This window comes from Agrococcus beijingensis (assembly GCF_030758955.1).
Classification (GTDB): Bacteria; Actinomycetota; Actinomycetes; order Actinomycetales; family Microbacteriaceae; genus Agrococcus; species Agrococcus beijingensis.
Window position 1 is genome coordinate 1,651,728 of sequence record NZ_CP132360.1, and the last position, 55,844, is coordinate 1,707,571.

Genomic DNA, 55,844 nt, shown 5'->3' on the forward strand with positions numbered 1-55,844 from the left:
GCGGGCGTCGAGCGCCCCGAACATCGCCTCGCGCACGCGCTCGGACGTCGGCCGGGTGCCCTGCGCGGGCACGTGCAGCTTCACGCCGCCAGCGAGGCCTCCGATGATGCGCGTCACCGCTCCATCCTGGCGCATCCGCCGGGCGCCGTCATGCGGGGAGGGTGCGCACGCATGCTGCACAGGGCGAGCGGATGCGTCGGCCCGCGTCGGCAGGGCCGTCTACCCTGGGCGGGTGGCGAAGCAGGCGGCTGACGGTGCGCTCCCCGAGGGGTTCGAGCGGCCGCTCGAGCGCATCCTCGGCAAGGCGCTCGCGGGCAAGCTGCAGCGCGCGTTCGGCATGCAGACCGTTGGCGACCTGGTCTGGCACCTGCCGCGCCGCTACGCGAAGCGCGGCGAGCTGACCGATCTGCGGAGCCTCGTGCCTGGCGAGCACGTGACCGTGATCGCGAGGGTGAAGAGCGTCGAGACGCGTGACCTGCAGCGCGACGGCAAGGGGCGGCCGCGCACCCTCACGACGATCACGATCACCGACGGGGAGAGCTCGCTCGACACCGCGTTCTTCAACCAGCCGTGGCGCACCGGCGAGCTGCACCAGGGCGTCACCGCGCTCTTCTCCGGCACCGTCGGCGTCTACAAGAACCGTCGGCAGCTGGCGCATCCCACCTACGAGGCCTTCGACGAGGAGGCGGGCGTCGACGCCGAGCAGTGGGCGCTGCAGCCGGTGCCGATCTATCCGGCGACGGCGACCGTCACCACGAAGCAGCTCGAGGGCGCGGTCGCGCTGGTGCTCGACAAGCTGACCGAGGGCGAGTGGGGCGAGCCCGCCGACCCGCTGCCCGCCGAGGTGCGCGCCGAGCACGGCCTCATGCCGCTCGGCGAGGCGCTGCGCATGGCGCATCAGCCGGGGCTCGAGCAGGACGCCTACCGCGCCCGCCACTCGCTCGCCTGGCACGAGGCGTTCCTGCTGCAGACCTACCTGCTGGCGACCCGCGACTGGTTCGACACGCTGCCGACCGCGCCGCGACTGCCGGGCCGGCTGCTCGAGCGCTTCGACGCGGCGCTGCCCTGGCAGCTCACCGACGACCAGCGGCAGGCGGGCGCCGCGATCGCCGCCGACCTCGCCAGCGGCACCGCCATGCACCGGCTGGTGCAGGGCGAGGTGGGCTCCGGCAAGACCGTGGTCGCCACCCGCGCGATGCTGGCGGTGGCCGAGTCGGGCGGGCAGTCGGCGCTGCTCGCGCCCACCGAGGTGCTGGCCGTGCAGCACCTGCGCTCGATCACCCGCGCCCTCGGGCCCGACCTCGCCGCCGAGCTGCAGCCGACCCTGCTCACCGGCCAGATGCCCGCGGCCGACCGCAGGCGCGCGCTGCTGTCGATCGCGGCGGGCCAGGCGCGCATCGTCGTCGGCACGCACGCGCTGCTGAGCGAGAGGACGACCTTCGCCGAGCTCGCGCTGGTCGTGATCGACGAGCAGCACCGCTTCGGCGTCGCCCAGCGCGAGGCGCTGCGCTCGAAGGGCCTGCACCCGCACACGCTGGTGCTCACCGCCACCCCTATCCCGCGCACGATCGCGATGACCGCGTTCGGCGACCTCGACGTGTCGACCATCCGCTCGCTCCCGGCGGGGCGCAGCCCCATCCAGACGTTCGTGATCGACCCGCAGACGCAGCCGGGCCACTTCCACCGCGTCTGGGCGCGGATGCGCGAGGAGCTCGACGCCGGCCGCCAGGCCTTCGTCGTCTGCCCGGCGATCTCGCCCGGCGATCTCGAAGGCATCGATCGTGAGGAGCAGGCCGATGAGGGCGGCGGCCGACCGCTTCCGCCCGTCGACGACGTGCAGACGACGATCGGCCGGCTGCGTGGGCTGAAGCCGCTCGTGGGCAAGGTGATCGCCCAGCTCACCGGCGCCGACTCGACCGAGCAGAAGGATGCGGTCATGCGCGCGTTCCGCGCCGGCGAGATCGACGTGCTGGTCGCGACGACCGTGATCGAGGTGGGCGTCGACGTGCCGAACGCCACGATGATGGTGGTGCTCTCGGCCGACCGGTTCGGCGTCTCGCAGCTGCACCAGCTGCGCGGTCGGGTGGGTCGTGGCGAGCACGCGGCAGTGTGCATGCTCGTCTCGGCGGTCGATCCTGCGAGCATCGCCCGCGAGCGGCTCGACGCGGTCGCCGGCACGCTCGACGGCTTCGCGCTCGCCGAGGTCGACCTCGAGCAGCGCGGCGAGGGCGACGTGCTCGGCGTCATGCAGTCGGGCGGCCGCTCCGGGCTGAAGGTGCTGCGGGTGGCCCGCGACGGGTCGATCATCGAGGCCGCGCGCGACGCCGCCCGGGCGGTGCTCGACGTCGACTCCACGCTGGTCGAGCACCCGGCCCTCCGGCTCGCGGTGCACCGCCGGCTCGACCCCGACGCCCGCGCAGCGCTCGTCACCGCCTGACGGGTCGCGGGACGACGTCGGGTCTGTGACGCGCAGGAGCCCGCGAACCGCAGTCGCGAGTCATAGCCCGCGCACGGGGGACCGTTCACCTGCGGCCTTATAGGCTGGCGGCATGCCTCGCATCGCCGTCGTGCCCGGTTCGTTCGACCCCGTCACCCTGGGTCACCTCGATGTGATCGCGCGCGCCGCGAAGATCTTCGACGAGGTGCACGTGGTGGTGACGCACAACCCCGACAAGCACGCGTTCCTGCCGGTGGTCGAGCGCGAGGCGCTCATCGAGCGGGCGATCGACGAGGCGCGCATCGAGGGCCAGATCAGCATCGCCAACTGGTCGATGGGCCTGCTCGTCGACTACTGCCAGCAGGTGGGCGCAGAGGTGCTGGTCAAGGGCATCCGCACGTCGACCGACCTCTCGTACGAGACGCCGATGTCGATCGTGAACCGCAACCTCGCGGGCGTCGAGACCATCTTCATGCTGCCGAACCCCGAGAACGCGCACGTCTCCTCGAGCCTGGTGCGCCAGGTGAGCGAGCTGGGCGGCGACATCAGCCCCTACGTGCCGCGCGCCGTCGCCACCTTCCTGCAGCAGCGATGAGCGATCACGGGGGCGGCCCCGGTCCCGAGCTCGGCGACGACCGCGGACCGAGCGCCGACCTCGAGGTCCGCGCCGTTCGCGGCATCGGCGAGATCCGCCCCGGTGACGACCTGCCGCAGCTGGTGGCCGACGCGATCGCCCCGCTCGCGCCGCGCGACGGCGACATCGTCGTCGTCACCAGCAAGGTCGTGTCGAAGGCCGAGGGACGCATCCGCCCCGCCGCCGAGCGCGAGCAGGCGATCACCGACGAGTCGGTGCGCCTGGTGGCCTCCCGTGCCTTCCCGGGCGGCATCACGCGCATCGTCGAGCACCGCACGGGCCTCGTGCTGGCCGCGGCGGGCGTCGACGCGTCGAACACCGACGACGGCACGATCCTGCTGCTGCCGGTCGACTCGGATGCGTCGGCTCGCGCGATCGCCGAGCGGCTGCGGTCCCGATACGGGGTTGCGGTGGGCGTCGTGGTCAGCGACACGCTCGGCCGCGCCTGGCGGGTCGGCCAGACCGACGTGGCGATCGGGGCCGCCGGCATCCGGGTGCTCGAGCCGCTCACCGGCCAGCTCGACGCGAGCGGACGGCCGCTGACCGTGACCGCGCCGGCCATCGCCGACGAGATCGCCGGGGCCGCCGACCTGGTCGCCGGCAAGGCCGACGGGGTGCCGGTGGTGCTCGTGCGCGGCCTCGGGCGTCACGTCACGGGGCTCGACGAGCCGGGCGCGGCGCGCCTGGTGCGGCCCTCCGGCGACGACATGTTCCGGCTCGGCAGCGACGAGGCCTACCGGCAGGGGCGCGAGGCGGGCAGGATCGACGCACTGGCCGAGGCAGGGGCACGCGAATGACGACAGAGCAGCAGGCGATCGTCGAGCAGGGCAGCGTGCCCTCCCCGCACGGCCCCGTCACGGTGGGCGAGCGCATCGAGCACGCGGTGCAGAGCGTCATCTCGGGCAAGGCCGCAGAGATCCGCACGGTGCTCACGGTGCTGCTGGCCGAGGGCCACGTGCTGCTCGAGGACGTGCCTGGCGTCGGCAAGACGCAGCTCGCGCGCGCCTTCGCGGCGGCGGTCGGCGGCACGGTGCGACGCATCCAGTGCACGCCAGACCTGCTGCCCAGCGACATCACCGGCATGTCGGTGCTCGACCAGGCGACGGGCGAGCTGCGGTTCCAGCCCGGGCCGGTGTTCGCGAACATCGTGATCGCCGACGAGATCAACCGCGCGAGCCCGAAGACGCAGGCGGCGCTGCTCGAGTGCATGGCCGAGGGGCAGGTGACCGTCGACGGCGTCACCCACAGGCTGCCGACGCCGTTCCTCGTCGTGGCGACGCAGAACCCGATCGACATGGAGGGCACCTACGCGCTGCCCGAGGCGCAGCGCGACCGCTTCATGGTGCGGCTCGAGCTCGGCTACCCCGACGAGGGCGCCGAGCTGGCGATGGTGCAGGCGCGCGAGACCGCGCAGCCGCTCGACGCCGTGCGCCCGGTGCTGACGCAGCAGGAGTTCCAGGCGCAGATCGACGCGGCGTTCGCGGTGCGGGCGCACGAGCTCGTCGAGCGCTACGCGGTGCGGCTGGCGCGGGCGACCCGCGAGCACGCCGAGGTGCGGCTGGGGGCCAGCCCGCGCGCGACGCTGCAGCTGGTGCGCGCCGCGAAGGCTCGCGCGCACCTGCTCGGGCGCGACTGGCTCTCGCCCGACGACGTGAAGGCGCTCGCGCAGCACGTGCTGCCGCACCACCTGGTCATGCACGACCCCCACGCGCGGCACGACGAGGCGCGCGCCGTGGTGGCGCAGGCGCTCGCCGGCACCGTCGCTCCTGTCATGCGGTGATGGACGCCGAGCGGTCGGGCCGCGGGGGAGGGCTGCAAGGCCCCACCGGTACCGACGCCCGGGACGGGCGTCGGCGCTGGGGTCGCGGCGGAGGCCCGAAAGGGCCTCCGCTTCATAGCTCCACCGCGCGATCCAGATGGCGCCTCACCCCGCGCGGCATCGGCCTGCTGCTCGCCGGCCTCGGGCTGGCGCTCGCCGCCTACTGGGATCAGCAGGTGGTGCTGCTGGTGCCGGCCGCGCTGTGCCTCGGCGTGCTGCTGCTGGGCGGCTGGTGGGCGATCGGCGCCGTCGAGCGCGTGCGGCTGGGCGTGCCGGGCGTGATCGCCGAGGGCCAGCGCGCCGACCTGCGCATCGTCGCCGACCGGCGCCAGGCAGGCGCCCGCTGGTCGACGTGGGCGCCCGGCCCCGAGCGGTTCCTGCTGCTCGGGGGCGAGCTCGACGGCATGGGCGCCGCGCACGTGCCGCTCGGCTCGCATCCGCGCGGGCGCTGGCGGCTCGCGCCGGTCGAGGTGATCGCGCTCGACCCCTTCCGTGTGGTGCGCACGACGCGCACCATCGACCCGCGCTCGAGCCTCGTGGTGGGGCCCGAGGTGCTGCCGGTGCCGGAGTCGTCGCTGCGCTCCAACCGCGAGGAGGGCAGGCTCGCGCAGTCCCGCACCGCCGACAACGTCGATGCGATGGTGCGCGAGTGGCGGCCGGGCGACCCGCAGCGCCGCGTGCACTGGCGGCAGAGCGCGAAGCGCGGCCAGCTGATGGTGCGGCAGGAGGCGAACCCGGCGAGCGACGACGACATCGTGGTGGTCGACACCGCCGGTGCCGCGGGTCTCGACCGGGACGCCGAGGATCGGCTGGCGCGCGCCGCGTGCTCGATCGTGCGCGCGCTCGCCGGCCGCGACCACCCCGTGCAGGTGCGGGAGACGGGCGAGCAGAGCATCCCGATGGCCGACTGGCGCGACCCGCAGTCGGCGCTCGCCGCCGTCGCGTCGCTGGCGTGCTCGGAGCGTGCCGGTGACCGAGGCCCGGGAGGGGCCTCGGCGCTGGGGTCGCGGCAGGGGTCCGACAGGGCCGCTGCCCTCAGCTCCTCCGCGCACGTGGTGGCCCTCGAGGAGGCCGCGCCCGAGCAGTGGACGCTCGCGCCGGGCAGCACGCTCTGGCTGGTCGCGCGGCGCGACGCCCCCACGCGCCGCGTCGCGCCCGGCGCGCGGGTGCGCGTGCAGCGCTGGATCGACCGCGTCGGCCCGGTCAGGGAGCTGCGATGAGCGGCACCGCAGGCAGCGACGTGACCGAGTCGCCCGCCTTCGTCGGCGGTTCCGCACCCGACGATGGCCGCGCTGCGGACGGCGGGCGGCCAGAGGCCGGCCGGCGCGAGTCCCGGACGCCCGACGGGGGCAGCGGCCTGATCTCCGCGCTGCCGGCCGGCCCCGTCGAGACCATCGCGCTCGCGGTGCTGCCGATCGCCTGGCTCTTCTCCACCGCCACCGTGCTCGAGCAGGACTGGCTGTGGCCGGTCGTCGGCGCGGTGCTGTCGATGGCGGTCGTCGCGGCGCTGGTGCGATCGGTCTGGCCGGCGTTCGCCGCGACCGGCATCAGCGCGCTGGTCGGCATCGGCTGGATCACGGTCGTGACCGCGGCCGACGAGGCGCTGCTGGGGGTCGTCCCGACGCCGGAGTCGGTCGGGCAGACGCTGCCGGTGCTCGGCGAGGGCATCCAGTCGATCGCCTTCGCGCTGCGCACCCCCATCCCGGCGGAGGGCCCGGTGCTCGCCGCCATCGTCGCCTCGGCCGTCGCGATCGTGCTCCTCGTCGACCTGCTCGGCCACGCCATGCGCGCCCCGGCGCTCGCGGTGCTGTTCTCGGCCTGGCCGCTGCTGCTGCCGATCGCGTTCCGCGCCGACATCCCCTGGTGGCACGCGCTGCCCGGCGTGGCGGCGACCGCGCTCGTGCTGGCCGCGCCGGCCATCGACGAGCGCGTCGCGCAGCGGCGCGACTGGCTCGGCCCGGTGGCGCTCGTCGGCGTCGCCGCGCTCATCGCGGCCGCCGTGCCGCTCGTCGCGCCGAGCCCGCGCGAGGTCGACCTCGACCTGCCCACCATCGAGGAGCTGCTGCGCACGCCCACGCCCGTGCTGCGCACCGACATCGACCTCGGCGACGAGCTGCGGCGGCCCGAGGAGCGGCAGGTCTTCACCTACTCCACCAGCGACGGCCAGCCGATCGTCACGCGGCTCATGACGCTGCCGCAGGCGGGGGAGTCGGGCTTCGAGAAGCGGCCCGCCCTCGCCGCGAACCCGGGCGTGCTCGTCGAGGGCGCCGACCTCGGTGCACCCATGCAGCTGACGGTGCGGATGAGTCCGGTGCGCGCCGAGGGACTGCCGACGCCCGAGCGCGCGTCCGGGATCACGGCGCCGGCTGGCACGCACTGGGACGACGCGAACGACGCGCTGCGCATCGAGGGCGACACCGTCACCGACGGACTCGAGTACACCGCCGCCGGCACGCGCTCGCCCGAGCTCGCGACCCTTCCGCCGTCGGGCTCGTCGGGCCACGACGACCTGCGGGCGCTGCCCGAGGCCGCCGCCGGGATCGCGGCGCAGGGCGCAGCCCTCGTGACCGACGGGATGGACGCGAGCGAGCGCATCCGCGCCGTGCACGCCTTCATGACCTCCGGCGTCTGGAACTACTCGGAGTCGCTCGACCTGCCCGGCTTCGGCGGCTCGGGCGGCGACGGCTGGTCGGCGCTCGAGGGGTTCCTCGAGACGCGCAGCGGCTACTGCGTGCACTACGCGAGCGCCACCGCAGCGCTGCTGCGCGGCGCGGGCGTGCCGACGCGCGTGGCGGTCGGGTTCCTCGGCGGCGACCCGATCTCGGGCGGCTGGTCGGTGACCACCAACCACATGCACGCGTGGGCCGAGGCGTGGGTCGACGTCGCCGGCTGGGTGCGGGTCGAGACGACGCCGGGCGCCGGCACCGGCGCCGCGAGCCCCGCGGGCGACCAGCAGACGCCCGAGCCGACCCCGACGCCCACGCCGACCGCCACGCCGTCGGCGACGCCGAGCCCGTCGCCGTCGGCGTCGACCGCGGCGCCCTCAGCGGCGCCGGCGCCGACCGCGCCGGGCACGCCTGGAGAGGGCGGCTTCGCGATCGACATGGCTGCGCTGCGCGCCTGGCTGCTCGCGCTCGCCGTGCTGCTGGTGCTCGCGCTGCCGTGGATCGTGCGGCAGGTGCAGCGGGCGGTGCGGATGCAGCAGGGGGCGCCGGGCGCGTGGCAGGAGCTGCGCGCGACGCTCGCCGACGCGGGCGTGCGACTGCCGGCATCCGCGACGCCGGGCGACGTGCAGGCGGCGATCGTGGCGCGGGTCGCGGCCGGGGGAGGTGCCACGGGCCTCGGTGCTGCTGTCGGCGGGTCGACGGGCGCTGGTTCGACGGGCGCAGGCTCGACGGGCGCCGGGTCGACGGGCGCAGGCTCGACGGGCGCCGGGTCGACGGGCGCCGCCGCGCCGACCGCGTGCAGCGCGCCGAGCGCAGCCGCCACGGGTGCGAGCGCAGTGACCGCCTCCCCCGGCTGCGGCTCGCCGCGCGCCAGCAGCCAGTCGCCGAGGTCGCGCGGCAGCAGCGGCCGCACGACGACGGCGCCGCCGTCGGTCGCCACGTCGACGATCGGCAGCAGGTGCGGGTGGTCGGCGGCCAGGACCGCCTCCGCCTCGCGCGCGAGCGTGGCCTCGTGCCCGGCGAGGCTCCGGTGCACCTCGATGCCCGCGACCGCCTCGCCGGCCGCACCCGACGCATCCGCCGCCACCCAGACCTCGCGCTCTGCCGTGCGCCGCAGCCTGCGCACCAGCCGGAATCCCGCGATCGTCGCGCCCTCGTCGTCCATGCGCGCGACCATGCCACGCACCGGCCGCGGCGGTCGCGTCAGCCCGGCACGACTGTGGAGAGCGGAGGGCCCCCGCCCCGGTATCCTGGTCGACATGGCACGCGACACCGAGAAGGAGCCCGGCAGGCTCAAGACGATGTGGTCGATCTTCGAGATGACCCGCAAGAACGACAAGCTGGCGCTGCCGCTCATGCTGCTGGCCTTCTTCGGGCCGATCATCGTGGTCACGGTGCTCGCGATCGTCTTCCAGCAGGACGTGCTGTTCCTGATCCTGTGGATCATCTCGGGCGTGCTCATCGGCCTGATGCTGATGATGATGACGCTCACCTGGCGCGCCGAGAAGATCGCCTTCGGGCAGATCGAGGGCCGCCCCGGCGCCGTCGGCGCCGTGCTGAAGAACGGCCTGCGCGGCAACTGGACCTCGAGCGAGATGCCGGTCGCCGTCAACCCGAAGACGCAGGATGCCGTCTACCGCGCCGTCGGCAAGCCCGGCATCGTGCTCATCGCCGAGGGCCCCCGCGAGCGCGTTGCGCGCATCCTGGGCGACGAGAAGCGCAAGGTGAAGCGCATCGTGCCCAACGTGCCGGTGCACGTCATCGAGGTGGGCCCCGACTCCGACCTCGAGCTGCGCAAGCTGACGAAGTCGATGCGCCGCCTGAAGAAGACGCTCACGCGCGCCGAGGTCATGGCCGTCGCGAACCGCCTCACGTCGCTCGGCCAGATGAACCTGCCGATCCCGAAGGGCATCGACCCCAACCGCGTGCGGCCCGGCCGCCCCCGCTGACGTAACACTGCCGAAACATCGGCGTCACCGGAGGGCAACGCCACCTGCGTAGCGTCGAGGCAAGGCATTCGCCCACCCCCAACACGCAAGTCAGGAGCAGCATGTTCAAGGATTCCTCCGAGGTCCTCTCGTACATCAAGGACGAGGAGGTGCGCTTCCTCGACATCCGGTTCACCGACCTGCCGGGCGTGCAGCAGCACTTCAACATCCCCGCCTCGACCGTCGACGAGGAGTTCTTCACCGTCGGCCAGCTCTTCGACGGCTCCTCGATCCGCGGCTTCGCGAACATCCACGAGTCCGACATGCAGCTCATCCCCGATGTCACGACGGCGTACATCGACCCGTTCCGCGACCACAAGACGCTCGTGATGATCTTCGACATCTACAACCCGCGCACGGGCGAGATCTACCACCGCGACCCGCGCCAGGTGGCGCACAAGGCCGAGCAGTACCTCGCGTCGACCGGCATCGCCGACACGGCGTTCTTCGCGCCCGAGGCCGAGTTCTACATCTTCGACGACGTGCGCTACTCGGTGACGCAGAACCAGTCGTTCTACTCGGTCGACTCCGAGGAGGGCGCCTGGAACACCGGCCGCGTCGAGGAGGGCGGCAACCTCGCGAACAAGACCCCCTTCAAGGGCGGCTACTTCCCCGTCTCCCCCGTCGACAAGCAGGCCGACCTGCGCGACGACATCTGCATGAAGCTCGAGGGCATCGGCCTCCAGCTCGAGCGCAGCCACCACGAGGTGGGCACGGGTGGCCAGGCCGAGATCAACTACCGCTTCAACACGATGGTCAAGGCGGCCGACGAGATCCTCGCCTTCAAGTACATCGTGAAGAACACCGCCGAGGAGTGGGGCAAGACGGCGACGTTCATGCCGAAGCCGCTGTTCGGCGACAACGGCTCGGGCATGCACACGCACCAGTCGCTGTGGCTCGAGGGCAAGCCGCTGTTCTTCGACGAGAACGGCTACGGCAACCTCTCCGACCTGGCCCGCTGGTACATCGGCGGCCTGCTGAAGCACGCGCCCGCGGTCATCGCGTTCACGAACCCGTCCATCAACTCGTTCCGCCGCCTGGTGAAGGGCTTCGAGGCGCCGGTCAACCTGGTCTACTCGGCCGGCAACCGCTCGGCAGCGATCCGCATCCCGATCACGGGCTCGAACCCCAAGGCCAAGCGCATCGAGTTCCGTGCCCCCGACGCGGCCTCGAACCCGTACCTCGCCTTCGCGGCGCAGATGATGGCCGGCCTCGACGGCATCAAGAACCGCATCGAGCCGCACGAGCCCGTCGACAAGGACCTCTACGAGCTGCCGCCCGAGGAGGCCAAGGACATCCCCCAGGTGCCCGGCACGCTCGAGGAGGCGCTGCTCGCGCTCGAGGCAGACCACGAGTTCCTGCTCGAGGGCAACGTGTTCACCAAGGACCTCATCGACACCTGGATCGCCTACAAGCGCGAGCACGAGATCCTGCCGATGGCGCAGCGCCCGCACCCGTACGAGTTCGAGCTCTACTACGGCGTCTGACGCACTGCCGACCTCGGCGCACTGACGGGGGCCGGATTCCTTGGGGGGATCCGGCCCCTCTGCCGTGCCCGGGCGCCCGCGCTTCCCGAGTGCTCTGCGCGGATGGGTTCAGACGGAGACCGCTTCGCCGCAGATCGGGCAGACCTCCAGGTCGCGCCGCTGCCAGCGGGCGAGCGGGATGAAGAAGAGCGAGAACTGCTGGTGCTGCCGGATGCGCGCCCACACCGTCGTGTTGCCGCAGCGCGGGCAGGTGCGGGTCTGGCCGGGGCCCTCGTCGCGCTGCTTGGTGCCGAGGCCGAAGATGAAGAGCATCCGGTCACGGTACGCCGCGAGGCTGACGATCGGCCCCCGCGCAGGGAGGCCGGCGGATGCGCGGCGTCGCTCGCGCGCGCCGGTCACTCCTCGTAGAACACGCGGTCGAAGACGCGGCGCGACCGTCGCGTGACGGCGAGGTAGCGCTCCTCGAGCGCGAGCGCGGAGTGCGCGGGCATGCCCATGAGCCGCGCGACCGCCTCGAGCTCGTCGCGGTCGACGGGCAGCAGGTCGATCGAGCGGGCGCGGGCGAGCGCGAGCGCGTTGCGGATGCGGGTGGCGAGGATCCACGCCTCGCGCAGCACCTCCGCGTCGCGGTCGCCGAGCAGGTCGGCGCGCGACGCCGCCGCCAGCGCCTCGAGCGTCGACGGCGTGCGCAGCGACGGCTCGCGGCCGGCGTGCCGCAGCTGCAGCAGCTGCACGAGCCACTCGACGTCGCTCAGCGCCCCGTCGCCGAGCTTCAGGTGCCGCCGCCGGTCGGCGTTCTTCGGCAGCCGCTCCGACTCGACGCGCGCCTTGATGCGCCGCACCTCTCGCACCGACGAGGCCGGGAAGTCCTGCGGGTACCGGCGCTCGTCGATGATCGCCAGCAGCTCGCCGGCCAGCGCCGCGTCGCCCGCGAACGACCGGGCGCGCAGCAGCGCCTGCGCCTCCCACGGCTCCGACCACCGCTCGTAGTAGGCACGGTAGCTCTCCAGGGTGCGCACGAGCGCCCCCTGGCGTCCCTCGGGCCGCAGCCCCGCATCCATCTCGAACGGCAGGGCGGGGTCGGCGAGGGTCTCCTGCATCTGGCGGATGACGGCGGTGCCGGCCGCGATCGGGTCGTCGCCGCCGCGCGCGACGTGCATGACGTCGATGTCGCTGCCGAAGCCGATCTCGCGGCCGCCGGTGCGGCCCATGGTGATGGTCGCGAGCTCGAGCCCGTCGGGCCGGTGCAGCGCGATCGCGGCGTCGACCAGCGCCGAGGCGATCGCGGTCAGCGCCGCGCCCACGACCGACTCGTCGGCTCGCTGCAGCGCGCTCGCCATCGCCACGCGCAGGTGCTCGCGGCGGCGCAGCGTGCGCAGCGAGTGGCGCACCGCGTCGACGTCGCCGGCGTGCCGGGCGAGGATCGCGGTCGCCTCGTCGTGCAGCGCCTCCTCCGTTCGCGGGCGCAGCTGCTCGTCGCCGTCGAGCCAGGACGCCGACTCCGGGATGCGCTCCATGAGCGTGCCGATCAGCCGCGACGACGACAGCAGCATCGTGAGCCGGCGGGCGGCGACGGGCGAGTCGCGCAGCATGCGCAGGAACCAGGGGCTCTCCCCCAGCGCATCGCTGAGGCGCCGGAAGGCCAGCAGCCCCATGTCGGGGTCGGCGCCCTCGGCGAACCAGCCCAGCAGCACCGGCAGCAGCAGCCGCTGGATCTGCGCGCGGCGCGTGACGCCGCCGGTGAGCTCGGCGATGTGGCCGAGCGCGCCCTTCGCGTCGGCGTAGCCCGAGGCCTGGAGCCGCTTCACGGCGTGCTCGGGGGTCAGCTGCATCTCGTCGTGGCCGAGCGAGGCGACGGCGCCCAGCAGCGGCCGGTAGAACAGCCGCTCGTGCAGGGTGCGCACCGAGCGCTTGACCGCCTGCCAGCGCTCGGTGAGCGCGTCGGCGTCGGGCAGCCCGGCGGTGCGGGCGAGGCGCCGCAGCTCTTCGGGCTCGACGGGCATGAGGTGGGTGCGCCGCATGCGCCAGAACTGGATGCGGTGCTCCAGCACCCGCAGGAACCGGTAGTGGGCGCTGAACTCGTCGCGCTCGGCACGGCCGATGATGCTGCGCGCGGCGAGCGCGTCGAGGGCCTCGAGGGTGCCGCGCTGCCGGAGCGACTCGTCGTCGGCGCCGTGCACGAGCTGCAGCAGCTGCACCGTGAACTCGATGTCGCGCAGGCCGCCGGCGCCGAGCTTGAGCTGCCGCGGGGCCTCCTCTGCGGGGATGTGCTCGGTGACGCGCTCGCGCATCTTCTGCACCGACTCGACGAAGCCCTCGCGGCCCGACGACTCCCATACCTTCGCCCGCACGGCATCCTCGTACGCGGCGCCGAGGGCCGCATCGCCGGCGATGGCCCTGGCCTTCAGCAGCGCCTGGAACTCCCACGACTTCGCCCAGCGGTCGTAGTAGGCGACGTGGGAGGCGAGGGTGCGGGTGAGCGCGCCGTCCTTGCCCTCGGGGCGCAGGTTCGCATCCACCTCCCACAGCGGCGGCGCAGCCTGGAACGCCGCGCACGCCGCGGTCGTCTCGCGGGCGAGCAGCGTGGCGATCTGGGTCGTCCGCTGGTCGTCGAGGTCGTCGCCGTCGTGCACCCAGATGACGTCGACGTCGCTGAGGTAGTTGAGCTCGCGGGCACCGGTCTTGCCCATGCCGATCACCGACAGCCGCACGCGGTCGGCGTCGACGCCGAAGCGCTCGCGCGCCGCCGCGCGGGCGATCGCGAGGCCCGCCTCGAGCGCCGCGGCGGCCAGGTCGGCCAGCGCCGCAGAGACCCGGTCGACCTCGGCGGCGGCATCCACGAGGCTCAGATCCCAGGCGACCAGCTCGGTCAGGTGCCGCCGGTAGCGGCCGCGCATCGCGGTCACAGCCCGCTCGCGCGGCAGGCCCGCCGCCAGCACGCCGCGCGGGCCCGGCTCGGCGGCGACGGCCTCGAGCAGGCTCGCGCCGTACGCCTCCGCGGTCAGCGGCTCGCCGGGGCGCGCCGCGACGTCGAGATCCTCCGGATGCCGTTCGAGGTGCTCGCCGATGCCGAGCGATCCGCCCAGCACCCGCACGAGCGAGGTGCGCGCATCCTCGTCGGTGAGCACGTCGGCGAGGTCGATGCCGGCGCGCACCAGTCGCACCAGCGTCTGCAGCGCCGTGTCGGGATCGGCGGCGCTCGAGACGGTCGCGAGCAGCACGTGCTGCTCGATGCCGTGCAGCGCATCCGGCAGCTCGACCAGGCACGCCTCGGCCCGGCTGGGCTCGCGGAAGCCCAGCTGGGCCAGCCGCGTGCGAGGCGACGGGATGCGCATCGGCTAGAGCGAGAGCAGGTTCGACTCGAGCTCGACCTGGGTGACCTGCGCGCGGTACTGCTTCCAGTCCTCGCGCTTGTTGCGCAGGAAGTACTCGAAGACCTGCTCGCCGAGGGTCTCGGCGACGAGCTCCGACTCCTCCATCTCGTTCAGCGCGCGGTCGAGGCTGGCGGGCAGCGACTTGTAGCCGAGGGCCCTGCGCTCCTTGTTCGAGAGCGACCAGATGTCCTCGGTCGCCTCCTCGGGCAGCTCGTAGCCCTCCTCGATGCCCTTCAGGCCCGCAGCCAGCAGCACCGAGAACGCCAGGTAGGGGTTCGCGGCCGAGTCGAGGCCGCGGTACTCGACCCGCGCCGACTGCGCCTTGTTCGGCTTCGACAGCGGCACGCGCACGAGCGCGGAGCGGTTGTTGTGGCCCCAGCTGACGTAGCTGGGCGCCTCATCGCCCGACCACATGCGCTTGTAGGAGTTCACGAACTGGTTGGTGACGGCGGTGAACTCGGGCGCGTGGTGCAGCAGCCCGGCCATGAACTGGCGGCCGACCTTCGACAGGCGGTACTGCCCGGCGGGGTCGTGGAACGCGTTGCGCTCGCCCTCGAACAGCGACATGTGCGTGTGCATGCCGCTGCCCGGCTGACCGGCGAAGGGCTTCGGCATGAAGGTGGCGTAGACGCCCTCCTGGATGGCGACCTCCTTCACCACCGTGCGGAAGGTCATGATGTTGTCGGCGGTCGAGAGCGCGTCTGCGTAGCGCAGGTCGATCTCGTTCTGGCCGGGACCGGCCTCGTGGTGCGAGAACTCGACCGAGATGCCGATGTCCTCGAGCATGCGCACGCTCGCGCGGCGGAAGTCGTGCGCGGTGCCGCCGGGCACGTTGTCGAAGTAGCCGGCGCGGTCGACGGGCTCGGGGTTGCGCACATCGGCCGACTTCAGCAGGTAGAACTCGCACTCCGGGTGCGTGTAGAAGCTGAAGCCGCGATCGGCGGCCTTCGCGAGCGTGCGCTTCAGCACGTGCCGGGGGTCGGCGGCCGCGGGCTGGCCGTCGGGGGTCGAGATGTCGCAGAACATGCGGGCGGTCGGGTCGATCTCACCGCGCCAGGGCAGGATCTGGAACGTCGACGGGTCGGCCTGCGCGATGACGTCGGCCTCCGACGAGCGCGACAGCCCCTCGATCGACGAGCCGTCGATGCCGAGGCCCTCGGTGAAGGCGCCCTCGACCTCGGCGGGCGCGATGGCCACCGACTTCAGCGTGCCCAGCACATCCGTGAACCACAGGCGCACGAACTTGACGCCGCGCTCCTCGATCGTGCGAAGCACGAAGTCCCGCTGCTTGTCCATCAAGGTCCCTTCGTCGGTCTCCCCAGGCTACTGGGCGTGGACCGGCGTGCGGTTAGGCTCGGGGCATGGCAGAGAGCGACGGCGTTCAGGAGCAGGCGGCACCCTACGGAGGCGGCGCAGGCGGGCAGAAGCGGGTGCGCACCCGCCACTTCCAGCAGGCGAAGCGCGACGGGGTGAAGATCGTCGGGCTCACGAGCTACGACTTCCTCTCGGCGCAGGTGTTCGACCGCGCGGGCATCGACTTCCTGCTGGTCGGCGACTCGGCGGGCAACACGGTCTTCGGCTACGACACCACGCTGGCCGTGACCGTCGACGAGCTGATCCCCCTCACCCGCGCCGTCGCGCGCGCCGCGAAGCGCGCCCTGGTGGTCGCCGACCTGCCGTTCGGCTCCTACGAGACCAACCCTCGCGAGGCGGTGCACACCGCGATCCGCTTCATGAAGGAGACGGGCGCGCACGCGGTGAAGCTCGAGGGCGGCGAGCGCTCCGCCGAGCAGATCCGCCGCATCGTCGAGGCCGGCATCCCGGTGATGGCGCACATCGGCTACACCCCGCAGTCGGAGCACGGGCTGGGCGGTCACGTGATCCAGGCGCGCGGCGATGCGGGAGCCGAGCAGCTGCTGCGCGACGCCCGCGCGGTCGAGCAGGCCGGTGCCTTCGCGGTCGTGCTCGAGATGGTGCCCTCCGACTCGGCGAAGCGCGTCACCGAGGCGCTCTCGATCCCGACGCTCTCGGTCGGCGCGGGCCCGCACTGCGACGGCCAGCTGCTCGTGTGGAGCGACTGGGCCGGCATGACGAGCGGTCGCATCCCGAAGTTCGTCAAGCAGTACGCGCAGCTGGCGCAGACGCTCGAGGATGCCGCGGTCGCGTTCCGCGCCGACGTCTCGAGCGGCGCCTACCCGGCGCCCGAGCACGAGTACCAGTAGCGCGATGCGCGTCGCGCTGCTGCTGCGGGGCGTCAACGTCGGCGGCGTCACGGTGCGCTCCGCCGACCTGCGGGCGCTGCTGACCGACGCGGGGCTCGACGACGTCGTGACGGTGCTCGCGAGCGGCAACGCGGTGGTGACGGCGACGGATGCGTCTGCCGCGGCCGAGACCGCGGAGGTCGCGTTGGACAAGGCCTACGGCAGGCGGATCCGCGTGCTGGGCATCGCGATCGATGCGCTCGCGACGGTGGTCGAGGCATACCCGCACGGCGAGGACGACGACCACACGCCCTACGTGGTCTTCGAGCTGGAGGCCGGGGTCGCGAAGGAGCTGGCAGCGCTCGAGCCGGGCGACGACGAGGCGATCGCGGCCGCCGGGGGCGTCGTCCACTGGTCGAACCCGAAGGGCACGACGCTGACCAGCCCGTTCGCGAAGGCGCTCGAGCGCACCGCGAAGGATCGTGTCACGACGCGCAACCTGCGCACGCTGCGCAAGGTGCTCGCCGCCGCCTGAATCAGCGCTGCGCCGGGTCGTCCTCCGACGCCTCGGCGCCGCCCTCGGAGCCCTCGCCGCCGGAGTCCTCTCCACGCCAGCCGTCCTGCGCGGCATCCTCCGCCGCCCAGGCGCGCGAGCGCTCCTTGATGATCTCGGGTGCCCGCGCCGCCTCCTCGCGGGAGCTGAAGGGACCGGCGCGGTCGTACCCGGGAGAGACCATGCCCTCCTCGACGACACCGGTCTCGAGGTTGTACCAGTACTCGGTCATCACGCGCCTCCTCGATCCTCCGCAGGCCGGACGCGCGGGCCGGTCTGCCTAGGATGGACACTATGCCGAAGGACTCTGCAGGTCACCTGATCCCCGGCCGCATCGGTCCCGATCGACCCGTGGACGCATCCATCGCCCGTCCCGAGTACGTCGGCAGGCCCGCGCCCGCCAAGCACACCGGCGGCGACGTCTACGACGACGAGACGATCGAGCGGATCCGCGCGGCGGGCACGATCGCCGCCGACGCGATCATGGCGGTCGGTGCGGCCGTGCAGCCCGGCGTCACCACCGACCAGCTCGACGCGATCGGCCACGAGTTCGTCACCGGCCACGGCGCCTACCCGTCGACGCTCGGCTACCGCGGGTTCCGGAAGTCGGTCTGCTCGAGCGTCAACGAGGTGATCTGCCACGGGATCCCCGATGACACCGTGCTCGAGCCCGGTGACATCGTCAACATCGACATCACCGCCTTCAAGGACGGCGTGCACGGCGACTCGAACCGCACGTTCATCGTGGGCGAGGCGCGCCAGGAGGTCGCCGACCTGGTGGAGCGCACCGAGGAGTCGCTGCGCCGCGCGATCAGGACGGTGATGCCGGGTCGGCGCGTCAACGTGATCGGCCGCGCGATCGAGATGTACGCGAAGCGCTTCGGCTACGGCGTGGTGCGCGACTTCACCGGCCACGGCGTGGGCACCTCGTTCCACTCCGGCCTGATCATCCCCCACTACGACACCGACCGCTACGACGCCGAGATCGTGCCCGGCATGGTCTTCACGATCGAGCCGATGCTCACGCTCGGCACCCACGAGTGGGAGGGCTGGGACGACGGCTGGACCGTCGTGACCCGCGATCGCTCCATCACCGCGCAGTTCGAGCACACCATCGTGGTGCGCGAGCACGGCGCCGAGATCCTCACCCTCCCCTCGGCCTGACCGGATCGCCACGGTTCCGTGGCAGGATCGACGCCGTGGCGAAGTCAAAGGACACAGCAGTCGGCGTCGACATCGGCGGCACGGGCGTCAAGGCGGCCCTCGTCGACGTCAGGAGCGGCGAGCTGCTCAGCGATCGTGTGAAGGTGCCGACGCCGGAGGGCGGTGAGCCGGACGCGATCCGCGATGCGGTGGTCGAGCTCGTCGGCAGGCTCGACATCGACCAGCACACGCCGATCGGCGTGACCTTCCCCGCGATCGTGCGCCACGGTCGCACGATGAGCGCCGCGAACGTCTCGAAGGCGTGGATCGGGCTGGCCGCCGAAGCGCTGTTCGAGCAGGCCCTGGGTCGCGACATCCACTTCGTGAACGACGCCGACGCCGCGGGCTTCGCCGAGGACCACTACGGAGCGGCCAAGGATGCGTCGGGTCTCGTGATCATGACGACGCTCGGCACGGGCATCGGCGGCGCGCTCATCTACAACGGCGTGCTCATCCCGAACGCCGAGCTCGGCCACCTCGAGCTCGACGGCCACGACGCCGAGACCCGCGCGTCGAACCGGGCGCGCGAGCGCGAGGAGCTGAGCTGGGAGGCGTGGGCCGAGCGGCTGCAGCGCTACTACAGCCACCTCGAGTTCCTCTTCTCGCCCGACCTGCTCGTGGTCGGCGGCGGCGTCTCGAAGTCGTCGGAGAAGTTCCTGCCGCTGCTGCAGCTGGCGACCCCGATCGTGCCGGCGAAGCTGCGCAACAACGCCGGCATCATCGGCGCCGCGGCGCTCGCTCGCGGCGTCTGACCTGCGGCCCGAGCTGACGGGCCGGTCGGGCGTCGGTCGCCTTGGCGCGCGCACCGGTCTGCGTTTGTCTGTGTTTGTTTGTGTTTCTCTGCGCTTGCCTGCTACCTTGGCCGCATGGAAGCACCGATGCTCGCCACCCAGCGCCACGATGAGATCGCCGCACGACTGCGTTCGCAGGGCCGCGTGCTCGTCGCGGAGATCGCCCGCGAGCTGAGCATCACGCCCGAGACCGCCCGCCGCGACCTCGACGCGCTCGAGCGCGCCGGCGTGGCCCGTCGCGTGCACGGCGGCGCCGTCAGCGCGGGTCGCTCGAGCCTCATCGAGACGGCCGTCGCCGAGCGCGCCGACGCCAACGCCGAGGGCAAGCGCCGCATCGCCCGGCTCGCCTGCGACCGGCTGCTCGCCTCCGGCGCGACGAGCCTGCTGCTCGACGCCGGCACGACGACCGCGGCGCTGGCCGCCGAGCTCGTCGCGACCTGGCCGCGCACCGACGCCCCGCGCCTCGTCGTGGCGACGCACGCCCCCGCCATCGCGCAGGTGCTCGCCGCCCACCCGTCGATCGAGACGCACGTGATCGGCGGCCGCATCCGCGCCGTGACCGGCGCCGCGGTCGGCGCGCAGACCGTGCTGGCGATAGCCGCGCTGCGGCCCGACGTCGTGGTGCTGGGCACCAACGGCCTCGACAGCGCGGGCGCCAGCACGCCCGACCCCGACGAGGCCGCCGTGAAGGCCGCGATCGTGGCGGCGGGCCGGCGCGTGGCGCTGCTCGCGGACTCCTCGAAGCTCGGCGAGACCTCGCTCTGCCGGTTCGCCGGGCTCGACCAGATCGACATCCTGCTCACCGACGCGGCCCCCGACGCCGGCCTCGCCGAAGCGCTGGCGCAGGCAGGCTGCGAGGTGGTGTCCGCATGATCGTGACGCTGACCCTCAACCCCTCGATCGACCGCACCGTCGAGCTCACTGCGCCGCTGCAGCGCAGCGCGGTGCAGCGGACCGCGGCGCCGGCCGTCGAGGTGGCTGCGGGCAAGGGCGTCAACGTGGCGCGCGTGCTCGCTGCGGCGGGCGTGGACGCGCGGGCGATCGTGATGAGCCGCCCGGACGACCCCTTCGCGCGGCTGCTCGCCGGCGACGGCGTCGACGCGGTCTGCGTGCCCGTCGATGCGCCGGTGCGCACGAACCTCGCCCTCACCGAGCCCGACGGCACCACCACCAAGGTGAACGAGCCCGGCGCGCCGCTGAGCGACCGGGCCGTCGCGGCGATGCTCGACGCGGTGCGCGAGCACGCCCGCGCGGCCGACTGGCTCGTGATCGCGGGCTCGCTGCCCGTCGGCGCGCGCCCCGAGATCATCGTCGACGCCGTGCGCGTCGCCCGCGAGGCCAATCCCGCCGTCAGGATCGCGATCGACAGCTCTGGCGCTCCCCTCGCCGCGGCGGTCGCCCACGGCCGCATCGATCTCGCGAAGCCCAACGACGAGGAGCTCGAGGAGCTGCTCGGCCTGCCCGGCGGCACCATCGATGGCGAGGACGCCGCAGCCGACGCCGCGCGGGCACTGGTGCGCTACGGCGTCGCCGCGGTGCTGCTGACGCTCGGCGGCGACGGCGCCATCCTCGCCGACGGTGACGGCACCCTGCGCGCGCTCGCGCCGCCGACCGAGGTGCGCTCGACCGTGGGCGCGGGCGACGCCAGCCTCGCGGGCTGGCTGATCGCCCACGCCCGCGGTGACGACGCCGCCGGTCGCCTGCGCCAGGCCGTCGCGCACGGCTCCGCCGCCGCCTCGATGCCGGGCACCGGCTTCCCCCGACTCTCCGACGCCGACGCGACCCGCGTCGACGTCGCACCCCTCGACCCCGCGGCAGCCGCCGCCGAAGCACAGGAGCGATGATGCCCCAGATCCTCACCCCCGACCTGGTCGTGCTCGACGCCGATCTCGGCGCCGACAAGGAGGCCGTCATCCGGGCGCTCGCCGCCCGCGCGGCCGGCACCGACCGGGTGGTCGACGGCGACGGCCTCGCCGCAGCCGTGCTCGAGCGCGAGTCGCTCACGCCCACCGGCATGGGCGCCGGCATCGCGATCCCGCACTGCAAGTCGGCGGCGGTGCGCGAGCCCAGCCTGGCCTTCGCGCGCCTCGACCCGCCGGTCGACTTCGGCGCTCCCGACGGCCCCGCCGACCTGGTCTTCATGATCATGGCGCCCGACGGCGCGGCCGAGACCCACCTGGCAGTGCTCTCGAGGCTCGCCGGCTCGCTGATCGACGAGCAGTTCACCGACGCGCTCCGCGCCGCCTCGAGCCCCGCAGAGGTGGTCGCGCTCGTCGAGGGCGTCGTCGCCGACCGCGACGAGGCCGACGCCGCCCCGGTCGCCGAGGGCGCCCGCAGCATCGTCGCCGTCACCGCCTGCCCGACCGGCATCGCGCACACCTACATGGCGGCGGATGCGCTCAAGGCCGCGGCCGAGCGCGCGGGCGTGCGCATCGACGTCGAGACGCAGGGCTCGAGCGGCACGAAGCGCCTCGATCCGGCGGTGATCGCGGCGGCGGACGCCGTGGTCTTCGCCGTCGACGTCGACGTGCGCGATCGCGGCCGCTTCGCCGGCAAGCCCTTCGTGCAGGTGCCGGTGAAGCGCGGCATCGACGCCCCTGACGCGCTCATCCAGGAGGCGCTCGGCCACGCCGACGACCCGAAGGGCCCGCGCGTGGCGGGCAGCGCCTCGAGCGAGGCCGCCCCGGCGCAGCCGAGCGGCTCGCTGGGCGGCACCGTCAAGCGCGCGCTGCTGACCGGCGTCAGCTACATGATCCCCTTCGTCGCCGGCGGCGGTCTGCTGCTCGCGCTCGGCTTCCTGCTGGGCGGCTTCGAGATCGCCTTCGTCGTCGAGGGCACCTCGCTCTCGACGGCGCAGCAGGTCGCCCTCGGCTCGTCGCTCTGGAACCTGCCCGACGGCGGCCTGCTCTACTACCTCGGCTGCGTCGCGTTCGCGATCGGCCAGGCGTCGATGGGCTTCCTCGTGCCGGCGCTCGCCGGGTACATCGCCTACGGCATCGCCGACCGGCCCGGCATCGCGCCCGGCTTCGTCGCCGGCGCCGTCTCCGGGCTCATGGGCGCCGGCTTCCTCGGCGGCATCGTCGGCGGTCTGCTCGCCGGCCTCGCCGCGTGGTGGATCGGCACCTGGCGGGTGCCGTCGTGGATGCGCGGCCTCATGCCCGTCGTGATCATCCCGCTGCTCGCATCGATCTTCGCCTCGGGGCTGATGGTCGTGCTGCTCGGCGGGCCGATCGCGGCGATCTCGAACGCGCTCACCGGCTTCCTCAGCGGGCTCAGCGGCACGGCGGCGATCCTGCTCGGCCTGCTGCTCGGCACCATGATGGCCTTCGACCTCGGCGGCCCGGTGAACAAGGTCGCCTACGCCTTCGCGGTCGCCGGCCTGTCGGAGGGCACCCCGGAGAACCCGGCGCCGTGGATGATCATGGCGGCCGTCATGGCGGCCGGCATGGTGCCGCCGCTCGGCATGGCGCTCGCGACGGTGCTCGACCGGAAGCTGTTCACGAAGGCGGAGCAGGAGAACGGCAAGGCCGCGTGGCTCCTCGGCGCATCGTTCATCTCGGAGGGCGCGATCCCCTTCGCGGCCGCCGACCCGCTCCGCGTCATCCCCGCATCGATCCTCGGCGCCGCCACCACCGGGGCGATCTCGATGGCCGCAGGCGTCACGAGCCAGGCGCCCCACGGCGGCATCTTCGTCTTCTTCGCCATCGGCAGCATCGGCATGTTCGTCGTGGCGATCGTCGTCGGCACCATCATCACGGGGCTCGCGGTCGTGGCGCTCAAGCGCTGGGCGCGTCGACGCCCGGCCGCGGAGGTCGCGGCAGAGCCGACGCTCGTGACCGCCTGACGCATCCGCGCAGCTCCCCGAGGCCTCGCGGCCTCGGGGAGCTTCTGCGTGTGTGGGCGAATCGGCCGGCCGATACGCCGGGTTCTGTCGTGGACGGCCATCTCTCTACGGGATGCATTGCTGCAGCCCTCTAGCGACCTACCCGCGGATGGGACGAGCAGCCCCGTGATCCGCTGTCTGGTCTTGCTCCGGGCGAGGTTTGCCTAGCCGCCGCGCTCGCACGCGACGCTGGTGGGCTCTTGCCCCACCGTTTCACTCCTGGCCGGCCCGAGCCTCGCGGCCCGGTCCGGTGGACCTGCTCTCTGTTGCACTTTCTCGCGGGTTGCCCCGGGTGGACGTTATCCACCGCCCTGCTCTGCGGAGCCCGGACGTTCCTCGGCACGGCATCCGAGGACACCGCGACGCGACCGCCTGGCCGACCGATTCGCTGCCTCCAGGATACCGCGCTGTGCTCACGCGCCGAGCGGCAGGGGCTTGCGGTAGTAGGCGGTCGCGTGCAGCGGCCGGCCGCCGAAGCGCGTGAACTGGCGCGCCGAGCCCGGGTTCAGGCGCCCGACCAGCGTCGACCGCAGCGTGGTGCAGCCGAGCTCGGCCAGGTTGGCGTGCAGCCGACGGCTCAGCAGCGTCACGATGCCCTTGCCCTGCGCGTCGTGACGCGCCCCCTGGATGACGAGCACCGCCTCGCGGCGCAGGGCCCCGCGCTCGCGCACCAGCGACCAGAGCTCGCGCGGACCCATGCGCCCGCCGGAGCGCTGCAGCACCCGCGACGCGTCGACCACCGCGAGCACGAACGCGAGCGGCCGCTCTTCCTCGTCGCGGGCGATGAGGAAGAGCCCCTCCTCGTGCATCAGCCAGAGCCCCTGGGTCTGCGCGCGCAGCTCGGCCTTCGTGTAGGGCGTGAACGTCGGCAGCAGCGCGAAGGAGTCGTTCAGCAGCGGCAGCAGCGCGCGCATGCCCCGCCCGAGCGCCGCCCGCGTCACCTCCTCGATGCGGATCCCGGCCGCATCCAGCTCCGCCGTCGTCGGTCCGTCCTGGTCGACGACGTCGACGATCCAGGTGTCGGCCTCGTTCCAGCGCCGCATGCCGCGGGCCTCGAGCGCCTCGGGCACCCAGGGTGGGTTCCAGGCGGCGTCGAGGAACCCCCGCTGGTCGAAGCCCGAGGTGATCACCCCGCCCGACTGGTTGGGCAGCAGCTGCGCGGGGCCGAACAGCTCGTGCGCGCCGGCCTCCCGCGCGCGCTCCTCGATCGCGTCGAACAGGGCGTCGACGACGGATGCGTCGGGCGCGCTGAGTGCGCCGAACACCAGCAGGCGGGTGCCCAGTCGGGCATCGAGCCGGTCGTCGCGGTGCACGATCGCCCGGCCCACGGCGCGATCGCCGTCGAGCGCCAGCAGCAGCGTGACCGGGTGCGGATGCGCGTGCCAGCCGCGGTACCAGCCGCGGACGACCCGCTCCGGCAGCGGCACGGCGAGGCCGCCGTGGGTGTCGCGGCCGAGGCGCAGGAACTCCTCGAAGTGCGCCTCGGCGACGACCTCGATCACCTGTGGCTGCCGCTCGCCCATGACCGCATGCTACGGCGCGGTGCCGCGGGCCGGCACTAGATGCCGCTCTCCTCCGTGCGCACGAGGATCGCCGACGAGTTGGGGTCGATGATGACCTCGTCCTCGGGCGCCTGCCGGATCTGATGCAGCTCGGCGGCCGTCAGCTCGACGCCCGACGCGGTGGAGGTGCGGTGCTGCAGCAGCGTCGCGCCGATGCCGTAGCGAGCGCGCTGCTTCTCGTAGAGCGCCAGCAGGTCGGCGGGCACGGGCGCGGCCCGGTCGTCGCGCACCGCGCGGGCGTCGGCGAGCTCCTGCTCGAGGCCGGCGGCCTCGGCTGCGCGCTCCGCCTCGAGCCGATCGCGCTCGTCGCGCGCCGCCTGCGCCTCGGCGCGCGCGGCTTCGAGCGCGGCGGCGGCATCCTCCTGCGCCTGCATCGCCTCGAGCTCGAGGTCCTCGAGCTCGCCGCGGCGGCGCTCGAGCGTGACGATCTCGTGCTCGGTGGCGGTCGCGGTCTTGGCGTCGTTCGTCGACTGCAGCCGCTCGCGGTCCTTCGCGAGCCGTGCCTCGACGACCTTCACGTCGCTCTCGATGCGCGCCACCTCGGCGGCCGCGTCGTCGTTGGCGCCGAGGCGCTCGAGCACCGCGCGGTCGAGCAGCGCCAGCTGCGCGTCGAGCTCGGCGATGCGCTTGACCTGCGGCAGCGACTTGAGCTTCGCGGTGAGGCGGACGACGCGGGTGTCGGCCTCCTGCAGGACGAGCAGCCGTCGCTGGTCGCCGTTGGTCGCCTTCAGTGCCATGTGTGCTCCTCCTGGGGGACCGCGAAGTCCCATGGGTCAGTCCTGATCTCGCTCACCAGCACCTCGACGCCGGGCAGCGCGAGGCGCAGCTGCTCGGCGGCGGGCTGCAGCCACAGCGACTCGCTCGCCCAGTGCGACACGTCGACGAGCGCGGGGCCCTCGCGGGCCGCGTGGCGCTCGCGCGCGTCGGACGCGGGATGGTGCCGCAGATCGCTGGTGATGTAGACGTCGGCGGCCGCCACCGCGGGCTCGCGCAGCAGCGAGTCGCCGGCGCCGCCGCAGATCGCGATGCGGCGCACCGAGCGCTGCGGGTCGCCGGCGGCGCGCAGGCCGCCCGCCACCGCGGGCAGCAGACCGGCCAGCGTGCGCACGAGCTCGGCGAGCGCGACCGGCTCGGGCAGCTCGCCGACCCGGCCCAGCCCCTTCGCGGGGTCGACGCGGTTGACGACGAGCGGCTGCACTCCGGTGAGGCCCAGCAGCGAGGCGAGGGCTCCGCTCGTGCCGCGATCGACCGCATCCGCATTCGTGTGCGCCGCGAGCAGGGCGATGCGCTCGCGCACCAGGCGAGTGATGACGCGGCCGGCGGGCGTGGTCGCGGCGACGCTCGTCGCGCCGCGCAGCAGCAGCGGGTGGTGCACGAGCAGCAGGTCGGCAGAGCGATCGACGGCTTCGGCCGCCGTCGCCTCGACGGCGTCGACGGCGAGCAGCACGCGCCGCACCTCGTCGACCGGGTCGCCCGCGATCAGGCCGACCGCATCCCACTCCTCGGCGGTCGCCGCGGGCCAGAGCGCCTCGACAGCGCGCTGCACCTCTCCGACGGTCGTCATGCGCTCCATCCTAGGGAGCCGACGTCGCGCGGCGTCGCGGCACCGGGCCCGCCGATGCCAGGATGGTGCCGACGCCTCGACGGCGTCGGGGCGGTTGGCGCAGCTGGTAGCGCACTTCGTTTACACCGAAGGGGTCGCCGGTTCGAGCCCGGCACCGCCCACCACGAGCGTCTCGCTCAGGCGACCTTCGCCAGCGCGGCGCGGTACGCGGCGAGATCGCGCGACTCCGAGGTCGCGACGCGGAAGTGGTCGGCGATGCGTCCCTCCCGGTCGATCACGTAGGTGGCGCGCGTCGCGACGCCGCGCTCGGGCAGGAACGCGTCGTAGGCCTGCGCCACCGCGCCGTGGGGCCAGAAGTCGCTCAGCAGGCGAAAGGTCAGGCCCTCCTGGGCGGCGAAGACGCCGAGCGAGGCCGCGGTGTCGACCGAGATCGCGAGCACCTCGGCGTCGGCGCCCTCGAAGTCGCTCAGCTCGTCGCGGATCGAGCACAGCTCGCCCGTGCAGCGGCCGGTGAACGCCGCCGGGTAGAACACCAGCACGACCGGCCGGCCGCGCAGCTCGGAGAGCGTGACCGCCTCGCCGGTGTGGTCGACGAGCGTGAAGTCGGGTGCGTCATCGCCGATCTGCAGTGCCATCGGATCCTCCTGAGCCTCGTGCGGACATCCGCTCTCCCATGCTGGCAGACGACCGCCGCCGACGCGGTCGGGGCACGGCGCGGTGGCTAGAGTGGAGCGGCGGCGTCCAGCACCCAGGAGCGCCGCACGAATCGACGTCAGGAGCATCGGTGCTGAACGACCAGGACCCGTACTCGGGCCACACGAACGACCAGGACCCCAGCGAGACCGCCGAGTGGCAGGAGTCGCTCACCGAGCTGGTCGAGACGCACGGGCACCAGCGCGGCCGCGAGATCATGCTGAGCCTGCTCAAGCGCTCCAAGGAGCTGCACCTGGGCGTGCCGATGGTGCCGACCACCGACTACCTCAACACCATCGCGCCCGAGAACGAGCCCGAGTTCCCCGGCGATGAGGCGCTCGAGCGCACCTACCGCCGCTGGATCCGCTGGAACGCGGCCATCATGGTGCACCGCGCGCAGGCGCCCGGCATCGGCGTCGGCGGCCACATCTCGACCTATGCGTCGTCCGCCTCGCTGTACGAGGTGGGCCTGAACCACTTCTTCCGCGGCCAGGACGCCCCCGGCGGCGGCGACCAGATCTTCTACCAGGGCCACGCCTCCCCCGGCATGTACGCGCGTGCGTTCCTCGAGGGCCGCCTGAGCGAGACCCAGATGGACGCCTTCCGTCAGGAGAAGTCGAAGGCGCCCAACGGCATCCCCTCGTACCCGCACCCGCGGATGATGCCCGACTTCTGGCAGTTCCCGACCGTCTCGATGGGCCTCGGCCCGATCGACGCGATCTACCAGGCGCAGGCCAACCGCTACCTGGCGAACCGCGGCATCAAGGACGTCGCCGACTCGCAGGTGTGGGCGTTCCTCGGCGACGGCGAGATGGACGAGGTCGAGTCGCGCGGCGCGCTGCAGCTGGCCGCCAACGACGGCCTCGACAACCTCAACTTCGTCATCAACGCCAACCTCCAGCGCCTCGACGGCCCGGTGCGCGGCAACGGCAAGATCATCCAGGAGCTCGAGTCGTTCTTCCGCGGCGCGGGCTGGAACGTCATCAAGGTCGTCTGGGGCCGCGAGTGGGACTCGCTGCTCGCCAACGACCACGACGGCGCGCTGCGCGACCTCATGAACCGCACGCCCGACGGCGACTACCAGACCTACAAGACGGAGTCGGGGCTGTTCGTGCGCGAGCAGTTCTTCGGCCGCGACCCGCGCACGCTCGAGATGGTCAAGCACCTCAGCGACGACGAGATCTGGGCGCTGAAGCGCGGCGGCCACGACTACCGCAAGGTCTACGCGGCCTACAAGGCGGCCGTCGAGCACAAGGGGCAGCCGACCGTCATCATCGCGAAGACGGTCAAGGGCTACGGCCTCGGCAAGAGCTTCGAGGGCCGCAACGCGACCCACCAGATGAAGAAGCTCACGCTCGACAACCTGAAGACCTTCCGCGACGAGATGCAGCTCGACATCTCCGACAAGCAGCTCGAGGCCGACCCGTACCACCCGCCGTACTGGAACCCGGGCACCGAGTCGCCGGAGATCCAGTACATGCTGGAGCGCCGTCGCGAGCTCGGCGGCTTCACGCCCGAGCGCCGCTCGAAGCACACGATCATCCCGATGCCCGAGCAGAAGACCTTCGACATGCCCAAGAAGGGCTCCGGCAAGCAGGAGGTCGCCACCACGATGGCCTTCGTGCGCCTGCTGAAGGATCTGTTGCGCGACAAGGGCTGGGGCCCGCGCATCGTGCCGATCATCCCCGACGAGGCACGCACGTTCGGCATCGACGCGTTCTTCCCGACGGCGAAGATCTACAACCCGCAGGGCCAGAACTACACCTCGGTCGACCGCGACCTGCTGCTGAAGTACCGCGAGGCGCCCGACGGGCAGATCGTGCACGTCGGCATCAACGAGGCCGGCGCGATGGCGGCATTCGTCGCCGCCGGATCGTCGTACTCGACGCACGGCGAGCCGCTCATCCCGATCTACGTCTTCTACTCGATGTTCGGCTTCCAGCGCACCGGCGACTCCATCTGGGCGGCCGCCGACCAGATGGCGCGCGGCTTCCTGATCGGCGCCACCGCCGGCCGCACGACGCTCGCCGGCGAAGGCACCCAGCACGCCGACGGCCACTCGCCGCTGCTCGCCTCGACGAACCCGGCCGTGCTCGCCTACGACCCGGCCTACGGCTACGAGATCGCGCACCTGGTGCAGATGGGCCTCGAGCGCATGTACGGCGAGACGCCCGAGGACGTCATCATGTACCTCACCGTCTACAACGAGCCCTACGTGCAGCCCGCCGAGCCTGCGGACGTCGACGCCGAGGGCATCCGCCGCGGCATCCACCGCGTCTCGGTCAGCGACCACCACCCGATCAAGGTGCAGCTGCTCGGCTCCGGCGTGGCACTGCCCTGGCTGCACCACGCGCAGGAGCTGCTCGGCACCGACTGGGGCATCTCGGCCGACATCTGGTCGGTCACCTCGTGGAGCGAGCTGCGCCGCGACGGCCTCGAGGCCGACGAGCACAACTGGCTCAACCCGCAGGCCAACGCCAAGGTGCCGTACGTCACGCAGCGCCTGTCGGAGGCCGAGGGCCCGTTCATCGCCACCAGCGACTACATGCGGGCGGTCCCCGACCAGATCCGCGAGTGGGTGCCCGGCGACTACGCGACGCTCGGCGCCGACGGCTTCGGCTTCGCCGACACGCGCGCGGCGGCTCGTCGCTTCTTCACCATCGACAGCCACTCGGTCGTCGTCCGCGCGCTCGAGGCGCTCGCCCAGCAGGGCAAGGTGCCGCTCGGCATGGTCATGCAGGCGATCGACAAGTACAGCCTCCACGACGTGAACGCCGGCCAGTCGGGCAACGCCGGCGGCGAGTCGTAGGCCGGGCCCTGACCGCGGAGTCGGAGCTCAAGGCGCAGCAGCTCGCGTGGCTGCGGCGCATCTCCGGCGACCTCGCGGGCCAGGTGATGCGGGCGCTCGACGACCGCCTCCCCTGGTACCGCTCGATGCCGCCCTCGCGGCGGAGCGCCGTGGGCCTGGTGGCGCAGTCGGGCATCACGTCGTTCATCGCGTGGCACGAGGATCCCGAGGCGCAGCCCTGGATCGCCGCCGACGTCTTCGCGGCGGCGCCCCGGGAGCTGCTGCGCAGCGTCAGCCTGCAGCAGACGCTCGGGCTGATCCGCACCGTCGTGTCGGTCTTCGAGGAGCGCATCGCCGACGCCGACCCGATGATGCGCGAGCCGATCCTGCGGTACTCCCGCGAGATCGCCTTCGCCGCCGCCGACGTCTATGCCCGGGCTGCCGAGTCGCGCGGCCTGTGGGACGCCCGCCTCGAGGCGCTCGTGGTCGACTCGATCCTCACGGGCGAGCACGACGACGAGCTGCCGAGCCGCTCGGCGGCGCTCGGCTGGCACGGCCGCGGCGAGTGCGCCGTGCTCGTCGGCGTCGCGCCGCGCGTGCTCGACGTCGACGTCATCCGCAGGAAGGCGAGGCATGCCGGATGCGACGTGCTGGTCGGGATGCAGGGCACCCGGCTGGTCGTCGTCATCGGTCGCGCCGCCGCCGTCGAGGAGACCCCGACCGAGGAGCCGATCGCGTTCCTCGACATCGCCGGGCAGCTGGCCGAGGGCTTCGGCGAGGGGCACCTGGTGCTCGGGCCGTCGGTGCCGAGCATCGTCGACGCCGCCCGCAGCGCGAAGTCGGCGCTGGGCGGCTTCGCCGTGGCCGACGCGTGGCGCCGCACGCCGCGTCCCGTGCGCGCCGACGACCTGCTGCCCGAGCGGGCGCTGGCCGGCGATGCGCTGGCGCGCCAGGAGCTCGTGCGCACGATCTACGTGCCGCTGCGCGAGCACTCCTCCGACCTGCTGGCGACGCTCGCCTGCTACCTCGACACGGGCCGCTCGCTCGAGGCGACCGCCCGCGAGCTGTTCGTGCACCCGAACACGGTGCGATACCGCCTGAAGCGCATCAGCGAGATCATCGGCTGGGATGCCACCGGTGCCCGCGAGGCGCTCGCGCTCCACACCGCGGTGATCCTCGGATCGATCGGCGACGCGGCGCGCGAGCGCAACCAGCGACCGCCGCAGCAGCAGCACCATGCGTCTCGCGGCAGACCCCGAGTGGGAGGATGAAGAACGTGATCGTGATCGTCGCTCCAGGCCAGGGCTCGCAGAAGCCCGGCTTCCTCGCACCCTGGCTCGAGCTGCCGGGCGTGCCCGAGCGCCTCGGCGCGCTGGGCGAGGCGGCCGGCATCGACCTGGTCGAGCACGGCACCGTCAGCGATGCCGACACCATCCGCGACACCAAGGTCGCGCAGCCGCTCATCGTCGCCGCGGGCATCCTCGCGCTCGACGCGCTGGGCGAGCGCGCGAGCCTCGCCGGCGGCGTCGCAGGCCACTCGGTGGGCGAGATCACCGCGGCGGTCGCGGCCGGGGTGCTCGACGCCTCGGACGCCATGGCGCTCGTCGGCGAGCGCGCACGGGCGATGGCGGATGCGGCTGCCGAGACCCCCACGGGCATGGCCGCGGTGATCGGGGCCGACGAGGCGCAGCTCGAGGCGCGCCTCGCCGAGCTGGGCCTCCAGCCGGCCAACTACAACGGCGGCGGCCAGATCGTCGTCGCGGGCGCCGTCGACGCGCTCGCGGCCCTCGCCGAGGCGCCGCCGGAGCGCGCACGCGTCATCCCGCTGCAGACCGCCGGCGCCTTCCACACCAGCTACATGGGCTCCGCGGTCGAGCGCTTCCGCGCGAAGGCCGCCGAGACCGCCGCCGCCGACCCGACCACCACCCTCTGGACCAACCGCGACGGCCGCGTGGTCGCATCCGGCCCCGAATTCCTCGAGCTCATCGTCGGCCAGGTCTCGAGCCCCGTGCGCTGGGACCGCTGCATGGCGTCGTTCCAGGCCGCGGGCGTCACCGGCATCATCGAGCTCGCGCCGGCGGGCGCCCTGCTGGGCCTCGCCAAGCGCGGCCTGCGCGGCGTGCCCGCAGCGGGCATCACCACCCCCGACGACCTGGAGGCAGCCGTCGCGCTGCTGGAGAGCGGAGCCGCAGCATGACGCGCATCACTGGCCTTCCCACGCGCAACGGATCGCGCATCCTCTCGGTCGGCGCCGCCCGCGGCGACCTGATCGTGCCGAACGACGACCTCGTCGGGCCGATCGACTCCTCCGACGAGTGGATCCGCCAGCGCACGGGCATCATCACGCGCATGCGCGCCTCCGAGGGGGTCGAGGCCGTCGATCTCGCGGAGACCGCCGCGAAGGAGGCGCTCGAGCGCGCCGGCCTCGACGGCGCGAAGATCGATGCCGTGATCGTCTCGACGATCAGCAATACCGTGCAGACGCCCTCGATGGCCGCGCTGCTCACCGAGCGGATCGGCGCCACGCCCGCGCCCGCCTTCGACATCTCGGCCGCCTGCGCCGGCTACGCCTACGGCGTCGCGCAGGCCGACGCCCTCGTGCGCAGCGGCATGGCCGAGCACGTGCTCGTCGTGGGCGTCGAGAAGCTCTCCGACATCGTCGACCCGACCGACCGCTCGATCAGCTTCCTGCTCGGCGACGGCGCCGGTGCGGTCGTCATCGGCGCGGCGGACGAGCCGGGCATCAGCCCCTCGGTGTGGGGATCGGACGGCGCCCAGTGGGAGACGATCCGGATGACGAACACGCTCGGCTCGATGCGCGACGGCGCGCCCTGGCCGACGCTGCGCCAGGACGGCCAGAAGGTCTTCCGCTGGGCGGTGTGGGAGATGGCGAAGAAGGCCCGCGAGGCGCTCGACGCCGCCGGCATCGAGCCCGAGGACCTGGCGGCGTTCATCCCCCACCAGGCGAACATGCGCATCATCGACGAGTTCGCGAAGCAGCTGAAGCTGCCCGAGTCGGTCATGATCGCCCGCGACATCGCCGACACCGGCAACACCTCAGCGGCCTCGATCCCGCTCGCGATGCACCGCCTGCTCGAGGAGCACCCCGAGCTCTCGGGCGGCCTCGCCCTGCAGATCGGCTTCGGCGCCGGGCTCGTGTACGGCGCCCAGGTCGTCGTCCTCCCTTAGACTTCAACCCGTCCACAGACAGAAGGAGACACCCGATGGCATTCACCCAGGACGAGGTCCTCGCCGGACTCGCCGACCTCGTGAACGACGAGACCGGCATCGCGACCGAGAACGTGCAGCTCGAGAAGTCGTTCACCGATGACCTCGACATCGACTCGATCTCGATGATGACGATCGTCGTGAACGCCGAGGAGAAGTTCGACGTGAAGATCCCGGACGACGAGGTCAAGAACCTCAAGACCGTCAAGGACGCCGTCGACTTCATCACCAGCGCCCAGGCCTGAGCCGCAGCCCTGATCTTCGCGTGCGGCCGGGCGACCGGCCGCACGCGGCATCTTCGAGGAGAGCAATGACGAAGAAGATCGTCATCACCGGCATCGGTGCGACCACGCCCATCGGCGGCACGGCCCGCGAGAGCTGGGAGGCGCTGCTCGCCGGCGTCTCCGGCGCGCGCAGCCTCGAGCACGAGTGGGTCGCGAAGTACGAGCTGCCCGTCACGTTCGCCGCCGAGGCCAAGGTGCGCCCCGACACGGTGCTCGAGCGGCCGGTCGCGAAGCGACTCGACCCCTCGAGCCAGCTCGCGCTCGTGGCGGCCAAGGAGGCCTTCGCGGACGCGGGCTCGCCCGACGTGCCCCGAGAGCGCCTCGGCGTCGACTTCTCCACCGGCATCGGCGGCCTGTGGACCCTGCTCGACGCGTGGGACACGCTGCGCGAGAAGGGCCCTCGGCGCGTGCTGCCCATGACGGTGCCGATGCTGATGCCGAACGCGCCCGCTGCCGCCGTCTCGATGCACTTCGAGGCGCGCGCCTACGCGCGCACCGTCGCCTCGGCCTGCGCCTCGAGCACCGAGGCGCTCGTGAACGCCTACGAGCACCTGCAGGCCGGCCTCGCCGACGTCGTGATCGCGGGCGGCGCCGAGTCGGCGATCCACCCGATCACCCTCGCCTCCTTCGCCTCCATGCAGGCGCTCTCGCGCCGCAACGACGACCCGGCCACGGCATCCCGCCCCTACGACGTGACCCGCGACGGGTTCGTCATGGGCGAGGGCGCTGCGGCGCTCGTGCTCGAGACCGAGGAGCACGCGCTCGCGCGCGGCGCCCGCATCTACGCCGAGCTGGCGGGCGGCGGCGTCACGGCCGACTCGTACCACATCACCGCTCCCGAGCCCGAGGGCAAGGGCGCCAGCCGCGCCGTGCAGCTGGCCCTCGAGGCCGCCGGCGCGACCGCCGACGACGTCACGCACATCAACGCGCACGCGACGTCGACCCCGGTGGGCGATGTGGCCGAGGTGCGGGCGATGCACCGCATCTTCGGCGAGCGCATCAGCGAGATCCCCGTCTCGGCGACGAAGGCGGCCCACGGCCACCTGCTGGGCGGCACCGGCGCGCTCGAGGCGATCTTCACCACGCTCGCGCTGGTGGAGCGCAAGGCTCCGCCGACGATCAACGTCACCGAGCAGGATCCGGATGCGCCGCTCACCATCTCGGGCACGCCCATCCCCCTCGGCGACGGCCCGCAGCTGGCGATCTCGAACTCGTTCGGGTTCGGCGGGCACAACGCCGTGATCGCGATCCGCTCCGTCTGACCGACGTCGGCAACGAGGGCCCCGCTGTACGCAGCGGGGCCCTCGTCTGTCAGGGGCGCGTCTACCCGACGCGGTGCAGCCACGCGACGGGCGACCCGTCGGAGGCGTGCCGGTAGTGCTCGAGGTCGCGATCCCAGGCGCCGCCGAGAGCGTCGTCGAGCTCGGCCAGCAGGGCGCGGGCGTCGGGGCCCGCCGCCTCGATGGCACTGCGGATGCGGTCCTCCGGCACGAGCACGGATCCCGCGGCGTCGATGCGGGCGGCGCTGATGCCGAGCTGGGGCGTGTGCATCCAGCGCATGCCGTCCGTGCCGGGCGTCGGATCCTCGGTGACCTCGAAGCGCACGTCGCGCCAACCGGCGAGGGCGCTGACGATGGCCGCGCCGGTGCCGGCGGCGCCCTTCCAGTGCACCTCGGTGCGCTCCATGCCCGGCTCGGCCGGCTGCGGCTGCCAGACGAAGCGCACGGCGTCGCCGACCGCCTGGCCGACGGCCCACTCGAGATGCGTGCGCATGGCGCGCTGGGACGCGTGGATCCAGACGACCCCCGCGGTCGTCGCGGGACGTCGTCTGAGCGTGTTCGCAGCAGTCATCGTCTCTCCCTCGTTCGATGCGACTTCCCCATCGGTCGAACGTCGAGAGACAGCACGAGTGTGTCACACGTGCGCTGCGAACTCCAAGCGTGTCATTCGGCAGCGAAGAGCGGCCGCTGCTCTCCCGCCTCGATCGGGAAGGGCAGGCGGTTGCCCGCCGGTGGCAGCGGGCAGTTGAACTGCTCGCTCATCGCGCACGGCGGCACGATCGCGCGGTTGAAGTCGACCTCGACGGTGCCGTCGGGGCGCGGCTTGACGAACAGGAACCGGCCGACGTCATAGGTCTCGGCACCCGTCGTGGCGTCGGCGAAGACGATCTGCAGGCTGTCGCCGTCGGGCAGCGCGAGCAGTTCGACCTCGGCGCCGTCGTGCTCGAAGCGGATCTTGCCGGGCGAGACGCCCTTGCGCAGCGATCCGCCCTGCGACTTGCCGTACTCGAAGGCGACGCCGCCCTCCACCGGCTCGAACGTGCCGTGCTTCTGCCAGCCCGGGTCGAAGTCGAAGGTGCTGACGCCCTCGAAGCCGCGCTGCTCGGCGGCGTCGGCGTTCCAGACGCGCAGCGCGAAGCGGCCGTTGTAGTCCGGCCCGATGACGAACGCGGTGCGGCTGTCGTCGAAGCGCACCGAGCTGGGCGTCATCGAGTCGTGGCTGTAGACGACCGCGGCCCCGTCGACGACCTCGCCGTCGACGACGATCTCGTCCGACGCATCCGCCGTCACCTGCAGCCCGTCACCGGCAGGTGAGGGCGCCCAGGTGCCGGGCACGCCCTCGACCTGGGTGGGCTCGGAGATCCATGCCGTGGTCTCGAGCGCGACGGCGCCCTGCGGGCCGCGGATGCTCAGATCGCGCTTGCGGCGGAAGGCCTCGTGGGCGGCGGGCACGACGGGATCGCTCATGCAGCCACTCTACCGAGGGCCTGTGACGCGTCAGCCGCACCGCGTACGTTCTTCGTCATGCAGCAGGCATCCCTCAGCGTCATCATCCCGCCCGACGTGCCGCCGGAGGAGATCCTGCCGCTGGCCGTCGCCGCCGAAGCCGGCGGGGTCGGCGAGGTGTGGCTGTGGGAGGACTGCTTCGCCGAGTCGGGCATCGCCACCGCGGCCGCCGTGCTCGCCGCGACCGCCTCGCTGCGGGTGGGGCTCGGCCTCATGCCGGTGCCGCTACGCAACGTGGCGCTCACGGCGATGGAGGTCGCCACGATCGCGCGGCTCTTCCCCGGGCGCTTCCTGCCCGGCATCGGGCACGGCGTGCTCGAGTGGATGGGTCAGGTCGGCGTGCGCGCGGCGTCGCCGCTGACCCTGCTGCGCGAGCAGGGATCGGCGCTGCGGTCGCTGCTGGCGGGCGAAGAGGTGAGCGTCGACGGCCGCTACGTGCACCTCGAGGGCGTGCAGCTGCGCTGGCCGCCCGCGGTCGTGCCGCCGCTGCTGATCGGCGGCGGCAAGCCGAAGACGCTCGGGCTCGCCGGCGAGCTGGGCGACGGCGTGATCCTGGCCGGCGAGATGTCGGCGCCCGACGACGTCGCCGTCTCGCGCGAGGCCGTCGAGACGGTGCGGGCCGCCCGCGCGGCGGCGGGCCTCGACGGCCCCTTCGCGGTGGTGCAGTTCGCGGGCATCAGAGCGGATGCGTCTGCTGACGAGATCACGCAGGTGCGGTCGGCCTTCACCGACGCGGGCACGACGAGCCTGCCGCTGCTGGCGCTCGAGGCCGACGGGCGGCCGAGCCGTGCCGCGGGCATCCGGCAGCTGATCGCCGCGGTCGGGGCGCTGCCCGCCTGACCACGGCCGCCGACTGATCGATCCGCCCGGTCAGGCGTTGCGACCGCGCGCCGCGACGCGCCAGCGCGCGCTCGGCTCGGCGTCGTCGGCGCGATCGAAGACGAACAGCTCGTCGACGAGGTTGACCGCCATGCAGGAGTGATTCGGCACCGCACGCACGAGGCTGCCGAGCGGCGGCAGGTCGTCGGGCGCGATGCCGGGCAGCTCGACCAAGGCGTGGTGCTCGCTGAGCTGCACGATGCGCGCGTCAGGGTGGTCGAGCAGCCGGCCGTGACCGGTCGCCCAGGCTGCGCGATCCGGGCCGAGCACCTTCGAGCCGGCGTCGAGCACCAGTCGGCCGCCCGCGTGCGAGACGACCGTCGCGTGGGCGGTCAGCGCGATCTGCTCGGGCGCGGTCGAGCCGAGCTCCCACTGCTGGGCGTCGCCGAAGACGCTGACGCCGGGCCGCAGCTCGGTGACGGGCGAGTCGAGCGCGAGCGCGGCGGCGAAGCTGGGCGTCGAGCCGCCCGAGACCACCTGCGGCGGCACGCCCGCGTCGCGCATCGACGCGGCGGCGACGCGCAGCGCCTCCGCCTCCTGGCGGGCCGCCGTCTCGCGCCCCTCCGGTGCGTAGGCATGGCCGGGAAAGGCGAAGACGCCCTCGACCTCGATGCCGGCGCGCGCGGCGGCCGAGGCGACGTCCCCGGCCGCTGTGGGGACGCATCCGGAGCGGTGATGGCCCGCATCGACCTCGACCCGCGCCGAGACGCGGCCGGCGAGCCCGCCCCGTGCGATGCGCGCGGCCGCCTCGACCGAGTCGACGCCGATCGAGATAGCCGCACCCGCGGCGGCCAGGTGGCTGAGCCGGGCGGCGCGGTCGGCGTCGATCCAGAGCGGGTAGGCGATGAAGAGGTCGTCGAGGCCGGCGGCGGCGAAGACCTCGGCCTCGCCGATCGTCGCGACGGTCAGGCCGTGCGCGCCGGCTGCCACCTGCATGCGGCCGATCTCGATGGTCTTGTGGGTCTTCGCGTGAGGGCGCAGGGCGATGCCGCGAGCCGTCGCGGCTTCCGCGACCCGGGCGATGTTCGCCTGCATGCGCTCGAGGTCGACGGCGAGGAACGGCGTGCTGGGGCGCATGCTCCGGAGCGTACCCGCACCGGTCGGCGCGCGCCGCAGGCGTCGGTCACGCGGTGGTGCGCGGCTCCGCGGGTGCCGCTTGCGGGCCCTCGTCGCGTCGGAGGCGGGCGGTCAGGTAGAGGCGGTGCGCCGTGATGACCAGCGCCAGCCAGGCGGCGCCGAGCAGCCAGCCGGCGACGACGTCGGTCACCCAGTGGTGCCCGAGGTAGACCCGGCTCGCCGCCACCAGCAACGATGCGACGACTGCCGCGACGATGATCAGGGCCCGCGCCCAGGCGCTGCGGCGGCGCAGCACCAGCAGGTAGGCGATGATGCCGAGGATCGCGACGGCGCTGAGCGTGTGGCCGCTGGGGAACGATGCCGAGACCTCGTAGGGCGGCACCGCGTCGGTGATGGGCGGGCGGTCGCGACCGATGAGCACCTTGCCCGCGACCGTCATCAGCAGCGAGCCGAGGCCCGCGGCGACGATGAGCACGACCGGCGTCCACGACCGGCGCCGAAGTCCGAGCACCACCAGCGTCAGCACGGCGATGAGCGGCATGCCGACCGTGCCGGCGAGATCGGTGAAGCCGGTGATGACGGCGTCGACGCCCGGGCTCCGGATCGTCAGGATGGCGTCGAGGAGGGGCCGGTCGATGCCTGCCACGCCGTCCTCGTCGGTGACCGCGTCGTAGACGCCGACCGCCCCGAGGCTCAGCGCGAACGCGATGGCCGCGCCGATCGCGAGCGTCAGCAGCAACGTGGCGTAGGGGCCGACGATGTCGCCCAGACGTGCCCCCACGGCAGCGATCATGCGGCCGAGCCGCGTGCGCCAGCGGACGAGCTCGACGTCGCCGATCTGCGTGTCCTGACGTCGCTCCCCAGCCGTGCCGCGTTCGGGAGCCGTGCCCTGCTCGGGACGTGTGCCCGGTTCGGGAGGCGAGCCAGGCTCGGGTGCCGTGCCGTGCGCGTGCATGCTCGTTCCCCTCTCGGCGTTCTGCAGGGGACGACGGTAGCGCGCCGACCCTGATGACGGGCCGCTGGCGCCCGGTGCTAGCGTCGCGCCATGCCCGAGCGCTTCGCCACCGTCGACGCGTTCCTCGACGCGCAGACGCCCGAGCGGCGCGCCGAGGTCGGGCGGATGCGTTCCCTGGTGCACGAGGCGGAGCCTGCGCTCGTCGAGGTGGTCAAGTGGAACTCGCCGAGCTGGACGCTCGACGGCGTCGACCGCCTCACCGTCAGCGCGGCCGGGAAGGGGCCGGTGCTGCTGGTGCTGCACTTCGGCACCGAGCGCGCCGAGCAGCGCGGCGCGGCACCCGCCGGCTTCGCGGGCGATCCGGAAGGCCTGTTGCGCTGGCGCTCCGACATCCGGGCGACGCTCGAGACGCCGACCGCCGCCGAGCTGCCCGAGCGGCGCGACGCGCTCGTCGCCGTGATCCGCGCCTGGCTCGCCGAGCGCTGAGCGCTCCGGGCCCTGAGCGCTGCGGCTCTGAAGAGCGGGCTTTTCGCGCTCCTCCGTGCCGAGCCGCGTGCCATCATGTGCCATGACCGCACCGGACGCACCGCTCGGCCTGCTGCGACCCACCGACTCGTCGCGCTCGGATCGCGTGACCTACGTCGAGCTGTTCTTCGACCTCGTCTTCGTGCTGGCGCTCGCGCAGCTCTCGGCATATCTGTTCGAGCACCAGACGCCGCTCGGCGTGCTCGAGGGCGCCATCATGGTCACCGCGCTCTGGTGGGCGTGGGTGTCGACCAGCTGGGTGACGAACTGGCTCGACCCGGTGCGGATGCCGGTGCGCGGTGCCGTCATCGTGCTCGCGTTCCTGGCGCTGGTGATGAGCGTCTCGATCAAGGATGCGTTCGGCGACCGGGCGTGGGTGTTCGTGGTCGCCTACGTCGCGATGCAGCTCGGCCGCACCGCCTTCATCATGCTGGCGACACGGCGGCACGACCGCGACGCATCCCTCGACTTCACCCGTGTCCTCATCTGGACCGCGGTCAGCAGCGCGGTCTGGATCGCCGGCGCGCTGCTCCCCCTCCCGCTGCAGCTGCCGTTCTGGGTCGCCGCGCTCGGGATCGAGCTGGTCGGCACGCTGCTCGGGTTCCCGGTGCCCGGCATGGGCAGGGTCGAGCTGGGCAGGTGGGATCTCTCTGGCGCGCACATCGCCGAGCGCTCGGCGCTGTTCGTGCTCATCGCGGTCGGCGAAGGGCTGCTCGTCACCGGCATCACGTTCGTCGAGCTGGAGACGACGCCGCAGACCGTCGTCGCGATGGTGCTCGCCTTCGGCACGGCGGCGGCCATGTGGTGGATCTACTTCGACCACGGCGAGCGCATCGGCGCGGAGGCGATGGAGGCGTCGGATGCGCCCGGTCGCCTCGCGCGCTCGGCCTACACGTACGTGCACCTGCTGGTGATCGGCGGCATCGTGCTGGTCAGCGTCGGCGACAAGGAGCTGCTGTCGAACCCCGACGGGCAGAGCCTGTCGAAGGTCGCCACCCTGGTCGGCGGGCCGCTACTGTTCCTGATCGGCACGCTCGTCTTCCGGCGGCTGCTCGAGGGCCACTGGATCATGCCGCAGGCGGCCGGCGTCGCGGCCATGCTGGCTGTCGCAGCCGCGTCGTCCCTGATGACGCCGCTCGGCACCAGCGCCGCCTCGACCGCCGTGCTCGTCGCCGTGGCGGCGATGGAGACCGCGCACCGGATGCGTCGCAACCGTCGCCGCGGCGGCTGAGCGTCTGTTGTAGGGCGGACGGGACTTGAACCCGTGACCGAGGGATTATGAGTCCCCTGCTCTGACCAGCTGAGCTACCGCCCCAAGCCGCCGAGCGCAGGGCTCGGCAACCCGAACGAGCCTACTCGGCCGACTGGCCGCGGTAGATGCGCTCGAAGGCCGTGATCGTCGCCTCGATGTCGTGCGGAGCGACCAGCTCGAGGCTGCGCCGCTGCATCGCCGCGTACTCCTCGTCGCTCGAGCGCAGCACCAGCTCGAGCTTCTCGGCCAGGTCTGCCGAGTCGTCGGGGCGGAACAGGTAGCCGTTCTCGCCGTCGCGCACGAGGTGCGGCAGCGCCATCGCGTCGGCCGCGACGACGGGCAGGCCGGTCGCCATGGCTTCCATGGTGGCGATCGACTGCAGCTCGGCCGTCGACGGCATCGCGAACACTTCGGCACCACGCAGTCGCTCGCGCAGCTCCTCGTCGGAGACGAAGCCGGTGAGGGTGACGCGGTCGGCGATGTGCAGGTCGCGCGCCATGTGACCGAGCTCATCGATCAGGTCGCCGACGCCGATGATCTCGAGGTGCCAGTCGAGATCCTCGGGCAATTGCGCGACGGCGCGCACGAGGGTGTCGAGCCGCTTCTCGCTCGTGACGCGGCCCACGAAGACGATGTGGCCGTGCTGGCGCTCGGGATTCGGGTGGTACTCGTCCCCCGGCAGCCCGCACGAGATCGCGCGCACGCCGGTCAGGCCGGTCTTGCGCTCGAGGTAGTCGGCGCTGCGCTGCGTCGGCGTCGTGACCACGTCGCAGCGCGCCAGCACGTTCGCCGCGTCGCTCCATGCCCAGTTGACCGCCGAGCCGTGCAGCGCGCGCGGGATGTTCGAGTGGTCCATGAGGTTCTCGAACATCAGGTGGTTGGTGCCCACGACCCTGATGCCGCGCTTGTTCGCCTCGGTCGAGAATGCACGACCGAGCACGATGTGCGACTGGAAGTGCACGACATCCGGACGCAGCGCATCCAGCAACGACGCCGCGTTCGAGTACATGCGCCACGGCTCGGCGAAGCGCAGCCAGTCGTGGCCCGGGTAGAGCATCGAGCGCAGGCGGTGCACCGTGAAGCGCTGCCCCTCGTGCTCCTCGACGTGCGAGCCGTGGCGGTTGCGGCCGAGCGACGACGCCACGACGTGCACCTCGTGCCCGCGAGCGGTGAGGCGGGCGGCGAGCCGGGTGGTGAACTTCGCGGCGCCGTTGACGTCGGGCGCGAAGGTGTCGGTGGCGATCAGGATGCGCAGGGGGCGTTCGTTCATGGGTTCTCCTCGGGCGCGATGTCGGGCGTCCGGATCTGGGGATGGTGCCGGGCGAGCGAGAAGACGCCCGCGACGGCGAGCGCTCCCGCTCCGGCGAAGACGATGATGGCCCACGGCGGCGTGGCCGAGGCCTCGCCGAGCACCGTGACGCCGATGAGCACCGCGATCAGCGGGTCGACGACGGTGAGCCCGGCGATGACGAGGTCGGGCGGGCCCGAGGCGTGCGCGAGCTGCACGGCATAGCTGCCCACGAGCAGCGCGACGAGCAGCGCCACCGCGCAGACGATCGTCAGCCAGTCGAACTGGCTCGAGATGATGCGGTTGATGACGACCTTCGACAGCGTGACCACGAAGCCGTAGAGCACGCCGGCGGCGATGATGTAGAAGATCGCGTTCGCGCGCTTCCGGAAGTACCACCACACGATGCCCACGCCCACGAGCGCGACGACGAGCAGTGACAGCACCGTCAGCAGCTGTCGGTCGTTGATAGGGCGCTCGACGGCGAAGATCGCGGCCACGGTGACGAAGATGCCGATGCCCAGCAGGCAGAGCGTGATCGCGCGGATCGTGCGATGGTCGAGCTTGATGCCGGCGAGCCGCGAGTTGAGGATGGCGGTCACGACCAGCGCGACCGCGCCCAGCGGCTGCACGACGATGAGCGGCGCGAGCGCGAGCGCGCCCAGCTGCAGCACGACGGCGAGCCCGAGCAGCAGCGTGCCGATGAGCCACGCGGGGTTGCGCAGCATCTTGACCAGGGCCGTGCCGCCCAGGTGCGCGCCGCGCTGGTCGCCGCCCTCGAAGTGGCCGACGCCGCGGTGCTGGAACTGCGTGCCGACCGAGAGGAAGATCGCGCCGACGATCGCCACCGGGATGCCGACGGCCTGCAGCGGCGTCAGCGAGATCTCAGCCGCGATGTCGTCGAAGGCGGTGGAGAGCACCTCAAGAACCTACTCGCCTTGGGCGCCGATACCCTGGAGGACATGACTGTTCTGCCCATCTGCATCACCGGTGAGCCGGTGCTGCACCGCGTCGCGGAGCCCGTCGCGACCTTCGACGCTGAGCTCACCACCCTCGTCTCCGACATGTTCGCCACCATGGAGGCCGCCCCCGGCGTCGGCCTCGCCGCGCCCCAGGTGGGGCTCGCGAAGCGGCTGTTCGTCTACGACTGGACCGACGAGGAGGGCGTGCGCACGCGCGGCGTCGCAGTCAACCCCGAGCTGTGGGTCTCGCCGCTGCCCCTCGGCCTGCCCGACGACGACGAGGAGGAGGGCTGCCTCTCGATCCCGGGCGAGCGCTTCGGCCTCAAGCGCGCCGAGCGGGCGATACTCAAGGCGCAGGACGAGCACGGCGAGCACTACGAGCTCGAGGCCTCCGGCTGGCTCGCGCGCATCCTGCAGCACGAGTTCGACCACCTGAACGGCGTGCTCTACGCAGACCGGTTGGATGCGTTCGGCACGAAGGGCGTGCAGAAGGCGATCAAGCGCAACAAGTGGGGCACTGCGGGCCTGAGCTGGATGCCCGGCGAGGACCACCTCGACGACTGAGACCGAGTCCACGCAAGAGAAAAGCCCCGCCGTGAGGCGGGACTTCTCGTGTCGCTCCCCGAGATGGACTCGAACCATCAACCCGCGGAGCACCGCTCCGCGCTAGCCGACATCGTCGGCGTGCCGGAACCGGCCACGCAAGAGAAAAGCCCCGCCGTGAGGCGGGGCTTTTCGTGTCGCTCCCCGAGATGGACTCGAACCATCAACCTGCCGGTTAACAGCCGGCTGCTCTGCCAATTGAGCTATCGAGGATCGCTGCAGGAGCGACGTCAATCATAGCATCCCTGCAAGCTGCCGGTCACATCCGCCGACCACCGGCCGCTCTCGCGCCGCTGCGCCCTCGAGCACCTGACTCCTGCCGACACCTACTCCGCCCGCAGCGCGTTCCGCTCGCGGTCGAGCTCGACGAGCTGCTCGCGCAACCGCTTCGTCGCCTCGGGGTCGGCGCCGATCATGCGCTGCAGCCGGCTCATCAGGTCGGCCTTCTGCCGCAGGATGTCGCGGTCGATGAGCCCGCCGACGACCCCGCGCACGTAGCGCGTGACGTCCTTCGCGGGGATCGGCGACATCGCGAGCGTGCGCACCAGCGGCACCAGCTCGGTCGGCACCGCTGCGGCGACGCGCTCCGAGAAGTCGCTCGCCTCGATCGCGTCGAGCGAGGTCAGGATCCCGTCGCGCACGACCGCCAGCGACGGGTTCGCGACGTAGGCGGTCGCGCCGCGCACCGCGAGGTCGCGCCCGATCACCGCGGGCTGCTGCAGCAGCGCCGCCATCGCGTCGCGCTCGAGCCGCGACGCCGGGTCGCGCTCGAGCTGCCGCAGCGCGACATCCGCGGGCGGATGCGTCGGCACGGGCGGCTGCGCACCCGGCTGTCCCTGCCTGGTCGCGCCCGCACCGCCCTGCGACTCGGGCCTGGGCAGCGGCCCGGCCTGCCGCACCGCCTGGCGCACGTCGTCGGGGCTGACGCCGAGCCAGCCGGCGACCGTGCGCACGTAGCCGTCGGCGAGCGCCCGGTCGCGGATCGACTGCAGCACCGGCGCGGCCCGCCGCATGGCGGCCACGCGGCCCTCGACGGTCTCGAGGTCGTGCTCGGCGACGATGCGCCGCAGCATGAACTCGAACAGCGGCCGCCGCTGCTGGATCAGCCGCCGCACGGCGTCGTCGCCGCGCTCGAGCCGCAGGTCGCACGGGTCGAGCCCCTCGGGCGGCACCGCGACGAACGTCTGGGCCGCGAAGCGCTGCTCCTCGGCGAACGTGCGCACGGCCGCCTGCTGGCCGGCCTCGTCGGGGTCGAAGGTGAAGATCACGCGGCCGAGCGAGCGCGTGTCGGTGGTCGACACATCGCCGAGCACGCGGCGCAGCACCTTGATGTGGTCGATGCCGAACGCGGTGCCGCAGGTGGCGACCGCGGTCGTGACCCCCGCGAGGTGGCAGGCCATCACATCCGTGTACCCCTCGACCACGACGGCCTCGTGGCCTCGCGCGATGTCGCGCTTGGCGAGGTCGAGCCCGTAGAGCACCTGGCTCTTGCGGAAGATCGGCGTCTCGGGCGAGTTGAGGTACTTCGGGCCCTTGTCGTCGTCGGAGAGCCGCCGCGCGCCGAAGCCGACGGTGGCGCCTGCGACGTCGCGGATCGGCCACATCAGCCGCCCGCGGAACCGGTCGTAGCTGCCGCGCTGCCCCTCGCTGAGGAGTCCTGCGCCCAGCAGCTCGGCCTCGGTGAAGCCGCGACCGCGCAGGTGCTGCTTGAGGGCCTCGAACGACTGCGGCGCGAAGCCGACGCCGAAGCGCTCGGCCGCGGCCAGGTCGAAGCCGCGCTCGCCCAGGAAGCGCTGGCCGAGCGCCGCGGCGGGCGTCGTCAGCTGCTCCTGGAAGTACGTCTCCGCGGCCCGGCTCGCCTCGAGCAGCCGCAGTCGGCCGCTGGTCTCCTCCTGCGGCTTGCCGTCCTCGTAGTGCAGCGTGTAGCCGAGCTGCGAGGCGAAGCGCTCGACGGTCTCCTGGAACGACGTGTGGTCCATCGCCATGACGAACTGGAAGGCGTCGCCATCCTCGCCGCAGCCGAAGCAGTGGTAGCGGCCGACGGCCGGCCGCACATGGAACGAGGGCGAGCGCTCGTCGTGGAACGGGCAGAGCCCCTTCATGCTGCCGACGCCGGCGCTCTTCAGCGTGACGTGATCGCCGACGACGTCGACGATCGAGATGCGCGATCGCAGCTCGTCGATGTCGCTGCGCCGGATCCGCCCCGCCACGGTGCTCAGTCCCCCACGTTGCGCTCGTGCCAGGCGAGAGCGCCGCGGTCGGTGAGGCTCGCCACCTGGTCGACGACCACGCGGGCGCGGCCTGCGTCGTCGCGCGCGGCCGCCCAGTCCTCGGCGTAGGCAGGGTCGAGCGCCGAGGGGCCGACGCGCAGCAGCGCGTCGCACAGCTCCTGCAGGATCCGCCGCTGGCTGGCGTAGATCGGCTGCCGCCGCTCGGCCAGGATGAAGCTCGCCGCCGTGCCCTTCAGCACCGCGATCTCGGCGCGCACCTCGCGCGGCACCTCGACGGTGCCGCCGAAGCGCGCGAGCGGCCCCTCGTGCCCCTCGCGCGTGCGCCGGGTGGCGGCGTTCGCGAACCGCCCGATCAGCTTCGACGTGAGGTTCTTGAGCTTCGCGTGGTCGGCCCGCGACGCGTCGAACGAGCGCAGCCAGGTCTCGAGGTCGTCGAGCCGGTCGAAGGCCTCGAGCAGCTCGTCGCGGGTGAACTCCGGCCCCACCCAGGTGAGCATGGTCGAGACGAGCTCGTCGTGGCCGACGCGGCTGGCGAGCTTCGCGGCGTCGACGTAGCCGCCGACCACCGCGTCCTCGAAGTCGTGCACCGAGTAGGCGATGTCGTCGGCGAGGTCCATCACCTGCGCCTCGATCGACGGCCGCCCCTCGGGCGCGCCCTCGCGCACCCACTCGAACGCCGCCCGGTCGTCGGCGTAGAAGCCGAACTTCACACGACCGGATGCGTCGTGGACGTCGGAGCTCTGCGGCCACGGGTACTTGCAGGCGGCGTCGACGGATGCGCGGGTCAGGTTGAGGCCGTACGGCTGGTCGCGGATCACCTTCGGCTCGAGGCGCGTGATCACGCGCAGGGTCTGCGCGTTGCCCTCGAAGCCGCCGATGCCCTGGGCCCACTCGTTGAGGCCCTTCTCGCCGTTGTGGCCGAAGGGCGGGTGCCCGATGTCGTGAGCGAGGCAGGCGGTGTCGACCACGTCGTGGTCGAGGCCCAGCTCTGCGGCGATCTCGCGGCCGATCTGCGCCACCTCGAGCGAGTGCGTGAGCCGGGTGCGGGAGTCGTCGAAGCCCATGGTGGGCGAGAGCACCTGCGTCTTCTGGCCGAGCCGGCGGAAGGCGCTCGAGTGCAGCAGCCGCGCGCGGTCGCGCGCGAAGTCGGTGCGCGACGACGTGTGGTGCTCGGGCAGGCGGCGCTCGACGTCGTGCTCGCCGTAGCCGCTCGCCTCAGCCGCCACGGGTGTCGCTCTCGTCCTCGATGAGCGCCTCGCGCTGCGCGGGCGTCAGCTCGGGGCTGTCGAGCCAGCCGTCGGGCAGCGCGGGCCTGCGGGGGCGGCCCGAGCGGCCGCGCTGGCCCTCGATGCCCTCGGCGATGTACGGCACCGAGCGGTCGAGCTGGCCGAGCAGGTCGTCGAGGTGCGCGAGCGACTCGACCGCGGCGAGCGCGCGCCGGGCGTCCCCGCCGACCGGGTAGCCCTTGAAGTACCAGGCGACGTGCTTGCGGATGTCGCGGCAGGCGCGATCCTCCTCGCCGAAGAACTCGACCAGCAGCTCTGCGTGGCGACGGAACGCATCCGCCACCTCGCCGAGCCCGGGCCGGTGCCGCTCGTCGCTGCCCGAGAACGCGGCCGCGAGGTCGCCGAAGAGCCAGGGCCGGCCGAGGCAGCCGCGGCCCACGACCACGCCGTCGACGCCGGTCTCGGCGACCATGCGCAGGGCGTCCTCCGCCTGCCAGATGTCGCCGTTGCCGAGCACGGGGATCGAGGTGACGGCCTCCTTCAGCCTGGCGATCGCCGACCAGTCGGCCTTGCCCGAGTAGTGCTGCGCCGCCGTGCGGCCGTGCAGCGCCACGGCGGCGACGCCGGCGTCCTCAGCAGTGCGACCCGCGTCGAGGTAGGTGAGGTGCTCGTCGTCGATGCCGATGCGCATCTTCACGGTGACGGGGATGTCGCCGGCACGCTCGACCGCACGGCGCACGATGCTCTCGAACAGCTCGCGCTTCCAGGGCAGTGCGCTGCCGCCGCCGCGCCGGGTGACCTTCGGCACCGGGCAGCCGAAGTTGAGGTCGATGTGGTCGGCGTGGTCCTCGTCGACGAGGATGCCGACGGCCGCCTCGACCGTCTTCGGGTCGACGCCGTAGAGCTGCACCGAGCGCCGCTCCTCCGACGGGTGGTGGCTGATGAGCCGCATCGTCTCGGGGGTGCGCTCGACGAGCGCGCGCGACGTGATCATCTCGCTGACGTACAGGCCCGCGCCGTACTCGCGGCAGAGCCGGCGGTAGGCGGTGTTCGTGATGCCCGCCATGGGCGCGAGCACGACCGGCGCGTCGAGGGCGATGGGCCCGATCGACAGCGCCGGCGTGGTGCTCATTGGAGTGCTCACGCTCCGCGGAGCCCCTGCGCCCCGTAGCCAGTGAGCAGGTGCGCCTCGAGCTCGTCGATCTTCACGCGCGCCTGCTGCATCGAGTCGCGCTCGCGCACCGTGACGGCGCCGTCCTCGAGCGAGTCGAAGTCGACGGTCACGCAGAAGGGCGTGCCCACCTCGTCCTGCCGGCGGTAGCGGCGGCCGATGGCGCCGGCGTCGTCGAAGTCGATCGCCCACAGCTTGCGCAGCCGGTCGGCGAGCTCGCGCGCGAGCGGCGAGAGCTGCTCGTTGCGGCTGAGCGGCAGGACGGCGACCTTGACGGGCGCGAGGCGCGGGTCGAGGTGCAGCACGGTGCGGGTGTCGGTGCCGCCCTTGGCGTTCGGCACCTCCTCCTCGTCGTACGCGTCGACGAGGAACGCCATCATGCTGCGGGTGAGGCCGAACGACGGCTCGATCACGTAGGGCGTGTACTTCGCGCCGGAGGCCTGGTCGAAGTAGACGAGATCCTTGCCGGAGGCGGTCGAGTGCGACGACAGGTCGAAGTCGGTGCGGTTCGCGACGCCCATCAGCTCGCCCCACTCGGAGCCCTGGAAGCCGAAGCGGTACTCGAAGTCGATCGTGCCGGCCGAGTAGTGCGCGCGCTCCTCGTCGGGAACCTCGAAGCGGCGCATGTTCGCCTCGTCGAGCCCCAAGTCGAGGAACCACGCCCAGCACGCCTCGACCCACGTGTCGAACCACTCGGGCGCCTCGTCGGGGTGCGTGAAGTACTCGATCTCCATCTGCTCGAACTCGCGCGTGCGGAAGATGAAGTTGCCGGGGGTGATCTCGTTGCGGAACGCCTTGCCCACCTGGCCGATGCCGAACGGCGGCTTCTTGCGCGAGACGGTCACGACGTTGAGGAAGTTGGTGAAGATGCCCTGCGCCGTCTCGGGGCGCAGGTAGTGGAGTCCGGCCTCGTTGTCGACGGGCCCGAGGTTGGTCTTCATGAGCCCCGAGAACATCTGCGGCTCGGTCCACTTGCCGGTGTTGCCGCAGTCGGGGCAGGTGATCTCCTCCATGGAGGCGGCAGCACGGCCCTTCTTCGCCTCGAACGCCTCCTCCAGGTGGTCCTGGCGATGGCGCTTGTGGCACTGCAGGCACTCGACCAGCGGGTCGGTGAAGGTGGCGACGTGACCGGATGCGTGCCACACCGCGGTGGGCAGGATGATCGAGGAGTCGAGGCCGACCATGTCGTCGCGGCCCTGCACGAAGGTCTTCCACCACTGGCGCTTGATGTTCTCCTTCAGCGCCACGCCCAGGGGCCCGTAGTCCCATGCGGAGCGGGAGCCACCGTAGATCTCGCCGGCCTGGAACACGAAGCCGCGGCGCTTCGCGAGGTTGATGACGGCGTCGAGACGGTTCTGGACCACTGGTGCTCCTCGGGGTGGGCTCCGCGACCCTGCTGGCTGCAGGCGCGGCACGTGAACCTCGATTCTACCGAGCGGGAGTGGTGCGGGGGCCCGCCCGGCGCACGCATGTGCGCGATGCGTCGGCGCCGGGCTGGGATAGTCTCTTCATCCGGGGCGCTGGCGCCCTCGAAGGACGTGTCAGGAGGTCGGATGCAGAGCCAGGCTGGTCGCGAGCTCTACGGTGCCTGGGCGGAGCGCTGGCCGACCGACGTCGCAGAGCTCCTCGACGGCTATTCCGGCTCCTGGTGGATCGGCGGCGGGTGGGCGCTCGACGCGGCGACCGGCATCGCCCGGCCCCACGGCGACATCGACATCGTCATCCCGCGCAGCGAGCTGAGCCTGCTGCGCGGCTGGCTCGGCAGCCGCTGGCAGCTGTGGTGCGCGTTCCAGGGAGCGCTGAAGCCGCTGCTCCCCCACGACTCCGACGTGCTGCCCATCGGCACCACCAGCATCTGGACCCGCACCAGCGCCTACGGCCAGTGGGAGTACGAGATCCTGCTCGACCCGAGCGACGGCGAGTCGTGGCGCTTCCGGCGCGACACCGCCGTGACGATGCCGCTCGAGGATGCGCTCCTGACCCGCGACGGCATCCGCTACGCGAAGCCGCAGATCGTGCTCGCCTACGCGGCGGCCGACCACGCCGACGTCGCCTGGCTCGAGCAGGCGCTGCCCGCGCTCGACGACGAGGCGCGCTCCTGGCTGGTCGACCGGCTCTCCGACGAGCACCCGTGGCGGAAGCGGCTCACGACGGCGTGATCTCGAGCAGCGGCCTTCGGGCGCTCCTCGATCAGCGGATGGGTTCGGCCGGCGGTGCCGCGGGCGCCGGGGCGTCGACGGCGCCGCCGAAGCGGCGGTCGCGCCCGGTGTAGATGTCGAGCGCGTGCCAGAGGTCCTGCCGCGTGAAGTCGGGCCACAGCCGGTCGAGGAAAACCATCTCGGCGTACGCGCCCTGCAGCGTCAGGAAGTTCGAGATGCGCTGCTCGCCGGAGGAGCGGATGAAGAGGTCGACATCCGGGATGTCGGGGTTGTAGACGCGCTGGCGCACCAGCTGGCGATCCACGGCCGACGGCTTCAGACGACCGGCCGCGACGTCGTCGGCGATCGAGCGCACCGCATCCGTGATCTCGTGCGTGCCGCCGTAGTTCACGCACATCTGCAGCGTCATCGTGCGGTTGCCGATCGTGCGGCGCTCGGCCTCCTCGAGCTCGCGGATCACGCTCGGCCACAGCCGCGGACGTCGGCCCGCCCAGCGCACCCGCACGCCCCAGGCGTCGAGCTGGTCGCGCTGCCGGCGCAGCACATCCTTGTTGAAGCCCATCAGGAAGCGCACCTCGTCGGGGCTGCGCTTCCAGTTCTCGGTCGAGAAGGCGTAGACCGAGAGGTGCTGCACGCCGACCTGCAGGGCGCCGGCGACCACGTCGAGCAGCCGCGCCTCGCCGGCCGCGTGGCCCTGCGTGCGGGTGAGGCCGCGCGCGTTCGCCCAGCGGCCGTTGCCGTCCATGATGATCGCGACGTGCGCCGGCAGCGTGCCCCGCTCGTAGGTGGGCGGCTGCTCGCCCGTCCAGTCGATCGGCTGCAATCCGGTCAACGCGCTCCCCGATCGACGTGCTCGAGCGAGCGGAGCCCCCGCTCGAGGTGCCACTGCACATAGGCCGCCACCGCGCCCGAGGCGCGGGCGCGCACGCCCTGCGGGGTCGACTCGGCCTCGGCCCAGTCGCCCGTCAGCAGCGCGCTCAGCAGCTCGAGCGTCGGCACGTCGACGCGCAGCGCGCCCGGGGGCGCCGCCGCGTCGGAGACCATGCCGCCCAGCTGCGGCACGAAGGCGCGGTGCGGTCCCGCCTCGCCGGTGACGGCGCAGTCGCCGAACGACGGCGCCCAGCCGGCGATCGACAGCGCGCGCAGCAGGTAGGAGTCGAGGGTCAGCGAGGGGTCGTGCTCGCTGCGCGCGAGCGACCGGAGCGCACCGACCAGGAGCAGGTACTGCTGCCGCGACGCATCCTCGTCGGTCAACCGGTCGGCGGTCTCGACCATCGCCGTCGCGGCCGTGTAGGCGCGGTAGTCGGCGACGATCACCGGCGCGTAGGAGCCGAGCGTCACCGCCTGCGTGACGATGTCGAGGCTGCGGCCGACCGCGAGCTGCAGGTCGGCGACCATGAACGGCTCGAGCCGCGCGCCGAACCGCGACGAGGTGCGCCGCACGCCCCTGGCGACCGCGCGCACCTTGCCGTGCTCGCGCGTCAGCAGCGTGACGATGCGGTCGGCCTCCCCCAGCGAGTGGGTGCGGAGGACGACGCCCTCGTCGCGGTACGTCGGCACCGTCAGCCGACCGGCTGCGCCCTGTGCTCGTGCACCCGCAGGCCGCGGTTCACGCCGGAGACGATGGCCGCGAGCGACGCGTGGCTCGACGAGTGGTCGATGCCGACGCCCCAGAAGCGCTGCCCGGCGAGCTCGAGCTCGACGTAGGAGGCCGCCTGGGCGTCCTGCCCGGCCGAGAGCGTGTGCTCGACGTAGTCGAGCAGCGAGACCTCGACCCCCTCGGCGCGCAGCAGCGACAGCAGCGCGTCGATCGGGCCGTTGCCGGATGCGGTCACGTCGCGGAGCGTCTGCTCGTCGCGCAGCACCACCTGCAGCGTGGTCGCGCCGCCCATGGTCGACGACGCGGCGACCTCGCGCAGCTCGAAGCGGCCCCACTGGTCCTCTGCGCGTCGCGAGGGGTTCGGCAGGTACTCGTCGCCGAAGATCTGCCAGATCTCGGCGCTCGAGACCTCGCCGCCCTCGCTGTCGGTGCGCGCCTGCACGATGTTCGAGAACTCCACCTGCAGCCTGCGCGGCAGGTCGAGCCCATGGTCGGTCTTCAGCAGGTAGGCGACGCCGCCCTTGCCGGACTGCGAGTTCACCCGGATCACGGCCTCGTAGCTGCGCCCGACGTCGCGCGGGTCGATCGGCAGGTACGGCACCGCCCAGGTGATCTCATCGACGCTCTTGCCGGCGCGCTCGGCGTCGGCGGCCATCCGCTCGAAGCCCTTCTTGATGGCGTCCTGGTGCGAGCCGGAGAAGGCGGTGTAGACGAGGTCGCCGGCCCAGGGGCTGCGCTCGTGCACCTTCAGCTGGTTGCAGTGCTCGGCGACGCGGCGCACGTGGTCGAGGTCGGAGAAGTCGATCTCGGGGTCGATGCCCTGCGTCAGCATGTTGAGGCCCAGCGCCACCAGGTCGACGTTGCCGGTGCGCTCGCCGTTGCCGAACAGGCAGCCCTCGATGCGGTCGGCGCCGGCCAGGTAGCCCAGCTCGGCGGCCGCCACGCCCGTGCCGCGGTCGTTGTGCGGGTGCAGCGACAGGATGACCGACTCGCGGCGCGCGAGGTGGCGGTGCATCCACTCGATCGAGTCGGCGTAGACGTTGGGCGTCGCCATCTCGACCGTCGCGGGCAGGTTGATGATGACCGGCCGCTCGGGGCGGGCGTCGAGCGTCTCGATGATCGCGTTGCAGACCTCGAGCGCGTAGTCGAGCTCGGTGCCGGTGTACGACTCGGGGCTGTACTCGTAGAAGACCTTCGTGTCCTGCAGCATTCCCTCGAGCTCGAGGCACAGCTTGGCCCCGTCGACGGCGATCTGCTTCACGCCCTCGCGGTCGGAGCGGAACACCACGTCGCGCTGCAGCACGCTGGTGGAGTTGTAGATGTGCACGATCGCCTGCTTCGAGCCCTCGATCGACTCGAAGGTGCGGCGGATGAGGTGGTCGCGGCACTGCGTCAGCACCTGGATGGTGACGTCGTCGGGGATGAGATCCTCGTCGATCAGCTTGCGCACGAAGTCGAAGTCGAGCTGGCTCGCCGACGGGAAGCCGACCTCGATCTCCTTGTAGCCCATCTGCACCAGCAGCTGGAACATCTTCAGCTTGCGGTCGGGCGTCATCGGGTCGATGAGGGCCTGGTTGCCGTCGCGCAGGTCGACGGCACACCAGCGGGGTGCGCGCTCGATGCGCTTCGACGGCCACGTGCGATCGGGGAGATCGACCTTGATCTGCTCGTGGTACGGGGTGTAGCGGTGCGCCGGCATCCCGGACGGCTGCTGCATGTTCTTCATCGTTCGCTCCTGTCGCTTGCTCCTGAGGTCCGGGCAGGACGGCCACCGCGACGAGGAAGCCCGGGGTTCAGGCCTCGTCGCGGCGACGAAGGAGCAGCGCGCTCTGCATGCGATCAGACTACACCTGGTCATGCCCCCGGCCGGGTGCGCGGCCGCGCATCGAGCAGCGCGACCGGCGCTACGCCCGCTCGCCCGCCAGGCCGTGCTCGTAGGCGAAGACCACCAGCTGCACGCGGTCGCGGAGCCCCAGCTTCGCCAGGATGCGCGAGATGTGGGTCTTCACGGTGGCCTCGGCGACGAACTCGCTGCGCGCGATCTCGGTGTTCGACAGCCCCTTCGCGGCGAGCCCGAAGATCTGCCGCTCCCGGTCGGTGAGCACTGAGAACGCCGCCGGCGCCGACTGCCGCTGCCGCCCGAACGCCTTGAACAGCTCGCGGGTGGCGCTCGCCGCGACCACTTCGTTGCCGGCGTGCACCGTGCGGATCGCCGCCAGCACCAGCTCGGGCTCGGCGTCCTTCAGGATGAAGCCGGATGCGCCCGCTCGGATCGCGCGCGCCGCCGCCTCGTCGAGGTCGAAGGTGGTGAGCACCACCACGCGCACCTGCGGCTGCGCCGCGACGATGCGCGCGGTCGCCGAGATGCCGTCGAGCACCGGCATGCGCACATCCATGAGCACGACGTGCGGCTGCTGCTCGTCGGCGAGCCGCGCCGCCTGCGCGCCGTCGGCAGCCTCGCCGACGCAGAAGAGGTCGGGCTGCGACTCGACGAGCATGCGGATGCCGCTGCGGAACAGCGCCTGGTCGTCGACGATGAGCACCCTGATCACGACGCTCCCCTCACTGCAGCCCGGCCGGGAACGCCGCGCGCACCCGGAACCAGCCGTCGTCGATGCCCGCCCACAGCTCGCCGCCCGCGATCCGCGCGCGCTCGTGCATGCCGCGCACGCCGTGGCCGGGCTCGCCGGGCGCTGCGAGCAGCCGGTTGTGCACGTCGAGCACGATGCCGCTGCCGCCCGGCGGCCCGGCGCCGAGTTTCCCGGCGCCGAGCAGCCGCACATGCACGGGCTGCGTGCGATCGCCGTGGCGGAGCGCGTTCGTGAGCGCCTCCTGCAGGATGCGGTAGGCGGCGATGTCGGCGGTGCGCGGCAGCGCCTGCTTGCCACCCACCCGCTCGAGCCGCACGTCGAGGCCTGCCGCGCGCATCCGCTCGATGAGCACGTCGAGGCCGTCGAGCGACGCGACCGGGTCGGGCGCCTCGCTGTGGCGCAGCTGCGCCAGCAGCAGCCGCACGTCGCCGAGCGCCTGCTTGGCGGTGCCCGCGATGGTCTCGAGCGACGCGTCCTTCGCCGCGGGGTCGGCCGTGTAGCGCGCGCCGTTGGCCTGCGCGATGACGACGGCGAGCGAGTGGGCGACCACGTCGTGCATGTCGCGGGCGAGCGCCGCCCGCTCCTCCTCCTGGTCGGCGCGGCGCAGCGAGACCTGCGCGACCTCGGTGGCGGCCTCGGTGGTGGCCGCGGCGGCCACGCCCCAGCCGATGAGGATCGCGACGCCGAACAGCAGCATCGGCGGAATCCACAGCAGGGCGATCGCGTCGAGGATGCCGAATCCGACGTCGACGCCGACGAGCCCCGTCGCGACCGCGAACCAGGTCGCCGCGAGCAGCGACGCCAGGAAGGCCAGGCCGAAGCCGGCCAGCCTGCCGGGCCAGCGGCTGAAGCGGCCGACGGAGTAGAGGATCACGAGCACGCCGAACCAGAGCGGGAAGAGCCACGCCTGCAGCGCGACGTGCGCGGCCGCCAGCAGCGTCAGCCCCGCGAGCGCGATCACCGGGTAGCGGCGCCGCACCAGGATCGCGCCGGCCAGCGCCGGCGTGACCACCAGCGCGAGCGCGGTGCCGGTCTGCTGGGCGAGCGCGACCGTGAGCAGCAGCGTCGGCACCCCCAGGATGCCGAGCGTCACGGCCGCCAGCAGCCCGTCGGCCGCGAGCGTGCGGCGCGTGATCGGCGGATGCGTCGCACCGGTCGGAGCGGGGAGCTCGACGCGGTCGACGGGTGCGGTGGTCACGGGGATCAGCGTAGGACGGGGCTCGCGAGCCGCCGCCCGCCGCAGCCGGGAATCATCCCCTCGGCGGAGGGCGGCGGGCGGAGGTCGGCAGGCACTCGGTCGCGATGGATAGGCTCGGCCTCCTGCAACGGCGCAGCTGACAGAAGACCGAGGTCACGTGGACGACAGCATCATCGACACCGCCGC

Annotated in this window: 49 protein-coding genes, 3 tRNA genes and 1 other RNA gene (1 of these 53 only partly in view); 26 read left to right on the forward strand and 27 right to left on the reverse strand. The window is 72.7% G+C overall.

Going from position 1 to position 55,844, the window contains the following annotated elements; genetic code table 11:
• On the reverse strand, positions 1–117 hold the 5' end (the start) of the coding sequence (gene rsmD / locus Q9250_RS07960) for a 16S rRNA (guanine(966)-N(2))-methyltransferase RsmD (RefSeq protein ID WP_306231333.1). It extends 444 nt beyond the left edge of the window; 117 of the gene's 561 nt are visible here — the first part of the coding sequence; its start codon is at positions 115–117; the stop codon falls past the left edge of the window.
• A 115-nt stretch (positions 118–232) separates the two neighbouring features.
• On the opposite strand from rsmD, the gene Q9250_RS07965 reads away from it, so the two are divergent.
• From Q9250_RS07965 to glnA (Q9250_RS07995), 7 genes are all read left to right on the forward strand, one after another.
• Complete coding sequence (locus Q9250_RS07965; RefSeq protein WP_306231334.1) at positions 233–2,437, forward strand: ATP-dependent DNA helicase RecG; 2,205 nt, start codon at positions 233–235, stop codon at positions 2,435–2,437.
• Between the two features lie 112 nt (positions 2,438–2,549).
• Positions 2,550–3,032, forward strand: a complete 483-nt coding sequence (gene coaD, locus Q9250_RS07970; RefSeq protein ID WP_306231335.1) for a pantetheine-phosphate adenylyltransferase — start codon at positions 2,550–2,552, stop codon at positions 3,030–3,032.
• Positions 3,029–3,868 (forward strand): coenzyme F420-0:L-glutamate ligase, encoded by an 840-nt coding sequence (locus Q9250_RS07975; RefSeq protein WP_306231336.1) that lies wholly within the window; start codon positions 3,029–3,031, stop codon positions 3,866–3,868. The genes coaD and Q9250_RS07975 overlap by 4 nt, the downstream gene beginning before the upstream one ends.
• Entirely contained in the window at positions 3,865–4,851 is a 987-nt protein-coding gene (locus Q9250_RS07980) for an AAA family ATPase (protein ID WP_306231337.1), read from the forward strand. Before Q9250_RS07975 ends, Q9250_RS07980 begins: the two co-directional genes overlap by 4 nt.
• A complete protein-coding gene (locus Q9250_RS07985) occupies positions 4,851–6,110 on the forward strand; it encodes a DUF58 domain-containing protein (protein WP_306231338.1) in 1,260 nt (419 codons plus the stop codon). Before Q9250_RS07980 ends, Q9250_RS07985 begins: the two co-directional genes overlap by 1 nt.
• Complete coding sequence (locus Q9250_RS07990; protein WP_306231339.1) at positions 6,107–9,505, forward strand: DUF4191 family protein; 3,399 nt, start codon at positions 6,107–6,109, stop codon at positions 9,503–9,505. The genes Q9250_RS07985 and Q9250_RS07990 overlap by 4 nt, the downstream gene beginning before the upstream one ends.
• A 101-nt stretch (positions 9,506–9,606) precedes the next feature.
• Complete coding sequence (gene glnA / locus Q9250_RS07995) at positions 9,607–11,031, forward strand: type I glutamate--ammonia ligase (RefSeq protein ID WP_306231340.1); 1,425 nt, start codon at positions 9,607–9,609, stop codon at positions 11,029–11,031.
• 108 nt (positions 11,032–11,139) lie between these two features.
• Here the strand turns inward: glnA (Q9250_RS07995) and Q9250_RS08000 are convergent, their stop codons facing one another.
• From Q9250_RS08000 to glnA (Q9250_RS08010), 3 genes are all read right to left on the reverse strand, one after another.
• Positions 11,140–11,343: a zinc-ribbon domain-containing protein gene (locus Q9250_RS08000; RefSeq protein ID WP_306231341.1), complete on the reverse strand. Its 204-nt coding sequence runs from the start codon at positions 11,341–11,343 to the stop codon at positions 11,140–11,142.
• 83 nt (positions 11,344–11,426) lie between these two features.
• Positions 11,427–14,366 carry a bifunctional [glutamine synthetase] adenylyltransferase/[glutamine synthetase]-adenylyl-L-tyrosine phosphorylase gene (locus Q9250_RS08005; protein WP_306231342.1) on the reverse strand — a complete coding sequence of 980 codons (2,940 nt, stop codon included), beginning with the start codon at positions 14,364–14,366 and terminating at the stop codon, positions 11,427–11,429.
• Between the two features lie 3 nt (positions 14,367–14,369).
• The gene (gene glnA / locus Q9250_RS08010) at positions 14,370–15,701 is read right to left on the reverse strand and encodes a type I glutamate--ammonia ligase (protein ID WP_306231343.1); all 1,332 of its coding nucleotides are present in this window, start codon (positions 15,699–15,701) and stop codon (positions 14,370–14,372) included.
• A gap of 65 nt (positions 15,702–15,766) precedes the next feature.
• On the opposite strand from glnA (Q9250_RS08010), the gene panB reads away from it, so the two are divergent.
• Positions 15,767–16,627 carry a 3-methyl-2-oxobutanoate hydroxymethyltransferase gene (gene panB / locus Q9250_RS08015; protein WP_306231344.1) on the forward strand — a complete coding sequence of 287 codons (861 nt, stop codon included), beginning with the start codon at positions 15,767–15,769 and terminating at the stop codon, positions 16,625–16,627.
• A 4-nt stretch (positions 16,628–16,631) separates the two neighbouring features.
• Complete coding sequence (locus Q9250_RS08020; RefSeq protein WP_306231345.1) at positions 16,632–17,141, forward strand: DUF1697 domain-containing protein; 510 nt, start codon at positions 16,632–16,634, stop codon at positions 17,139–17,141.
• A 1-nt stretch (position 17,142) separates the two neighbouring features.
• Here the strand turns inward: Q9250_RS08020 and Q9250_RS08025 are convergent, their stop codons facing one another.
• Positions 17,143–17,391, reverse strand: coding sequence for an SPOR domain-containing protein (locus Q9250_RS08025; protein WP_306231346.1), 249 nt, complete (start codon positions 17,389–17,391; stop codon positions 17,143–17,145).
• A 62-nt stretch (positions 17,392–17,453) separates the two neighbouring features.
• Here Q9250_RS08025 and map point away from each other — a divergent pair, with 62 nt between their 5' ends.
• The 5 genes from map to Q9250_RS08050 all read left to right on the forward strand — a co-directional run bounded on the left by map (position 17,454) and on the right by Q9250_RS08050 (position 22,997).
• Positions 17,454–18,323: a type I methionyl aminopeptidase gene (gene map / locus Q9250_RS08030; protein WP_306231347.1), complete on the forward strand. Its 870-nt coding sequence runs from the start codon at positions 17,454–17,456 to the stop codon at positions 18,321–18,323.
• Between the two features lie 35 nt (positions 18,324–18,358).
• Complete coding sequence (gene ppgK / locus Q9250_RS08035; RefSeq protein ID WP_306231348.1) at positions 18,359–19,114, forward strand: polyphosphate--glucose phosphotransferase; 756 nt, start codon at positions 18,359–18,361, stop codon at positions 19,112–19,114.
• 114 nt (positions 19,115–19,228) lie between these two features.
• Positions 19,229–20,026, forward strand: a complete 798-nt coding sequence (locus Q9250_RS08040; RefSeq protein WP_306231349.1) for a DeoR/GlpR family DNA-binding transcription regulator — start codon at positions 19,229–19,231, stop codon at positions 20,024–20,026.
• Positions 20,023–20,997: a 1-phosphofructokinase family hexose kinase gene (locus tag Q9250_RS08045; protein WP_306231350.1), complete on the forward strand. Its 975-nt coding sequence runs from the start codon at positions 20,023–20,025 to the stop codon at positions 20,995–20,997. The genes Q9250_RS08040 and Q9250_RS08045 overlap by 4 nt, the downstream gene beginning before the upstream one ends.
• Positions 20,997–22,997 (forward strand): PTS fructose transporter subunit IIABC, encoded by a 2,001-nt coding sequence (locus Q9250_RS08050; protein ID WP_306231351.1) that lies wholly within the window; start codon positions 20,997–20,999, stop codon positions 22,995–22,997. The genes Q9250_RS08045 and Q9250_RS08050 overlap by 1 nt, the downstream gene beginning before the upstream one ends.
• Positions 22,998–23,054: 57 nt before the next feature.
• On the opposite strand, the gene rnpB is transcribed toward Q9250_RS08050, so the two are convergent.
• From rnpB to Q9250_RS08070, 4 genes are all read right to left on the reverse strand, one after another.
• An RNA gene (rnpB, locus tag Q9250_RS08055) (RNase P RNA component class A) lies at positions 23,055–23,420 on the reverse strand.
• 29 nt (positions 23,421–23,449) lie between these two features.
• The gene (locus tag Q9250_RS08060) at positions 23,450–24,559 is read right to left on the reverse strand and encodes a hypothetical protein (RefSeq protein WP_306231352.1); all 1,110 of its coding nucleotides are present in this window, start codon (positions 24,557–24,559) and stop codon (positions 23,450–23,452) included.
• Between the two features lie 35 nt (positions 24,560–24,594).
• Positions 24,595–25,335, reverse strand: coding sequence for a zinc ribbon domain-containing protein (locus Q9250_RS08065; protein WP_306231353.1), 741 nt, complete (start codon positions 25,333–25,335; stop codon positions 24,595–24,597).
• Positions 25,326–26,162, reverse strand: coding sequence for a Nif3-like dinuclear metal center hexameric protein (locus Q9250_RS08070; protein WP_306231354.1), 837 nt, complete (start codon positions 26,160–26,162; stop codon positions 25,326–25,328). Before Q9250_RS08070 ends, Q9250_RS08065 begins: the two co-directional genes overlap by 10 nt.
• A gap of 88 nt (positions 26,163–26,250) precedes the next feature.
• On the opposite strand from Q9250_RS08070, the gene Q9250_RS08075 reads away from it, so the two are divergent.
• Positions 26,251–26,326: transfer RNA gene (locus tag Q9250_RS08075), tRNA-Val, on the forward strand.
• A 12-nt stretch (positions 26,327–26,338) separates the two neighbouring features.
• Here the strand turns inward: Q9250_RS08075 and Q9250_RS08080 are convergent.
• Positions 26,339–26,797, reverse strand: coding sequence for a peroxiredoxin (locus tag Q9250_RS08080; RefSeq protein WP_306231355.1), 459 nt, complete (start codon positions 26,795–26,797; stop codon positions 26,339–26,341).
• A 149-nt stretch (positions 26,798–26,946) separates the two neighbouring features.
• Between Q9250_RS08080 and aceE the strand changes: the two genes are divergently transcribed.
• From aceE to Q9250_RS08110, 6 genes are all read left to right on the forward strand, one after another.
• Positions 26,947–29,664, forward strand: coding sequence for a pyruvate dehydrogenase (acetyl-transferring), homodimeric type (aceE, locus tag Q9250_RS08085; RefSeq protein WP_306231356.1), 2,718 nt, complete (start codon positions 26,947–26,949; stop codon positions 29,662–29,664).
• Positions 29,665–29,750: 86 nt separating this feature from the next.
• On the forward strand, positions 29,751–30,914 hold the full coding sequence (locus Q9250_RS08090; RefSeq protein WP_306231357.1) for a PucR family transcriptional regulator: 1,164 nt from the start codon (positions 29,751–29,753) through the stop codon (positions 30,912–30,914).
• A gap of 5 nt (positions 30,915–30,919) precedes the next feature.
• Complete coding sequence (locus Q9250_RS08095) at positions 30,920–31,840, forward strand: ACP S-malonyltransferase (RefSeq protein ID WP_306233956.1); 921 nt, start codon at positions 30,920–30,922, stop codon at positions 31,838–31,840.
• Complete coding sequence (locus Q9250_RS08100; RefSeq protein WP_306231358.1) at positions 31,837–32,832, forward strand: beta-ketoacyl-ACP synthase III; 996 nt, start codon at positions 31,837–31,839, stop codon at positions 32,830–32,832. Before Q9250_RS08095 ends, Q9250_RS08100 begins: the two co-directional genes overlap by 4 nt.
• 35 nt (positions 32,833–32,867) lie before the next feature.
• Positions 32,868–33,116, forward strand: a complete 249-nt coding sequence (locus Q9250_RS08105) for an acyl carrier protein (protein WP_306231359.1) — start codon at positions 32,868–32,870, stop codon at positions 33,114–33,116.
• Positions 33,117–33,181: 65 nt separating this feature from the next.
• A complete protein-coding gene (locus Q9250_RS08110) occupies positions 33,182–34,417 on the forward strand; it encodes a beta-ketoacyl-[acyl-carrier-protein] synthase family protein (RefSeq protein ID WP_306231360.1) in 1,236 nt (411 codons plus the stop codon).
• Positions 34,418–34,478: 61 nt separating this feature from the next.
• Here Q9250_RS08110 and Q9250_RS08115 read toward each other — a convergent pair whose 3' ends face one another.
• A complete protein-coding gene (locus tag Q9250_RS08115) occupies positions 34,479–35,006 on the reverse strand; it encodes a DUF3145 family protein (protein WP_306231361.1) in 528 nt (175 codons plus the stop codon).
• A 92-nt stretch (positions 35,007–35,098) separates the two neighbouring features.
• A complete protein-coding gene (locus Q9250_RS08120) occupies positions 35,099–35,902 on the reverse strand; it encodes a DUF1684 domain-containing protein (protein ID WP_306231362.1) in 804 nt (267 codons plus the stop codon).
• A 57-nt stretch (positions 35,903–35,959) separates the two neighbouring features.
• On the opposite strand from Q9250_RS08120, the gene Q9250_RS08125 reads away from it, so the two are divergent.
• The gene (locus Q9250_RS08125; RefSeq protein ID WP_306231363.1) at positions 35,960–36,781 is read left to right on the forward strand and encodes an LLM class flavin-dependent oxidoreductase; all 822 of its coding nucleotides are present in this window, start codon (positions 35,960–35,962) and stop codon (positions 36,779–36,781) included.
• 30 nt (positions 36,782–36,811) lie between these two features.
• Here the strand turns inward: Q9250_RS08125 and Q9250_RS08130 are convergent, their stop codons facing one another.
• Both Q9250_RS08130 and Q9250_RS08135 read right to left on the reverse strand, forming a co-directional pair.
• Positions 36,812–37,897, reverse strand: a complete 1,086-nt coding sequence (locus Q9250_RS08130; RefSeq protein WP_306231364.1) for an alanine racemase — start codon at positions 37,895–37,897, stop codon at positions 36,812–36,814.
• A gap of 46 nt (positions 37,898–37,943) precedes the next feature.
• Positions 37,944–38,852: a phosphatase PAP2 family protein gene (locus Q9250_RS08135; RefSeq protein WP_306231365.1), complete on the reverse strand. Its 909-nt coding sequence runs from the start codon at positions 38,850–38,852 to the stop codon at positions 37,944–37,946.
• A 90-nt stretch (positions 38,853–38,942) separates the two neighbouring features.
• Here Q9250_RS08135 and Q9250_RS08140 point away from each other — a divergent pair, with 90 nt between their 5' ends.
• Together Q9250_RS08140 and Q9250_RS08145 are read left to right on the forward strand one after the other, a co-directional pair.
• Positions 38,943–39,338, forward strand: a complete 396-nt coding sequence (locus tag Q9250_RS08140) for a DUF1801 domain-containing protein (protein ID WP_306231366.1) — start codon at positions 38,943–38,945, stop codon at positions 39,336–39,338.
• Positions 39,339–39,420: 82 nt separating this feature from the next.
• Positions 39,421–40,608, forward strand: a complete 1,188-nt coding sequence (locus Q9250_RS08145; protein WP_306231367.1) for a low temperature requirement protein A — start codon at positions 39,421–39,423, stop codon at positions 40,606–40,608.
• Between the two features lie 10 nt (positions 40,609–40,618).
• On the opposite strand, the gene Q9250_RS08150 is transcribed toward Q9250_RS08145, so the two are convergent.
• The 3 genes from Q9250_RS08150 to Q9250_RS08160 form a co-directional block, all read right to left on the reverse strand.
• A tRNA-Ile gene (locus Q9250_RS08150) sits at positions 40,619–40,692 on the reverse strand.
• 37 nt (positions 40,693–40,729) lie between these two features.
• A complete protein-coding gene (locus tag Q9250_RS08155; protein WP_306231368.1) occupies positions 40,730–41,899 on the reverse strand; it encodes a glycosyltransferase in 1,170 nt (389 codons plus the stop codon).
• On the reverse strand, positions 41,896–42,837 hold the full coding sequence (locus Q9250_RS08160) for a DMT family transporter (RefSeq protein WP_306231369.1): 942 nt from the start codon (positions 42,835–42,837) through the stop codon (positions 41,896–41,898). The genes Q9250_RS08155 and Q9250_RS08160 overlap by 4 nt, the downstream gene beginning before the upstream one ends.
• A gap of 42 nt (positions 42,838–42,879) precedes the next feature.
• Between Q9250_RS08160 and def the strand changes: the two genes are divergently transcribed.
• Complete coding sequence (gene def / locus Q9250_RS08165; RefSeq protein WP_306231370.1) at positions 42,880–43,443, forward strand: peptide deformylase; 564 nt, start codon at positions 42,880–42,882, stop codon at positions 43,441–43,443.
• A gap of 179 nt (positions 43,444–43,622) precedes the next feature.
• Here the strand turns inward: def and Q9250_RS08170 are convergent.
• From Q9250_RS08170 to Q9250_RS08190, 5 genes are all read right to left on the reverse strand, one after another.
• A tRNA-Asn gene (locus tag Q9250_RS08170) sits at positions 43,623–43,695 on the reverse strand.
• A 113-nt stretch (positions 43,696–43,808) separates the two neighbouring features.
• Positions 43,809–45,692, reverse strand: coding sequence for a DNA primase (gene dnaG, locus Q9250_RS08175; protein ID WP_306231371.1), 1,884 nt, complete (start codon positions 45,690–45,692; stop codon positions 43,809–43,811).
• A gap of 5 nt (positions 45,693–45,697) precedes the next feature.
• A complete protein-coding gene (locus Q9250_RS08180; RefSeq protein ID WP_306231372.1) occupies positions 45,698–46,939 on the reverse strand; it encodes a deoxyguanosinetriphosphate triphosphohydrolase in 1,242 nt (413 codons plus the stop codon).
• Positions 46,929–48,071, reverse strand: coding sequence for a tRNA dihydrouridine synthase DusB (dusB, locus tag Q9250_RS08185; RefSeq protein WP_306231373.1), 1,143 nt, complete (start codon positions 48,069–48,071; stop codon positions 46,929–46,931). The genes Q9250_RS08180 and dusB overlap by 11 nt, the downstream gene beginning before the upstream one ends.
• An 8-nt stretch (positions 48,072–48,079) precedes the next feature.
• Entirely contained in the window at positions 48,080–49,474 is a 1,395-nt protein-coding gene (locus Q9250_RS08190; protein WP_306231374.1) for a glycine--tRNA ligase, read from the reverse strand.
• 189 nt (positions 49,475–49,663) lie between these two features.
• Here Q9250_RS08190 and Q9250_RS08195 point away from each other — a divergent pair, with 189 nt between their 5' ends.
• Positions 49,664–50,269 (forward strand): nucleotidyltransferase domain-containing protein, encoded by a 606-nt coding sequence (locus Q9250_RS08195; RefSeq protein WP_306231375.1) that lies wholly within the window; start codon positions 49,664–49,666, stop codon positions 50,267–50,269.
• A 31-nt stretch (positions 50,270–50,300) separates the two neighbouring features.
• Here the strand turns inward: Q9250_RS08195 and Q9250_RS08200 are convergent, their stop codons facing one another.
• From Q9250_RS08200 to Q9250_RS08220, 5 genes are all read right to left on the reverse strand, one after another.
• On the reverse strand, positions 50,301–51,101 hold the full coding sequence (locus Q9250_RS08200; protein ID WP_422665032.1) for an isoprenyl transferase: 801 nt from the start codon (positions 51,099–51,101) through the stop codon (positions 50,301–50,303).
• Complete coding sequence (gene recO / locus Q9250_RS08205) at positions 51,098–51,829, reverse strand: DNA repair protein RecO (RefSeq protein ID WP_306231376.1); 732 nt, start codon at positions 51,827–51,829, stop codon at positions 51,098–51,100. Before recO ends, Q9250_RS08200 begins: the two co-directional genes overlap by 4 nt.
• A gap of 2 nt (positions 51,830–51,831) precedes the next feature.
• Entirely contained in the window at positions 51,832–53,595 is a 1,764-nt protein-coding gene (gene leuA / locus Q9250_RS08210; RefSeq protein ID WP_306231377.1) for a 2-isopropylmalate synthase, read from the reverse strand.
• A gap of 178 nt (positions 53,596–53,773) precedes the next feature.
• A complete protein-coding gene (locus Q9250_RS08215) occupies positions 53,774–54,421 on the reverse strand; it encodes a response regulator (RefSeq protein ID WP_306231378.1) in 648 nt (215 codons plus the stop codon).
• Between the two features lie 10 nt (positions 54,422–54,431).
• A complete protein-coding gene (locus Q9250_RS08220; RefSeq protein ID WP_306231379.1) occupies positions 54,432–55,658 on the reverse strand; it encodes a sensor histidine kinase in 1,227 nt (408 codons plus the stop codon).
• Positions 55,659–55,844 lie beyond the last annotated feature (186 nt).

Excerpts from the sequence above, each read along its gene's own strand:
- glnA (WP_306231340.1), top strand. The coding sequence starts at position 9,607 with ATGTTCAAGGATTCCTCCGAGGTCCTCTCGTACATCAAGGACGAGGAG.
- Q9250_RS08040 (WP_306231349.1), top strand. The coding sequence starts at position 19,229 with ATGGAAGCACCGATGCTCGCCACCCAGCGCCACGATGAGATCGCCGCA.
- def (WP_306231370.1), top strand. The coding sequence starts at position 42,880 with ATGACTGTTCTGCCCATCTGCATCACCGGTGAGCCGGTGCTGCACCGC.
- Q9250_RS07975 (WP_306231336.1), top strand. The coding sequence starts at position 3,029 with ATGAGCGATCACGGGGGCGGCCCCGGTCCCGAGCTCGGCGACGACCGC.
- Q9250_RS08060 (WP_306231352.1), bottom strand. The coding sequence starts at position 24,559 with ATGGGCGAGCGGCAGCCACAGGTGATCGAGGTCGTCGCCGAGGCGCAC.
- Q9250_RS08140 (WP_306231366.1), top strand. The coding sequence starts at position 38,943 with ATGCCCGAGCGCTTCGCCACCGTCGACGCGTTCCTCGACGCGCAGACG.
- Q9250_RS08135 (WP_306231365.1), bottom strand. The coding sequence starts at position 38,852 with ATGCACGCGCACGGCACGGCACCCGAGCCTGGCTCGCCTCCCGAACCG.
- Q9250_RS08110 (WP_306231360.1), top strand. The coding sequence starts at position 33,182 with ATGACGAAGAAGATCGTCATCACCGGCATCGGTGCGACCACGCCCATC.
- Q9250_RS08090 (WP_306231357.1), top strand. The coding sequence starts at position 29,751 with ATGCGGGCGCTCGACGACCGCCTCCCCTGGTACCGCTCGATGCCGCCC.
- glnA (WP_306231343.1), bottom strand. The coding sequence starts at position 15,701 with ATGGACAAGCAGCGGGACTTCGTGCTTCGCACGATCGAGGAGCGCGGC.
- Q9250_RS08130 (WP_306231364.1), bottom strand. The coding sequence starts at position 37,897 with ATGCGCCCCAGCACGCCGTTCCTCGCCGTCGACCTCGAGCGCATGCAG.
- Q9250_RS08000 (WP_306231341.1), bottom strand. The coding sequence starts at position 11,343 with ATGCTCTTCATCTTCGGCCTCGGCACCAAGCAGCGCGACGAGGGCCCC.
- Q9250_RS08155 (WP_306231368.1), bottom strand. The coding sequence starts at position 41,899 with ATGAACGAACGCCCCCTGCGCATCCTGATCGCCACCGACACCTTCGCG.
- Q9250_RS08195 (WP_306231375.1), top strand. The coding sequence starts at position 49,664 with ATGCAGAGCCAGGCTGGTCGCGAGCTCTACGGTGCCTGGGCGGAGCGC.
- Q9250_RS08115 (WP_306231361.1), bottom strand. The coding sequence starts at position 35,006 with ATGACTGCTGCGAACACGCTCAGACGACGTCCCGCGACGACCGCGGGG.
- Q9250_RS07990 (WP_306231339.1), top strand. The coding sequence starts at position 6,107 with ATGAGCGGCACCGCAGGCAGCGACGTGACCGAGTCGCCCGCCTTCGTC.
- Q9250_RS07980 (WP_306231337.1), top strand. The coding sequence starts at position 3,865 with ATGACGACAGAGCAGCAGGCGATCGTCGAGCAGGGCAGCGTGCCCTCC.
- Q9250_RS08145 (WP_306231367.1), top strand. The coding sequence starts at position 39,421 with ATGACCGCACCGGACGCACCGCTCGGCCTGCTGCGACCCACCGACTCG.
- Q9250_RS08065 (WP_306231353.1), bottom strand. The coding sequence starts at position 25,335 with ATGGCACTGAAGGCGACCAACGGCGACCAGCGACGGCTGCTCGTCCTG.
- leuA (WP_306231377.1), bottom strand. The coding sequence starts at position 53,595 with ATGAAGAACATGCAGCAGCCGTCCGGGATGCCGGCGCACCGCTACACC.
- Q9250_RS08045 (WP_306231350.1), top strand. The coding sequence starts at position 20,023 with ATGATCGTGACGCTGACCCTCAACCCCTCGATCGACCGCACCGTCGAG.
- Q9250_RS08125 (WP_306231363.1), top strand. The coding sequence starts at position 35,960 with ATGCAGCAGGCATCCCTCAGCGTCATCATCCCGCCCGACGTGCCGCCG.
- Q9250_RS08050 (WP_306231351.1), top strand. The coding sequence starts at position 20,997 with ATGCCCCAGATCCTCACCCCCGACCTGGTCGTGCTCGACGCCGATCTC.
- Q9250_RS08005 (WP_306231342.1), bottom strand. The coding sequence starts at position 14,366 with ATGCGCATCCCGTCGCCTCGCACGCGGCTGGCCCAGCTGGGCTTCCGC.
- Q9250_RS08080 (WP_306231355.1), bottom strand. The coding sequence starts at position 26,797 with ATGGCACTGCAGATCGGCGATGACGCACCCGACTTCACGCTCGTCGAC.
- Q9250_RS08025 (WP_306231346.1), bottom strand. The coding sequence starts at position 17,391 with ATGACCGAGTACTGGTACAACCTCGAGACCGGTGTCGTCGAGGAGGGC.
- Q9250_RS08070 (WP_306231354.1), bottom strand. The coding sequence starts at position 26,162 with ATGACGACCGTCGGAGAGGTGCAGCGCGCTGTCGAGGCGCTCTGGCCC.
- dusB (WP_306231373.1), bottom strand. The coding sequence starts at position 48,071 with ATGAGCACCACGCCGGCGCTGTCGATCGGGCCCATCGCCCTCGACGCG.
- Q9250_RS08100 (WP_306231358.1), top strand. The coding sequence starts at position 31,837 with ATGACGCGCATCACTGGCCTTCCCACGCGCAACGGATCGCGCATCCTC.
- coaD (WP_306231335.1), top strand. The coding sequence starts at position 2,550 with ATGCCTCGCATCGCCGTCGTGCCCGGTTCGTTCGACCCCGTCACCCTG.
- Q9250_RS07985 (WP_306231338.1), top strand. The coding sequence starts at position 4,851 with ATGGACGCCGAGCGGTCGGGCCGCGGGGGAGGGCTGCAAGGCCCCACC.
- panB (WP_306231344.1), top strand. The coding sequence starts at position 15,767 with ATGGCAGAGAGCGACGGCGTTCAGGAGCAGGCGGCACCCTACGGAGGC.
- Q9250_RS08120 (WP_306231362.1), bottom strand. The coding sequence starts at position 35,902 with ATGAGCGATCCCGTCGTGCCCGCCGCCCACGAGGCCTTCCGCCGCAAG.
- map (WP_306231347.1), top strand. The coding sequence starts at position 17,454 with ATGCCGAAGGACTCTGCAGGTCACCTGATCCCCGGCCGCATCGGTCCC.
- Q9250_RS08020 (WP_306231345.1), top strand. The coding sequence starts at position 16,632 with ATGCGCGTCGCGCTGCTGCTGCGGGGCGTCAACGTCGGCGGCGTCACG.
- Q9250_RS08105 (WP_306231359.1), top strand. The coding sequence starts at position 32,868 with ATGGCATTCACCCAGGACGAGGTCCTCGCCGGACTCGCCGACCTCGTG.